The organism is Psychrobacter sp. UBA5136, from assembly GCF_002414005.1.
GTDB lineage: Bacteria > Pseudomonadota > Gammaproteobacteria > Pseudomonadales > Moraxellaceae > Psychrobacter.
In genome coordinates this window covers 82,050-127,767 of sequence record NZ_DHYG01000032.1, presented here as the reverse complement: position 1 = coordinate 127,767, position 45,718 = coordinate 82,050, and the positions used below count along the sequence as shown (strand labels likewise).

The following is a 45,718-nucleotide window of genomic DNA, read 5'->3' as shown; positions in this document are numbered from 1 at the left end:
TTACTTTTCACTCACTATATGCATATAAATCATTGAATATATGGCACCTAGCGTGCAAAAATAACGCTATGAACTATCCGCTCGGTGCATTATGCTAAAAGGGAGCATTTTAAGGATTTAGTCACTAAGCAGCTTTCAATAAATAAGCAACAAATAAGCCAAAAACAAGGAGGTAATTATGCCGATGATAAAGGTAAATAACGTTGATATCTATTATGAAGACAGCGCGCCCGATGATAAGCAAAAACCTGTGATGGTATTTGCCCATGGGCTACTGTGGAATACACGGATGTATGACAAGCAGGTGGAATATTTTAAGGCTGGCTGCCGCTGTATTACGTTTGATTTTCGCGGGCAAGGGCAGTCCGAGATTACCAAATCTGGCTATGATATGGAGACGCTGACTGAGGATACGCTGGCATTGTTGGATGCGCTAGACATTGATAAATGCCATTTTTTAGGGTTATCGATGGGTGGTTTTGTCGCTCAACGTATCGCGCTAAAACGTCCAGAGCTTCTGCTATCGCTGACATTACTTGAAACGTCGGCCGACCCTGAAGATCCAAAAAACGTGCCGCAGTATCGCAAATTGATGAAAGCCATCCGCTGGCTTGGGATGAAGCGCGTCAGCCAAAAAGTCATGCCCATTATGTTTGGTAGCAGCTTTTTGGCTGATAAGTCACGTAAGGCTGATCGCAGAGAGTGGCTCACGATGCTACAAAGTAATCGTAAGGGCGGGGTGGTTAAGGCGACCACAGGCGTGATTGAGCGCTCGGGTACTTATGAGCAGCTAAGCGAGATTACCACGCCGACGCTGATTATTGTTGGTGATGAAGATGTGGCCACACCGTATGCAAAGGCGGAGCGTATGCATTTTGCGATTAAAGGCTCGAAGCTTGCGGTTATCAAAGGCGCTGGTCATACGGCGACGGTAGAAGAGCCTGAGCAAGTAAATAAAGTGATTAATACCTTTTTAGCAAACTGTGTTTAGGTTGTAGCTAAAGTAGAAGTCGTCTTGAATAAAGCATTTATAAACAAAGCCGTTATCTTAAATAGGATAACGGCTTTTCTATTGAGAATTTTGTAGTCATTAATTTTAAAACATTCATTTTAGAACATTCATTTTAAAATAATAAGGTTAACGTCGCTATTTATAACCGTGCCGTATAGTCGGTATTCATATCATCAAGGGTGCCAAACACCTCGGCACGGTTGACGATTTCTGTGGCCCATGCTCGGTGGGTGGCAGGCTCGAGCATGGTATCATTATATTTAAACACCGCTTTTGCCTCGCTATGCAAGATTGCTTGCGCTTCATCTAAAGTGCTTAACGGCACGCAGTACGCTTGCTGTACCAGTGCAATCTGACTTGGGTGAATGACCGTTTTGCCGACCAGTCCTAAGTTGACATCGCGCATCAGCTCTTTCATAAACAGCGTTGGCTGCTCTAAGTATTCAAACACCGGCGCAGTAAGATAAAAACCGTGCGGCACAAAGCAGCCAAGCAGCTGATAGGCGAGCGTACCAATCGGGGTGTCGTAAACGATGCTATTTTTAGGACGGCGTAAACGTAGCGCGGCAAATAAGTCATTACCACCGATACGCAGGGCAAAAACGGGCTGGCTAAAGGCTTCTTTAAAGCCAATTGCCAATTCTTGATTGTGATGCGGATTAAACAGCGCCGCCGTTTCAAGCGTCGGCATCAATAACTGCTCAGTACTTAAATTCTGAGACGCCATGCGCCAATTGGACAAGCTATACATATCGACTTTTGGCAAAACAAAACCATCGACCAAATCGATATGGGCAAAATCTGCCAGCTGCTCAAGCATCGCTGGATGACGGGGACGTATAAATACCAAAGGTCTGGTTGGCTGAGCGCTTTGCGCTTTTGATTGAATGCCATCTTTTTTTGCAGGGTCATTGATACTATCGACGTGCGCCGCCCACGTATGCAGTAGGTTTTGTAGTCGTGTCAGCGCCAGCTCAACATCGCTATGGCTGACCGCATCTTCTAGACAGATAATAATGCTGTTAATCGTCGGTAACTTGTCGCGTGTAATGACTTGCCAAATATCTTGCCGCGTCGCTGGCATGTACAGGCTGGCACCTAACTGATACGGATGATGAGTATGCGGCTTGAGCATCGCGTGACGCTCGGTGATCAGGTGGGCATAAGACTGATGGTTGTTATAAAGGATGGACTCGTTGTGCTGCGTATCGGACATAGTTGGCATCGTAAATAGTAATAAATGAAGTGTGATAGAGAAAAGGCCACACTGTAAGGTCGTATGATAAAAAAAGCGGCGCTAATGACGTGAATTATGAGCGATCGGTTGCCCGCTGCTTGATCAGCGTAATCGCTTGATAGGGGAGTATTTTAGCACCTAATACCGTGATATTGATATCACGCTCGCTACATAAATGGCGCAATAACACCGTATCAGGATGATCGGCGCTTGCCAGCAAGATGCGTTCAGGGTCGCGGCGTAATATCGCCCGTGTTGCCTCTGCAATGGTCGGCTTAATACGGTTGCGGTTGCTAATATTATAATCCATCGCCAACGTATCGATTAAAGTCGCCGTCTGATAGCGTGGTTGCTTAAACGTTTGTAAATCTTGAGGAGGGGTAGACAATGCACGCCGCGCACCATCAATATGATCAACAAAAGCTAAGCTATGATCTACCGCAACCAAGTTATCATAAAAGACGCTGCGATGGAGGCCTGATTGTGGCTCAGTATATAAACTGCGGGATATCAGACCTGATACCGTGCTGTTTAATAAACCCGATGGTATGAGCCAATCTTCCTCGCTAGCAGCAAGCCAAGCAACGCCCGCTGGATCCGCAAGGGTCAATAGCGGAATAACATTCTTACCTTGATGAAAAATATTGGCAAAATTTGGATGACTAGGGTTATTAAAGACGTCTAAACTACGAGCAAGCTCTTGATAAATCGCCCCTTTACCCGTCCAACCATCGACGAAGACAATAGGACTGTCTGGATAAGCGTCCAATATCATCTGCAGCGCGACGGCATCAAGACCGCGATCGCGAATGATACTGACACCATAATGCATACTTGGCAACGCATAGTGGCTATTGCTGCTATTGTTATCGCTCTCTGCCAAAGCCCGCTGCAATAAAACCCCAATCGGCAAGCCCGCTCTTACTAAACTCACTAACACCAATGGACGCTCAGGACGTACAGTCTGCTGAAAGATATGATGTAATGTATAAGCCAAGTTAGCGATATCCGTCGCGGTTCTTGTTGTACCTTGCGTTAATGCCTGCTGATATAGCTGCTCATGCATGGCAGTCGGTGCATTTTCCAACGTCAACATATCAGAATAATGGCGCTGTCCACTTTGAATAAGCGCTTCTTTTTGGCTGACCGGCACATCGGCAACCGCGTCTTTATCGACAATGTCGAGCAGGACGGTCACATCACTAGCAAGATAGCTGCCTGAGCCGTATTTTTCTAATTTTTGCTTACTAGGGTTTGTCATAGGATGGGTCATAAGGTTCATTTTATTTTTATAAACGGCAGTTATTATTATCGTTGTTTACGCCTAGCTAAGCGTTAAGAATGTTTTTTGTTAAAGGTTGTTAGAGCATGACTACACACTAAGATGGTCATGCAACTGACCACGATTTGGCATACCGTACCAGTCAAGCAATTGCAAAAATGGCAGATCAGCCAAACTGTCGCCAAAACCAAAGCTTGGGCGCTGGCTGTCTAAATGATGCGCCAATAAAAACTGTACCGCATGACGCTTGTGAACGGTGTGCGGCAATATCGCCAGATTATTGGCATTCACATGGATATAAAAATCTTGTGCAAAATCACGGATTAACGTTGGCAGTTTTTCAGCTAAGGTTATTAGTGCTTGATGGTCTTTTTGCGCATGCTTAATTGCCAAATAAATGGTTAGCTCTTCATTTGCAGTATCCTGATTAAAATAATCGACATGCGGCGTAAATACGAGCTGACTGTTTTTATTTTTACTATGTTCGACAAATAGCTGGCTCAGTTGCTGCAATTTGTCTTGTAGTGGTGCAAGCTGACTATACACACGCTGTTGCCAATGCGCTTGTAGCTTGCCATCTTTACCGAGAATAATGGCGCCGTGGGTTAATACTTGCCAGCTGTCAAAAGGCAGCTTAACGCGCTTGATTTCATTGCGGTCGCGTGCGGTTACGACTATCAGTTCTGTACTGCTAAGTAGCCAGTTAAAAAGCGCTTCTTGGCGTTGACTCATAAAGCTTAACGGCTCGCCTTGTTTGTTTACGGTGGCGCAAACCAAGTTTTCAGGTTCAGCGTGAGGTAAGCTCCATGCATCAATTTTACGCTGGGTTTGAAAAAGGGTGTCGTCCAAATCCATGAATGCATAAGGTTTGATAATATTTGGATTGGTTTGAAAAAATTCGGGCGTCATAGTATTTGTCATATAGTACTTGTCATAAAAGCGTTCGTAAGTGTTAAATGTGAAATCAAAGCAGAATTTAAAGAATGAGTTGTATGCGGGAGCTTTTAGAGGTTGGTCTAAAACTCCGGACTCACCACCAGCACATTATCTAGCTTTTTCCACATAGCATCGACGCTGTCCGCTGCGGTCTCCACACATAAGACAATCAAATCCCATTCGCTAGGCTCAACGTTATAAGCAAAGTTGGTCATACCAAGCCCGTAATTGTCGTTAAAACTTAGCATCGTGGTAATCGCCCCACCAAGCGCAATCGGTGAGCGCGTTAAGGCACTAAAATTAACTGTAGAGTTTTGATTTTGCGTCTCAAGCCATTCTGCTAATAAAAACGGCAACCAAACAAACTCATTACTACCTAATACTAAAATGCGCTCTGGCAACTGTTCTTTATCAAACTGTCCTTTCTCAAACTGCTTTTTCTCAAACTGAGCTTGCTTATTAAAAACTTTAAATGCGGTTTGAAACTGTAAAAGATAACGAGCAAAGCCATCGGTGCTATTCAGGGTTGGAAAACGCCCCCAATCACCAGTATGCCCTAGCTTATGGCTGCCGGCCTCAGTGGTATCAACCGCTGGCATAGTAATAGGCTCAGGATTAGGGGTATCCGTCCAAGTCCATGCGCCAGACAACAGATGATGGCGTTGAAACTTAACATTAGGCAGGCGTTGAGCGATTTGATCAGGCGCAGCGTCATCTGAATTTTGACACTGATGACGTTCCTGATTTAGCGACCAATCAACCAAAGTGGTCAGATGTACTTGCTCCAATTGGTCAAGGCCTGCGTTACGTAAGGCCGTGACGACATTGACGCAGGTATTGCCTGTTGACGCTTCATCATCAACCATAATCAGCGTTTTACTAGCAAGCAATTGCGCTTGGATGGTTTTATCGGAACTTTGATAAATGAGATGCTGGCTTGCGTGACTATGGTCTTCGCTAAAGGTGGTCAATAAAGAAACATGACTACTGTCATCGTGCTGCGCATGACGGGTAGAGTTCAATAGCATGGCATTAGGATAACGCGTCTGTAGCGCTTGATGCACACCCGCCGATAACCCCACGGCAGTCTCAGCCATGCCAATGACCAAAATGGGCTCAGGCAAATTGCTAGGCACTAGGTTTGCCAAATCAGTAAAAGCACGGCGCATGGTACTAGGGGCTACTGGAATATGCCGTCCTAAGACCTTTGAGACAAACAAAAACGCCCGTTTAGGATTGATACGCTGCGCAAACCCAAGCAAGTTTTCCAATTCGTAGTTTTTACTGTCACCGCCAAAATGAGTTTGATAGGTTAAATCAAGGGTGCCGCGTGGTAGCGAAATGGTTGTGCTGTATTGCTTATTTGGCATTCATTTTCCTTTGGTCTTGCAAATTTTTATATCGTTGTTTTAACTTACGCGCTAGCATCTTCTTCAATTTTTACACCAACCATGATTGAGCGTACTTGGCAGGGAGTGATTTGCTGAGCGATATCAGCCAGTTTTGGTTTATCGGTCAAGCCGAGCCAATAAGCAATGCCAACTTGGGTTAAATCCACACCGCTATGCGTGGTATAACCAATGCCGCCGGAGGGGCGACTGTTAATTTCGAGCACTCGGTGCTGACCGTGGTCATCGGCTTTGGTTTGGACGCTGACGATGCCGTCGCAGCCAAAGGCTTTAATCAGTGGGGTCACCACCTCCATGACCGATTGCTCGTAGCCGATATGCTGAATTTTCCCTGTTTTATAACGGGTAACAGCCGCCAATACTTCACCATATTCGCAAACGACATCGATAGAGTATTCTTGCCCTGCTAAATAAGGCATGAGCAGCATCGGAATAGGGCGCTCGTGCACCATCAGACTGTTTGCATAGGCATGAATAAACTGCGCTGTATTGATTTTTTTCTCTTCGGTAAAGTATAAATGCTCAAAGCTGTCATACTTCGTACCTGTCTCTTTACCCCAATCTAAGCGCCAAAATCCTTGTGCGAAAATACCCGTAACGGGTTTGACACATAAGGGCTGATGACCGTGTGTCGCAAGTAACGCCTCAAGCTCTGCGAGAGTATCAAAGCGCCAAGCCGCCGTCACTGGAATATCGTGCTGATGACACTGCTGCATAAAGGCAAATTTGTCATCTATTGCTCCTAAGGCTGCCACACTCGTTGCACCAGTCAACAAACGAATACCAGCCGCGTCAAATGCCTGACGGTGAGCTTCATAATCGATGCTATTGCGCCCAGTAAGGAGCACTTTTACGTTGTTTTTCTGCGCTTGCTCTAAGACAAATTGCCATCGCGGCAGCAATGGCTCAACAGGTTCGAGTCTGGCTTGCTCATCGCTAACTGCGGTATTTTTATAGGGCTCACGGTAAACGCTGTCGGCAAATTCAAAAATCTCAGGTCTATTGTGGCGGTGCGAAGCGATAATGTTAAACGGCGTCTTAGCTTGTGCTTTTAATGCTTGTAGGCTGGCTAACATATCGCGCTGGCTTGACTGACCTTCAGCTAACCAAACGGCAGATGGCGCGGCATTTGATAGAGTATGAGAGCTATTGTTAGCAGAGGTTTTCATAATTCTCTCAGCGTTATTGTAAATATATAAAGTGGAATAACCAGAATGGAGTTTTGACTATGGCAAATGATTATGCACGTTATAGTATTATTTGCCTGGTTTGCATTGCTTAAAACAGGGGCTATTATATACAAATACTAAGCGTTATAAATGCTGCTGACAAAATAGCATGGTGGATTTGTAAAATATTTTATGAAAGTCACTAACATTTTATCGAACGGTCGTGCGCTTTAAAAATTAGGCATCAACCATGCTACTATATAGCCATAGCTAACATCACTCATACAAGCAAATAATAGATAACGCCAAGGATAAATGATGAGCCAAGTCCAACCGCAAAAACTGATTGCCGGTGCTAATGCACCACTACCGATGGATAATATCAGCATCCGTATTTTAAGCCAAAGCGCCATCGATTGCGCCGCTTATCGCCTGACAACTGACGGTAAAGTTCGCGGCGATGGTGACATGATATTTTATGGGCAGACGCGTAGCGATGATGGCAGCGTGAGCTTCCGTGGTCATGATAGCGATGGGTTTTTTGATATTAATTTGCCCGCACAGCCGGCGAGTATTGAAAAAATAGCGCTTGCGTTTTCTAGCGCACATACGCTTGCGCAAGTTGGCGATGTGGATATTCAAGTCTTGCAAGGTAGCCAAGTGCTGATGACTTGCCAATTAAGCGCTGCTGGCCGTACTGAAAAAGCCATTATTTTAGCGGAATGCTATCGCAGGCAGGGCGGCTGGAAGTTTCGCTTTATTGCGCAAGGTTTTGATGGGGGCTTAAAGCCGTTGTCTGAACATTTCGGCGTTGAGATTGCCGATGATGCACCAGCTCAAGCTCAACCAGTAAATACCCAAAAGGCGGGCAGTGCGCCAGCAGCAAACACGCCGCCGCCGATTCCTACGGCTTCTCCGAATCCGTCCATTAACTTAAGCAAAATCACCTTAACCAAAAACCAATCTAGCATCAATCTAAAAAAACGCGATGACTTTGGCAAAATCTCTGTCAACCTTAACTGGAATCAGCGCCCAGATAGCAGTACGCAAGCCCCAAAAAAAGGCTTGCTCGGCGACTTGTTTAAGCAGCATAAGGCCGCTGGTATTGACCTTGATGTGGGAGCGATGATTCATCTGAAAAGTGGCGAAAAAACGCTGATTCAAGCTTTGGGCAATCGCTTTGGTAACTTACAGTCTGCGCCTTATGTGTTGCTACGAGCTGATGATAGAACCGGACAGGTCAGCGGCGGTGAGTGGCTTGATATCAATGGTCAGCAGTGGTCGCAGATTGAGGAAGTCTTTATCTTTGCTTTCATTTATGAGGGCGTACCAAACTGGGCGCAAACCGATGGCGTTGTGACCATTCACGTGCCAGACCAACCACCGATTGAAACCCGTTTGACAGAAGGCACCGATAATTTGCCAATGTGCGCCATTGCCCGTTTGGTCAATCAGCAAGGCAGTATCAATGTTGAGCGCATCAACCAATATTTCCAAGGTCACCAAGAAATGGACAAAGCCTTTAATTGGGGCTTTAGTTGGAAGCGTGGTCGTAAGTAACGGCTTTAATAGTGTTGTTTAATAAGTAATCAGCCTGTCTATTATAAATAGACGGGCTGATAGCTTATAGTTTGCCAGCAGTTTTCAGTCAGACTGCTTAACCTAGCTACGCATGTGGGGTGATAGCAGGCATCAAATCATGAAAGGTACGACCAGAAGCAATTTCGCCAATCGCGTGCATTTTCCACTCATTATTATGACGATAAACCTTTGCCATAATCATCGCTGTGTGACCGCCTTGCGCTGATAAGTTGTAGCGCGCAACTTCCTGATTGTTATTGGCATTAACAATACGGCAAAAAGCATTTTCAACGGTCTCAAACGTCTGACCAGTAAAGCTATTTACTGTAAATACCAATGACACCACATTCGCTGGTACTTTTGAGAGATCGACATTAATGACTTCGTCATCGCCGTCGCCATCACCGGTGCGGTTGTCGCCAGTATGCACGATACTGCCATCTTTTGATTTAAGCTGATTGAACCAAATCGCATCGACGGCTTGTTTGTTGCTATCAAACATAATGCAAGAGGCGTCTAAATCGATAGAATCGCCGCCCGTGCCGCCGCCAAACAATTTGCCTAGAAAGCCGCCTTTTTTCTCTTGCGGTCCTTGGGCAACGTCCCAGCCTAAACCCAATTTTACTTGCGTAAGCTCGCCACCAGCTTCTTTGCTGAGGGAGATTTTTTGACCCTTTTGTAAGCTAACTGCCATATTCTTATCCTTATTATCGTCATGACTAAAGTTTGAGTTATAAAATATTGTCTAAAAACCCGCCGCTACCGCCGCGACCACCTGAGCTCGTGCCTAAGATGCTTTGTAGCCAGCCTTGGTAGCTGTCGCGATTGCGCGAGCAAATGATGACTTTGCCTGTTCCGGAGAAGTTTAAAACCATGCCTTCGCCGCTGGTGACTGAATTAATAATGTTACTCATGATGCCTTTTTTCTTACTGGTCGATACCGAAAGCTTATAATCAAGGTTTGAGTCCCAGCAGACCACGTGGCCATTATCGATGATGACATCTTTATCGGGTGTCACTTCAATCTCAAATAGCGAGCCAAAACCAGAAACGACAACTTGCCCTTGACCTTGGGTTTGCATCACCATAAAGCCGCCCGTATCACCAAACACCGCGCCGCCAAGATTGCGCTGGATATTGGCTCTGATATCGACGCCACTTTGTGCGGCAACGAACGCCCCATCGCTCAAGGTATACTGCTGCGCGCCGCAATCGATGATTTGCATATCGCCATCAAGCGTTGGCGCTAGTAAGCAATCGCCTTCGCCATTAACGGCTTCAATCTGCTGCTGAAAAAGTGACTCGTCGTTGGCAAAGCGGCGCATCAGTGACTGCATCAGCCCGCCCTGCAGCTTACCTTTTAGCTCAAGGTTCGATTCCATCATCACCATGGCATTGGCTTCACAATAAATCGAATCGCCTTTTTTTAAATTACAGTGTAAAAAAGGTTCAATGGTGCCGATTAAGCTAAATGTTGCCGCCATGAGGTACAAATCCTTATTCTAATATCTCAAATTTTTTTTATAAAAATGAGCGCTTTTAATTTAAGCGCGCCAATTACATTTAAAGCCATCAAATGCGTTAAACCGGCACACTTGATAGCTTATGTCTATCGCAATCAGCGCTCTGGTTGCGATATTTAATTTTTCAGACGAAGACGTGGCTTTTAACGTTAAATTAAAAGTCAAACGTTAAACGTTTACACCGTAAGAGGCGGCTAATGGCCCAAGACCACCATTAAAGCCTTGACCGACGGCGCGGAATTTCCAGTCACCGTTGTGGCGATACAGTTCACCAAAAATCATCGCCGTTTCAGTGCTACTATCTTCTGATAGGTCATAACGGGCGATTTCAGCTTGACCATTATCATTGACCACACGGATATAAGCGTCGCCAACTTGACCGAAGTTTTGGTTACGGGCTTGACCTTCATAGATGATGGCGCAGATAGCGACTTTGCTGACGTCAGCTGGGATGCTGGCAAGGTTGATTTTGATTTTTTCATCGTCACCGTCGCCTTCACCAGTACGGTTATCGCCTGTGTGCTCAACCGCGCCGTTGTCTGACTTTAAGTTGTTAAAGAAAATAAAATCTTGATCGTTGCGAACTTTGCCTGCTTCATTGACCAAAAAGGCAATGGCGTCTAAGTCAAACTCTTGGCCGTCGGTGGCACGTGGGTCCCAGCCAAGACCGACAGTAATATTGGTTAAACCTGGGGCTTCTTTTGATAAGTTTACGTTGCCGCCTTTTGTTAAGCTAATAGCCATAAAATTGTCCTTTACAGTAGTGGATAAAAAATAAGTATATTTTTAAATTTAATTCTTAAGGTCAACCTGAACCACGCAATTGATTGATAAAGCGTGCTTGTCGCCGATGCTGACCCAATAGGTTTTACTATACTAAGTGGACAGCAATGACGCAAGACGTATTTTGTGTGTCTATATCACGCGGATATTTTTGTTTAAAAGCGTATTGTTTACATTCTATCTTAGAAGCATTTTGGCTATTTATTCAGCTTTGCTTTATAATGATGCGCTCTCAGGTTCCCTCCACCCTGACTCAAAAAAAGGCCACCTTTATGAATACCTATACTATCTCATCCAATCCAGCTTCATCCATTCGTTATAGCCGTGCGCTATTTTGGCTTGTCAGCCTGCACATCTTTATCATCGCCATTAGTAATTATTTAGTACAAATTCCCGTCGAGCTATTTGGTTTTATTATCACGTGGGGCGCGATTACTTTTCCGTTTATCTTTTTGATTACTGATTTGACGGTGCGCATATTTGGTCAAAATCTCGCCAGACGCATTATTTTCTTTGCGATGCTGCCAGCCCTAGCCATTTCTTACTACTTTTCAGTCGTGTTTGCTGATGGACAGTTTGTCGGCCATGAGCATCTGCTAGATTTTAATCTATTTGTTTTTCGCATTGTCCTTGCCAGCTTTAGTGCTTATGTCGTTGGGCAGCTGTTAGACATTCAAGTGTTTAATAAGTTACGCCAGCTTAAAACGTGGTGGATTGCGCCCCTTGCATCGACGTTTATTGGTAATCTGGTCGATAGCTTTTGCTTTTTTGCCATCGCTTTTTATCAAAGTACAGACCCTTTTATGGCGTCGCACTGGGTTGAAATTGGTGCGATGGATTATTTGTTTAAAATAGTAATGGGAGTGCTCATCTTTTTACCTTTATACGGCGTGATATTGGCAAAATTGCAGAAGCTGCTGGCAGGAAAGTAAAAAGAATAAGGTGGGTATAAGGCTAGTAGGGCGCGTTCTTTGCTCAAAGTATCGTCGATTCTAAATAAAACGATTGCATTATATTTTGTCGCGGAACTGGTATAAATTTTTCTGGCGTGCTGTGCCTACGCCGACAGAGGCTGCGAAAAACTCATTCCAGTTCCGCTGTATCGCTTTTATACCAAACCCACTACGCAAACAAACTTAAATTTATATCTGAGTCTTTATTCAAATGTATAAAAACATACAAAAAACAGGCCATAACCAACGGCTATGACCTGTCATTTAATAATTTAAATCATCCTAAGAGTTGAGCTTAGGACTATTAACTACTCAAGCGCTTCGCGTTTACGATAGTTGAGTGACGCGACAAACGCCCAGCCAATAAAGGCGATACCAATTAGACCAGTGATAATTTCTGGTACGTGGAATTTCACTGACAGCAGCATAATAATTGCTAAAGCACCGATGGCATAATGCGCGCCGTGCTCAAGATAAACAAACTCATCAAGTGTGCCTTTATCGACTAAGAAAATAGTCATTGAACGCACAAACATCGCACCGATTGCAAGACCAAGCATAATCACGATAACGTCATTGGTGATTGCAAAGGCGCCAATGACGCCGTCAAAACTAAATGAGGCATCAAGGACCTCTAGGTATAAGAAGCCGATAATACCGCCCTTCATAATCGCGCTGGTAGCTGCCGCGCCCGAGCCATTTTCTTCATTTTCTAAGTCTTCTTCCAGGTCACCCTCAAGCATACCCGAGACGACTTGGACGCCAAGATAAACTAAGATACCCCAAACGCCAGCGATTAATACCGCGCCTGACTGGGCGTCATTCGCCCACGAAACGGCAACCATCAAGACGATAAGCGCGACAAAAACGCTCATGGCATCGACTTTGCCCAATTTGACCAAACGGCTCTCTAGCCATTCAAACCAATGCACGTCTTTATCATCAAAGATAAAGTTTAAGAAGACAAGCAATAAGAAAATACCACCAAAGGCGGAGATTTCAGCATGGTGCGCCAATAATCTGGCTGAGTATTCTTTAGGATCATTTAAAGCCAAGTCAACCACTTGCATAACGCCAAGGTCGGCCGTTACAGCAACGATAACAATCGGGAATACCAAGCGCATTCCAAATACAGCAATTAAAATACCAACGGTTAAGAAGATTTTTTTCCAAAATTCGTCCCAGCCTTTCAGGACTGAGGCGTTGACCACCGCATTATCAAAAGATAATGAAATCTCCATGACGGCCAAAATAGCGGTAATAGATAGGGTGGTTATCATACCGCCCATACCGCCGTGTGAATATCCCCACCATGCCGCGACCGCTAGGGCAACAATGGTAAAGATAAAGTCTAAATAAAAATGTCTCATGACATATCCTGTCTGGTTGCATAAAGCTAAAGTCGGTCTATTATAGACACAAACCACAAAAAAAGTGGCTATTGCTAACCACTTTTTTTTGCTTAATTTTAAACGAAACCTAGCGCTTTACCAGTCTTTTAGCTAACAATAATTGTGACTATTTTGCAACCATATTTTTCTGATAACATGACAGATGCTAGCACTGCTATGTAGCGTTAGGTTTCGGGCGTGTTTATCGTCAATCATCTTAGCTTAGGCTTAAATATAGATTTAGATATCAACGCCATACTGATGACACATGGCTTGTAAGCCGCCCGAATAGCCTTGACCAACGGCACGGAATTTCCACTCGCCGTTATGACGATAGACTTCGCCAAATACCATCGCTGTTTCAACTGAATAGTCTTCCGCCAAGTCAAAACGCACCACTTCCGTGCCTGTTTCTTCATTAACAACGCGAATAAAAGCGTTGGCCACTTGACCAAAGTTTTGACCACGCGCGGCCGCCTCATGAATGGTCACGGTGACGACGATTTTGTCGATATCAGCAGGAACTTGGGTCAGGTTTACTTTGATGACTTCATCATCGCCGTCGCCTTCGCCAGTACGGTTATCGCCGGTGTGCTCAATCGCGCCATTGTCTGATCTAAGCTGATTGTAAAAAATAAAATCGTGATCGCCGCGCACTTTACCAGCGGAATTTAGCAAAAACACACTGGCGTCAAGATCAAACTCAGCGCCGGACGTGGCGCGCTCATCCCAACCAAGACCGATAAGGAGTTTGATTAAGTTTGGGTCGGTTTTGGTGAGTGATAAGTTACCGCCTTTATTCAATGATAAAGCCATGAGATTATCCTTGTTATTAGAGTGATTAGGGGTTTGATAGTTTAGTTAGATAAAAAAACTGGAGCAATCTTGGGATTTTAAGCGGCCGTAATCCAACGCTTAACCATTGCTAGTAATGATCTATCATAGCAACAAAAAATGACCCAATCAAAGCTGATTAGGTCATTGTTATGTTTCATCGCTCGTTGGTGCAAATATCTAAAATTTACTGTGTGTTTCTAACGATGTTAACGATGGCGAATCTCAAAGCTTTGGTGGATCGGCTTTTTGATATTAAAATCAAAACCAATCGTTTGTGGCGTGATGTCGATAATATCGTAGCGCTCTCTTAACTGCTCATCAAGCTCAAAACGGGTGAAGTTGTTTGAGAAATATAACACACCATCCGATGTTAAGCGGTTCATCGCACGGTTGATCAGGGCAGCATGGTCACGCTGGACATCAAAGGTACCTTGGAACTTTTTCGAGTTTGAAAAAGTCGGCGGATCGATAAAGATAATATCAAATTGCTCGGTATTGCCTTTAATCCACTCAAAAATATCAGCGGCGATAAACTGATATTTATTGCTACTGACGTTTAAACCATTTAAGGCAAAGTTTTGCTTGCCCCAATCAAGATAGTTTTGTGACAAATCAACGCTGGTGACTTTTTTCGCGCCCGCCAATGCCGCGTGCACGCTTGCCGTACAGGTATAAGCAAATAAGTTTAGCACCGATTTGCCGCGGCTATTATTTTTGATACGAGCGCGCATATTGCGGTGGTCAATAAACAAACCCGTATCGAGATAATCGGTAAAGTTAACGTACAGATACGCACCGTTTTCACGCGCCACATAAAACTTACCGCGTTTTTCGCTATTGCCTTGCTTGCTATATTGGTCGTTACCCGACTGACGCGCACGGGTTTTGATAAAGACTTGTTCGCGGTTGATGTCGAGCACTTCACGAATGCCCATTAAGGCCAAATTAAAACGTTTTTTCGCCGTCTCTACCGGAATGGTTTTTGGCGGCGCATATTCTTGCACGTGTACGTAATCGCCATACAAGTCAATCGCTACCTTAAAATCAGGTAGGTCAGCGTCGTAAATGCGAATATTGCTGACATTGTCTTTTTTAGCCAGCTTTTTAAGTTTGGTCAGGTTTTTTTGCAGGCGATTGATAAAGTCTTGACCGTCTTCTACTTCAATCTCACGCTTCTCAAAGCGACTAACCAGGCTGCCCGTTTGCCCAGCAATTAGCGTTCCATAGCGGAAGTAAACCGTGATAGCACCATTATGACAACGCAAGGTTTTTGGCTCTTTAATCGGCAAAATATCGACTTGTTCGACATTGGCCGCCAATATGCCGAGCATTGGATTGACACCGCTAGCGACAAAGCTGTCTTGTAAAATCAGCCCTAGCGCTTGGTATAGCGGCTTAATCATCTCCTCGTCGCCCAAACGCTCACCATAAGGTGGGTTGGTAATGACCAAAGGATTGCTTAAGCGGCCGTCGTCGGCCAAGGGTTTTAGTACGCTGCTGAGTTGGTCAAGGGCGCGCGTCTCGAGGTCAAGTAGCGGTAATAAATCCTGCAAACCTGCGGCAATGAGGTTCTTTTCTGTTGCCAAAATGGCGCCGCTATCGGCATCAAAACCTAACACAAGCGGCAGCGTATCTGGTTGCTCTTTGATAATGGCCAAGGCTTCACGAAAACGCGTCTGCGCATCGTCAATCATTTGTTGCCATAGCGCCGCATCATGATGTTGCCATTGATAAAAGCCAAATTGATTGGCCGCTTTATCGATACCGACGGCATAATCGCAATGCATGAGTAGCGCTTCAATGATAAAGGTGCCAGAGCCACACATCGGGTCGATTAGGGCATTATAAAAAGGCGCATTACCAGCAGCATTTTTCTTATGCCAACCTGCGCTATAAAGCAGTGCCGCCGCCAAGTTTTCTTTTAACGGCGCTTCGGTCATGGCGACACGGTAGCCACGGCGGTGCAGACTGGTGCCTGATAAATCTAAATACAGCTCAGCCTGCTTATCATTGACGGTGGCAAATACCGAAAAATCGGGATTTTTACTGTCGACGTTAGGACGGCTGTCATAGACTTCATTAAAAGTATCGGCAATCGCATCTTTGATACGCAGCATGGCAAACTGCTGGCTGACAGCGACGCGCTTATCAACCGACAGGCGAATCGCAAACGTCTGCTCTAAGCTAAATTGCTCGGTCCAATTGACCGATTTTGCCAAACCATAGAGCTGTTCTGCTACATCGTATTCGGCATTGATATTTTTACGTTTAATCAGCATTAATACCCGCGAGGCCACCCGCGACCAAAGGCAAATCGTATAAAGATCGCGCAAGGTGCCGGTAACGGCCAAACGCCCCGTACTTTTGATCTCGCTTGCAATGCCAAAACTGCTCAGCTCAGTCTGTAGCGGTGCTTCAAGCCCATCGGCACACGTAATAATAAGGTCAAGCGACAACTCTGCTGCAGCGGCTGGTAAAGAGTTGGGCGTGGTTGTTTCGGTCATACGGTTACCTGTGGGCTAAATTGATAAATAATACACCTCAAAACCATGTTGTTTAAAATCATGATGTTTAAAATTATAAGGTTTAACTGGCAATTTTACCATAATTACGATGTAGATAGTTTAAAGTGGCATTGTTTATGGTGCCGTGTTTAAAAGAATGCTTTAACATTGTTAAACCGTTATTCAGCATCTTTTTTTAGCGAGCCTTCTTCGGTGACCAGCTTGGTAGTAGTGGCAAAGGGTTTGGTGTCGATAGGATAATCGACGTTTTTTGGCATCAATAGCCGCATGTGCGGGTAGGGGGTTGAGATATTTGCCTCATCAAAGGCACGTTTGATATTTTCCGTCAAAGCTTCTTTAATCTTTGGCATACGTGCAACCGCGGCAGGCTTGACCCAAAAACGGATGACAAAAAATACTCCGTACTCGCCAATCTCATCGACGGTCGCTGAGGTTTCAGGGCGTTTTAGCACCACGTCACTATCAGACAACACTTGCAAAATGACCTCGCGCGCTTTATCGACATCGTCTTCAAAAGCAATACGCATGCGGATATCAAAACGGATAAAGTTTTTGGAGGTTAAATTGGTGACCACTGATGAAGCAACGTTGGAGTTAGGGATAATAACGGTGATATTGTCGCGGGTTAAAATATGGGTCGTCCGTAAGGCGATGACCACAACTCGTCCTTCGTTGTCATTGATATTTACCCAGTCTCCAACTTGAAAGGACTGCTCAAGTAAAATGGTAATGCCCGCGATAAAATTGGCAAGCGTTGATTGCGCGGCAAAACCCACGGCAATACCAGCAATCCCCAAACCTGCCACCAAAGATACGATATCAAAGCCAAACTGCGCCATGACGCTGGCAAGCCCGAATACCAATAGCAATACTGATAAAATATTTTTCAGCAGCTGCTCAATAGAAGCATTTAGACCATAATGCTGTAAAACCTTGTGAATAATTTGTCCAGATGACGCCCATAAAACGTAATAGATGCCCGCCCACGTACTGGCTTTGGCGGTGGCTTTGACCGTGTCTGGTTCAAAATTCAGCTGACTCATAATGGCAATCAAACTGGTGACTATCCAGATGTAGCGCAGCGCAGAGCGGGCGATTTTAGATCGGCGCTCATTTAGACCGATTCTGCTTTCGCTTTTTTTGATGATATAGATGGCAAGCCAATAAATAAATCCTAATACCGCCAGCAGTATTAGGATTTTGATGGCCGTACTCACCAATTCTACTGACTTAGAGGTCCAGTCCAATGAGTCTTCGTCAATGGTGCCGCCGATAGCAAGATATAGACTAGTATGTAGGTCGCGAACAATCTCTCGAAAGAAGTCAGTAATACCAGCGATTGCCATTGTTTTGTCCATGCAAAATTTAGGTCTAAATAAGATGCGGCGTAAAAAGATCTAATTATAAAATAACTCAACCGATTAAAAAGTGCCTTCTTGGGTATCATGCGACTGATAAGGTATCTTCATCATACGCTGCACATCACGTAACGCCGTACGCAGACCTTCCAGTATGGTGGGATGGTAAAAAGGCGTATCGAGCATGTGTTTGATACTCAGATCGTTTGTAATCGCCACCGCCAATACATGACCGATATACTCAGCATCGGGCGCAACCATACTTGCCCCCAAGATTCTATCTGTTTTTTTGCAGCCATAAATGTGCAGTAAGCCGCAGTTGACGCCCATCACGCGGCTACGTCCCTGATTATCAAAGCTGACTTTTCCAATCACATATTCAAGCTCCGGATCCGCTTGTATTTCCGGTAGCGACATGCCGACGTTGACGATTTGCGGCGAGCAAAACACGATAGAAAAGGGCGTAGCAGTTGGGCGGATATAAGCATCTGTTTTATTTTCACAGACCATACTGCCCGCACTAAAGCCTTCATCACTGGCGACGTGTAATAAAGGCAGATTGGCATTGGCATCACCGACGATATAGACTTCTAAATCGCCAATTTTACCGGTTTTTTTATCAAGCTGCTTGGGACGATTTTTGTCATCAAGCTTAACGCCCAAGTTTTCAACGCCTAGAGTATCGATGTTATTGCGCCGGCCCGTAGCGACCAGTACATACTCGCCTTGCCACTGCCGTGCCTCACCAGCGCTGTCTTCATAATTGATAAATGCACTTAGACCTTCTAAGCCTTCGTCGTCTGCTGCTGTTTGCGTCCCAATATCGTTAATCTTGCTGCCCAAATGCATGGTTAGCTCACGGTTTAAGCAAGCGATGGCTTTATTACTAATGTCATCGTCTTTTAAACCAGCTACCCGTTTGTCGCGATTAAAGAGCGTCACATCGACGCCCAAACGTGTAAAGGCTTGCGCAAGCTCTAAGCCGATGGCCCCCGCGCCGACCACGGCCAGTGACTTTGGTAAATCAGGCAGCTCAAAGACGGTATCGGAGGTCAGCATTGTCATGCCAAGCTTATCAGCCCAGCTATCTGGGATAAAAGGCGCGCTACCCGTTGCTACAATAATCTTGTCCGCTTCGATCAATTCATCATTGACCTCAATCAGACCTTGTTTATTGATATAAGCACGGCCCGCTATTTTTGTCTCGGCAGGCCAGCTTTCTACTTGCTCTTTAACATGGTTTGCAAAATGACTGCGTTCGGCGCGAACCCGCTCCATCACTTGTTTGCCATCTATTTGGGCGCTGGCATGGATACCAAATTCGCCAGAATGGTTGGCGTCATGAGCGCGGTCGGCGGCAGCAATCAGCAGTTTGCTTGGCATACAACCGACGGCAATACAGGTCGTTGACCAATATCCGTCATTAATAATCAAGACGTCGTCTTTTAATTTTCTGGCTTGACGAAAGGCGTTTTGACCGGCAGTACCGGCGCCAATGACCGCTACAGATACCTTGCGCGTCACTTTTTTTTGAGTGTTATTAGCGGCGGCGCTCTCAGGCTGTTTATTCATATTATTCTCAAGTAAGGAGGGTTGCATCTTAGATGATAAAGTGAAACAAAGAAAAGTCAAAAACCGTTGAAGATATTAGCCCGCAAGCGTGGTCAGTAAGCGTTCTGTATAACCTTTTGCTTGTAAGTTGCGCTGCGCATGAGTTAGCACGCCATTTTTATCAAAGACAAAGGCTGAACGTACAAGTCCTAAGGTGATTTTGCCGTACATGTTCTTTTCTTTAATCACATCAAAGTATTGGCACAGTTTCTCATCACTATCACTGATAAGCGGGATATGAAGATTGTATTTAGCGATAAATTTTTCGTGAGACTCAATGCTATCACGCGAGACACCAACGATATCGTAGCCCAATTCATCAAATTCATTGATATGAGCGGTAAACTCTGTCGCTTGGGTGGTGCAGCCTGGGGTACTGTCTTTTGGATAAAAGTATAAAATAAGTCCTTTATCGGTGTGCGCAACCAGATCCTTTAGACTGATGTCGTCGTGAATAAAGTTGCCATTTAGCTCGCGTACCATAGTGACTGGAAAATCGGGCAGGGTGATGTTCTCTGTGGTCGGCTTTGCCATGATAAATTCCTTATTAGTTTCGGTTATGCGTATATTGTGATAAGTGGTCTTATTATAGGCAGATTAGCAGAAATAAATACTCAGTTTTACACTTCACTTATTCTTTCGCAACAAAAAAGACTGGCAATGACCAGTCTTTTGTATTTTGTAGAGTATAGGAATTAAGCAGGTTTTTGTGGCTGCTTTAGGTCTAAGCCAACCGTGCATTGCTGCAAATCTTTTTGCATCTTTTTCACATAAGGCAGGCCCGACGGGTCTTTTTTGTCTTGCGCGTAGCTTTCAATTTCCCACATCTGACCGATGGTCATATTACTACGGACACCGATGGTGCATTTGCAAAGCTTGGTGGCATCGCTTTTATTAGCGACTTTATATTTGACCGCGCCGTTGACACAGGTGTTGATATTGTTTTGTTTGATATCGGTCGCGTTTGCTTGTGGCACGGCAAACAGCGCCGCTAAAGCTAGGGGTAATACAGGCAACAACTTCATAAATGTCCTCTACAGGTCGCGTCAATTTTTCAAAGTGTATAATTAAAGAAAAATCTTGGGTAGTGTTATTTTGTCACTGGTTTTGGCACAGATAGGGGTAAATATATGAGTATTTCTCTATCTATATAACTCACTATATTTACCAAATAATCAGTACTTATAGGTTGTGACTGCCATAATCGCCCATACCATAACAAGTAAATTGCTTAAAATACAACGCTAGTGTGCTGTGTTAATGCAAGCAAATGTTGCGCGAATGTTTAATTGCTTTGTCAAGTAAGACCATTAAGCTAGGATTTTTGGGCAGTTATCATTAAATTTTCAAAGCTTTTAATACTACTGCTAAGGCTGATAACGCGTCGGATCAGCAGCGCCAGCTTGGGCAAATCCTTGGCGCCGTAATGCACAGCTGTCGCAGACACCGCAGGCAAGACCCTCTGCATCGGCGCGGTAGCAAGAAATCGTCTGTCCATAATCAACCCCTAACGACAAACCAAGCTCAATGGTTTTTGCTTTAGATAACTGCTGCAGCGGGGTTTGAATCGATAAACGATGCCCGGTAACGCCAGCTTTGGTCGCAAGGTTTGCCATGTGTTCAAAGGCGGCGATATACTCTGGGCGGCAATCAGGGTAGCCTGAGTAATCAACCGAGCTGACGCCAATGACAATATGATTGGCATCGGTCACTTCTGCAACGGCTAAGGCATAAGACAAAAATATTGTATTACGGGCGGGTACATAAGTGTTTGGTATAGCATCGTTATCGATCTCAGCGCAATTTTCACTGGGGAATTTAGCGGTGTCACCATCAGGGACTGTCATGCTGTGATCGGTCAGCGACGAGCCGCCAAGTTGAGCAATATCGATATCAATAATGCGGTGGTTGACCTTTGCCACCTCCGCAATGGCTTTGGCCGCGATAAGCTCGCTATTGTGACGTTGACCGTAGTTAAAACTGACCGCCGTCACAGACGCATAGCGTGCCTTTGCCCAGTACAAACAAGTCACGGAATCAAGCCCGCCTGACAGTAGCACCACCGCATTTTGGCTTTTATGCAGCGCGTTTAAGTCCGTGTCGTTTTGTTGCTTAGAATTTTCTTGCTTAGGATTTTCTTGTTTAGAAGAGGAAGTCTGCGCAGTCACTTGAGTCATAGTAGTATCTATTCTTAGTTGAAGAAGCTATTGATTTACACAAAAATGGGTTTGCGAAAAAGGTCCATTTTAGCAAAGATAGTGTCATTACAGAAACTTGCAGACGTTATTAAAGTGGAATTAAAAGGGAGGCTAAAAAAGCATTAAAGTCGCACTAATTTTATGCGACTTTTCAATCTGTTAGCAAAATTTGTTATAATCGCTGCTTAAAAGCTTGCGAGCTATTAAAGCCTGCGAGCACATAAAGCCTGCGTGCTAAAAAATATTGCCAACTGCCTTACCGCAAAACCAACCTTGTAAAGATATTGAGTACCTTATGACCGTAGCGACCTTGTTTACGCCTAAAATCACCCCTCAATTTGATGCTGCTACCGATACTATCTCTTCAGAGATTGATTCTGCTGCTACCGGCTGGGATAGCGAGGCATTAGATGCTGATGTCGCCGTCGAAGCGACAAGTGACGACAATATTAATGTCAATGCAGCTGAGCAAGCGTCATCTCATCAAATTCTACCAACCGAAACGGCAGAATTTCGCAAACTACAAAAAAAGCTGCGTCGTCAAGTATCATGGGCGATTCGCGATTTTAATATGATTGAAGATGGCGACGTTGTCATGGTTTGCGTCTCAGGCGGCAAAGACAGCTATACGCTATTGGACATTTTATTGCTACTCAAGCGCATTGCCCCGATTAGCTTTGACATTGTCGCGGTGAACCTTGACCAAAAGCAGCCGGGTTATCCAGAAGAGGTGTTGCCGGCTTATCTGAACGAGCAGGGGATCGCCCATTACATTTTAGAAAAAGACACTTATAGCATTGTCAAAAGCGTGGTGCCAGAAGGTAAAACTTATTGTTCGGCATGCTCACGTCTGCGCCGCGGTTCGCTGTATGGTTTTGCCAAACAAATCGGCGCCACCAAAATTGCGCTTGGTCATCACCGCGATGATATGCTCGCCACTTTCTTTTTAAACTTGTTCCACGGCGGCGCGCTAAAATCGATGCCGCCAAAACTGCTGAGCGATGATAAGCAAAACCTGCTTATTCGTCCGCTTGCCTACGTGGAAGAAAAAGATATTATCGAATACGCGCGCTTAAAAGAATTTCCGATTATTCCTTGTAATCTATGCGGCAGCCAAACCAATCTACAACGGGCTGTTATCAATGACATGCTGCGCGAATGGGACGGTGCTCATCCGCAGCGTCTAGCCTCTATCTTTAAAGCGCTGCAAAACGTGGCGCCGTCACAATTAGCAGATCGTGAGTTATTTGATTTTGAGACATTAAGCCTCGAGCGTGATGACAATGAGCGCTTATTTGAAGGCGATAATATCCAAGCAGGGCAGGCTGCTAGTCTGGCTGAGATTGGCTTACCAGTAGCGCCAAAAACCCAAGACTTTAATCCAAAATTTGCCAGCAGTCAGCAGCAAGCAAAAGCTGCGGATGACACAGTAAAAAATAGCCGCCCAATGCAAAAAATTCCCACGATTAATCCTGTGATTTAAGCCTACCTATTATTCAATTGGTTTTATAAAGTTTTTGTTTTATAAAGCGTACGCCATAAAAAACCAGCACATTATTAACTAATGGCTGGTTTTTGTGTTTATTCAGCGTTAAAGATTAACTTTTAGCAAATACGGTTAGCGGATTAAAACTCACTTCTGCACGCGGCAATTTTGCCACATCTTTTATACGCCAATCATTTTTACCATCATTGCTGACTTGTAAGTAATACTTGGCTTTGACCGGGTCGATATCTACTTGGGCGCTATATTTATTGCCTTCTTGATGTTTTAGCACCACATCGCGATCTTTTTTAATGTCGGTGGCGTGCGAGATAGACAAATCTAACGTATCAGGATAAGTAACTGGCTCTCCGTTTAGTAACTTACCAGACTGCAAGCTTTGCTCAGGATAGTTCAGATAAAACACGATAGTGCCATTATCCGTAAACTGCATCTTGCCGTGTAAATCTAAATCATAAGCAAGCTTGTCGCGTGAGACGTCCTGATAGAGGGTCTTGCCATCCATGTACCAGTCATCGCGTACCACACTGTCGCGGATTTGATATGAGTAATAAACAAACCAAAGACAAGCAATAACAACTAACGCTGGCATGCCAATGACAAAGATAACCACCATATAATTCTTATACCACGGCAGGCTATCTTGATGCTTAAAGCTGTCTTGATGCTTAACGTTTGGGGCTGAACTAGACATAATATACCTATTAATCAGATATTCGTTTATAAAGCGCTGTTTATCAGCTCGCTATAAACGCTATCAAAGAATAAACTGACAAAGGATAAACTGACGGCTTAATGAGGCCAGTTTAATGACAAAAGATTCATCCGCCAGTCTTTGATTATGAATCGTTGACCAACGGATGAGCAGCTAAAACTTGCTAACGTTCAATAACTTATTGCCCTTGCGTGGTAAAAATATTTTGCTTACTGACATTATATTTACCATCTTCGCTGGTCACCGTTAAAGTCACCGGCGTTTGACCAAACTCAATCACATCAGGGTCGCCATAAATACTAACGGGCATATCAAAGCTTTCGCCTGCTTCTAGTGGCACATCGTTAAAACGTACCCCTAAGCTTAAACCATCTTGCGGCTCAAGGCTCACTTTATAAGTATGAGCATCTTGGGTTTTATTGGTTAATTTGACGATATAGCTGTTTTCAATCATACCTTGCTGATTTAATGACGACAACTGATTGCGGTCACGGCGAATATCAATCTCTAGCGGTACGCGGCCAGTCAATGCATACACCACACCGCCACAAAGTATGGTCAATAAAGCTAGATAGGCAAAAAAGCGTGGGCGGAAGACTCGGCTCTGCTCTTTTTCTACCAATTGACGCTCGGTCGTATAACGAATCAGTCCGCGTGGGTAGCCAACTTTATCCATCACCTCATTACAGGCATCGACACAGGCAGCACACTGAATACAAGCAACTTGCAAACCATCACGAATATCGATACCTGTTGGGCACACTTGCACGCACATCGTACATTCAATACAATCGCCCAAGTGTTCTGGATGAGTACCTTTTTTACGGGCGCCGCGCGGCTCACCGCGTTCATAATCGTAGGAGACAATCAACGTATCTTTATCAAACATCACACTTTGGAAACGGCCGTACGGACAGATTTGGATACACATCTGCTCACGCATGTAGCCTGCATTCACATAAGTTGAAAAAGCAAAGATAAATACCGATACCCATATCCAAGTTGGCCAATCAGGGAAGGGAATAAATCCTATCATCTGCCAACTGTGATATAACGCGTCTGTACCTGACACATAACTGACGAAAGTTGTCGCCGTAATCATCGAAAATACGAACCAAATAAAGTACACCACAGAACGCTTAAAGGCTTTTTTAGCACTCATGGGTTCTTTGTCAAATTTGATACGCTTATTACGATCGCCAATCACTAATTTTTCCACATACTGAAACATATGCGTCCAAATGGTTTGTGGACAAGCATAACCGCACCAGACCCGCCCGGCATACACCGTCACCATAAATAGGGTAAAGGCGGCAATCAGAGCAAAGGCGGCAATAAAGTAAAAGTCTTGCGTCAAAAAGGTCATGCCAAAAATATAATAATGCTGCGACGGCACATCAAACCAGATAGCTTGCCTACCGTTATAGCGTAACCACGGTAAAATCAGAAATAACGCCAACAATGCATACATGCTAATCACTCGGATGTTTTGATAAAATCCAGTGATAAATCTAGGATGAACGCGTTTTTTATTGGCATTAAGATCGACCTCAACGACAGGGATTTTATTGGGTGGTTGTGCTGACATAAACGTGCCTCTTTAAAAAAAGAATCAGTCTGCTGGCATGGGTAACAAAGAGCGGTAAAGCAAAAATTTTTGGCGTTGCGATGTTATCAATGTCAGTAAGTAGCGAGATATAACAGCAGTCGAAGAATGCTGACTCGGCTACCAAATGAGCGATTGTAAATAAATGATTAAAACGTGCTTAAATGGATGATTCAATAGTGTTTCTGGTGGATTGCTATTCTAGCATTCTCCCTACTATAAATGGGGTAGAAGTTCAAAAAAACAATCATTAATTGATAATAAAAAAGGACAATAACACCTTGTATTAGCTCACTTTTTGGCGTCTATCTTTTTGATTAGCCTATTAATTAAACTAACAAAGCTTTTAGTTATAATAATCAACTTATAAAAAAAGGAGAGCTGATATCTCAGGCCTCCTTTTTTTAACTCATCATACTATTTAATTCACCATACTACTTAACTTACCACACGATCAACTTTCTTTAACGGCGGCAGGCTTAGCAGCTTTTGGCGCAGTGGTACTTGCCGGAACTTTACCTTTGGCTTGGTCCGTTTCAGCGCCGCGATCTGACAGTGAGTAAACATAAGCGGCAAGTAGCATAATGCGCTCATTACCCAGTTTGGTCTGCCACTCAGGCATCACACCTGCACGGCCATAACGGATGGTTTCGCGAATAGTTTCACGGTCACCGCCATATAACCAAATGTTATCTGTCAGGTTTGGCGCGCCCGTAGAGATCATGCCTTTAGCGTCTTCGCCATGACAAAGTACACAGTTGGTAGGCTCATGGAAGATGGCTTTACCTTGCGCTACTTTGGCTTGATCAAGCTCATAACCTGGCTGGTTACCAGAGATTGACAAGACATATTCCGCAGCTGCACGCACACCATCTTCTCCAAGTTGGTCACGCCATGCGGCCATACCACCAACACGGCCATTATGAATGGTCGTCAAGATGTGTGACGCCTCTCCACCATATAACCAATCATTATCGGTCAGATTTGGGAAGCCTTGTGCACCTTTAGCGTTAGAGCCGTGACAGACCGAACAGTTCTGTAAAAACAGGCGACTACCGACTTTTAGCGCATTGGGGTTTTCAGCAAGCTTTTCTACATAAGGCGCAAGCTCAGCAACTTTCTCATCAATTTGAGATTGCAAGTCTGCTGGCGGTGTCTCGCTGCGACGCATGGTTGCTTGCATCTCAGAGAGCTCGGCGAGAGTTTTTGTGGCACCGCTCGCACCAGCTTTAGCCAAAATGTTTTTCTCGAAGTTATCGGTAAATACTTTATTGTTACTTTCGAGATCACTTGCTAACTCGTTATGTGAAGTCCATGGCACCGTTTCGCCATCCACTTCTACGGTTGTGATACCTTCCCATTTTGATGGAAAGATAGCAGGGAAAAATATCCAGTAAGCAATAGCCCAAATAATTGAGCCAAAAAATATCACTAACCACCATTTAGGCAGTGGCTTATCGTATTCTTGAATACCGTCATAAGTATGGCCAGTAGTACCGTCTTCTTCTACTTCTGGCTTGTATTTCAATACCATTAGTAAGACACCGAGGATACCCGCCCAGCACATGATACTTAATACAGTTATCCAAGAACTCCAAAAAAATGTCATCGTTCATCCTTATTGCGCTGCTCTTCAGACAAAGATTCTTTATCTTTGTCATCAAGCGCAAGTTGTGCATCTTCTTCGAAGCGTTTTTTGTTTTTTGGCGAATACGCCCACCATGCAACGCCTACGAAGGCAATAAAGGCAGAAACGGTCGCAATAGTTTGTAATTCACCAATACCCATTAGCGCTGTCCTTCCATCGCGGTACCCAATTGCTGTAAATAGGCAACCAAAGCATCAAGCTCGGTGGCGCCAAGTACCACGTCTGGCGCTCCCTCGATATCTTCATCAGTGTAAGGTACACCAAATTGATCACGGAATAGACGCATTTTGGTTTGCACATTGGTACCATTGACTTCATTGGTTGCAAGCCATGGGAAACCAGGCATTACAGACTCAGGTACTAATGAACGTGGATCGATAAGATGTTGTTTTTGCCAATCTACAGAATAGCGTCCACCAACACGTGCCAAATCAGGTCCAGTACGTTTTGATCCCCATAAGAAGGGATGATCCCACGTAGATTCAGCGGCACGCGAGTAGGGTCCATAGCGCTCAACTTCTGCACGTAATGGACGCACCATTTGGGTATGGCAAACGTGACAACCTTCACGAATATAGATATCACGACCTTCAAATTCGAGAGCGGTCCACGGCTCCATAGAGGGAAGGGGAGCGTTTACCCCGCCTTCTTCAGGTCCATTATAATCATATATCAGCGGTACGATTTCAACGAGCGTTGCAAAGCTAATAGCAATGACGATACCGATGACCAATAAGCCTGTATTTTTTTCAATAATTTCATGCGGTGTACCAGCCATGATCGCTCCTTATACGTTAGCTGCCGAAGGTTTATCAACACTAGGTTCATGATCCGTCGGGTCAGCAATATCGACAGGTTTACCTTCTGGCATTTTAAGCGTTTTATAAACGTTATATGCCATAACAACCATCCCCGATACATACAATAGACCACCAAAAGCACGACCCATATATGGGAAATGTGAGAACTCAACGGTATCAACGAAGCTATATACCAACGTACCGTCTGGATTGGTTGCGAGCCACATCATACCTTGACCAATTCCCGAAATCCACATAGAGACGATATAGAAAACAGTACCCGCTGTTGCCAACCAAAAATGCGTAGTGATAAGGCTGATAGAGTACATTTTAGGTTTGTTATAAATACGAGGTAACAGGACATATAGCGAGCCGATAGTAATCATACCAACCCAACCAAGTGCGCCTGAGTGGACGTGACCGACTGTCCAATCCGTGTTATGCGATAGCGCATTGACGGTTTTGATAGACATCATCGGGCCTTCGAACGTTGACATTGCATAGAACGATAACGCCACAATCATAAAGCGAATGATTGGATCGGTTCGTAATTTGTCCCAACTTCCTGATAGCGTTAACACACCGTTAATCATACCACCCCAAGATGGGGCAAATAAGATGATAGAGAACACCATGGCTAACGACTGTGTCCAATCTGGAATCGCTGAGTAATGTAAATGGTGACCACCTGCCCACATATAAGAAGCAATCAATGCCCAAAAGTGAACGATAGACAAACGGTAAGAATAAATAGGACGACCAATCTGTACCGGAACGAAGTAATACATCATCCCAAGGAAAGCCGCTGTTAGATAAAAACCTACCGCGTTATGACCATACCACCACTGCACCATTGCATCGGTTGCACCGCCAAATAATGAGTAAGATTTAAACGCACTAACAGGGATGGCCATACTATTGATGATATGTAGTAATGCAATCGTAATAATAAACGCGCCAAAGAACCAGTTAGCCACATAAATATGCGAGGTTCTACGTTTAATCAAGGTACCAAAGAAGACGATGGCATAAGATATCCAAACCAACGCAATCAAGATATCGATTGGCCACTCAAGCTCAGCGTATTCCTTAGTCGAGGTCAGACCTAAAGGAAGAGTAATAATCGCTGAAACGATAACCGCTTGCCAACCCCAAAAGGTAAACCAAGCTAAATAAGGGGCGAATAGTCTCGTCTTACAGGTACGCTGCACCACATAATAAGAGGTTGCGAACAGGGCAGAGCCACCGAATGCAAAAATAACCGCGTTGGTGTGAAGCGGTCTTAAACGACTAAACGTCAACCATGGAATGTCAAAGTTTAGTGCTGGCCATACTAACTGAGAAGCAATGAATACACCAATACTCATGCCGACGATGCCCCATATCACGGCCATTATCGTAAAGAATCTTACGACAGTGATTTCGTACTCACGGTCAACTGGGGCGACTGCTGTGTTTTGTAAACTCATTGGATGATTCCTTTACAGCCTGAATTATCAACAGAATTAACTAATTCTGCGCAGCTTCTATATTATAAAGTTATAAAAAATTATAAGCAGAAAATGGCTGCGCTACATGCTGTTTTTTGACTGCGCTTATCATTGATAACTTATCAATTATCAAGATTACTTTATTAACTATCAAGCTAGGGCTATGCTAATTAACAGCTGTCGCTGATAAGTAGAGGACGGCGATACAAACGCACTGCGCTCACAGCTAGTCGATAGTAGGATTGTTAATAAAGGGTCAGATTTGATAAGACAAAGTGCCTTCTTTGAGCATCAAACATCTATTGAGGCTGAGTATGTATCTTAATTATTACTAAAAGCAGTATGAACGAAGATAGATACTGATATTCAACTGGCGACAAAAAGCTTATGCACCATAAATGTATGCTAGCGGCGGCTGACAAAAAACATCTTTACGTAATGTTTAGTTAAAACTCCCGACTCTGTTTAAGGGTATTGTAACGCAAACCTAATCAAATATCATCAGAACTATGCGCCAAAATACAAACTCTTTGGTAAAAATAGTTGCAAACAATGTAATATTGTCGCTTTATACATCTATTTTATACCCAATTTCCCTACTATTCTAGGGGTGAAAAAAGATACTGCGCTTCTGCTCGAAATACAATCATACGCAGGTTTTGTAACAATAACGCCTTTCGCGCCATAAATAGGTTTTACTTATTAACGACTGGCGCCTTATAATGGCGCTCTGTAGTATTGCTAACAAGGTGCTTGGATACTGATGTTAACAAATATTTTAACCACTTAAATAGCGGTCAGCTCAGGCGTTAATAGCCCGAGCTGACCATCATAAATAATAGGTATAAAGGATAATAATATGGCAGTTTTTTTGACAGAGGCGTGGTTTGAGCAAGTTGAGCAAATGGGTCAAGAAGCTGGTGAATTAAATTTACCACCTGCTTTGGCCAATATGGTCGTGAACCTAAAAGTAACCGACACTGAGCAAAACATCGAAGCCAATTTCGCTGATGGTTTATTGCATCGCGGCTTAAATGATACGGCGACGACGACCTTGCTATTGGATCGCGGTATTTTGCAATCCATCATTACCAATTTTGATACCAATGAAATCATGGGCGCTTTTATGGCGGGCAAAATCCGTGTCGAAGGCGACATGTCACAATTGATGGCGGTACAAACGGCGCGTCCAAGTGCGGAGCAAAAAGAGCTTTATAACCGTATTAAATCCATGACGACGATGGCTTAATTGTCTGCTTTCTAGCTTTTATAATGTGTATCGTTTCGTCCAAAAAGCCCTTAATACTTATTAAGGGCTTTTTATTTGCTAGGGGCTTTTTATTTGAAAAACAAATAGGGCGTTAAATAAACGTCTTTAAGCAGTTTTTTATTACAAACAATGCTTAGCTGGCTTTTGACTGCTGAGTGCTCGCCGGTGTTTGATTTTCTTTATAAATGGCTGCTTGTAGCCAGATGTTCGCCTGCACGTAATCATGCACTTGTATGGCCGCAGTGGCATCGGTTTTAAGCGCGCCAATACGAATGACAAACGGATCGGCATCTTGCTCACGCAAGACCACCACATCAAATAAAATAATGGTTTTACCGTTAAATAGTGTTTCTTGTTTACCAAGCACTTGACCTTGGCACCACGCTTCGTCTTCTTGTCCTATGGTATCACCGAACAGATAAGCACACATATGACCGAGATTGATCTCGACGGGCGCCATTTGCTCTTTAGTTTCTGGTTGCCACGCTTTGATTTGCTCTTGTAAGTCATCGGGCATTTTTCCATCGTTGGCGGCGACGATGTCGTTAAAGGCGCGATGGTAGCGAATGGCTTCTTGGTCTTCGACCATAATCACTTCGTCTTGTTTGCTAAGCTTAATTTCATGCGCCCAAGCACTAAAGTTCACATAATAAGCCATATTTTGCTGATATAAATGACGGTTGGCAGTATAAAGCTGGTCAAAAGCATAAATGATGCTGCCATCTGCGGTGCGTAAGCGTAATACCGCATCATGGGTACTGTCATTGACAATCATACGCTCGATTTTGCAGGTCAGCCCATACGGACTATCAACGCAAGGGTAGGCGTTAATAAAGCGCTCAGGCTTCCCGTCTTTCATTGCTAGCACCTGATTGATATGACAAGGCTGGTCTTCAGAGAGCAATAAGCAGCTGTCTTTGGCACTGACATTGCTATTTAGGCCTTTAGGCATGGCAGCCTGCTCGATCATCTTTTGCAGCCATTCTGGCACGTCATGACTCATATCATCGGTCAGAATGCGCCAATGATCGGCGTGACCAGCAGACTGCTCGTCAGTTAAGGTGATTTTGGTAGGCGATTGGATGTTTTTATATTGATAATTTATGGTCATGAAGATACTCAAACTTAAGTCAGCCATGCGGTTTGGGTCTAAAACTGTGATTGCTGAACCATTATCCTATCGTTGATTGGATTGGTTTATGATAACCAGCAATGTCGTCAGTAAAGAGGCAACAAACAACAATGAGGGGTTAATGACAATTGTCCTTAGCATACAATATATAGGTATAGACGCAACCAATAGCAAGTCCTGCCCGAAAAATAATCATAAAACTTAGGTTTTTGTGAGAAAATACCCGCAGTTTTTGCGAATGACTGGCACAAATAAGTCAAATTGTGTCAAACTAGCTCCCTTTTGACAGCGATATTTGGCTGCTCATAACCTGTTTTTGTGTTCGATTGATATGTTTCTGCGGCAAAGCCTCTCATAAAGGCGATACTATGCAGCATTTGCCGTGGCTGATTTTTTAACATAAATAAAGTCGCACGTAGATAAGATAAAGAGTTTGAATATGTTTCGTCCTTTAGCGTTATTTATCGGCTTACGGTACACCCGAGCAGAACGTAGTAATGGTTTTATCTCCTTTATATCCTTGATTTCTATGATTGGTCTCACGCTTGGCGTCGCGGTCTTGATTACGGTGCTATCGGTCATGAATGGCTTTGATCGTGAGCTAAAGACTCGTATTTTGGGGATGGTGCCGCAAGCGACGGTTATTTCAACCGAGATTATCGGCGACTGGAAGGAGGTGGCAGATAAGATTAAAGAAGATCCGGAAGTCGCCGCCGTCGCGCCCTTTATTCAGCTGCAAGGTATGCTGACCTCTAATGGTCAAGTGGCGGGAATCATGGTCACCGGCGTCGATCCAGAGTACGAAAAGAACGTCTCTATCATCAACGAGCACATGGTAGAGGGCAGTATTGATACGCTGCAAAATGGTGAATTCAGTATTGTGCTTGGCGAGGAGATGGTGCAATCATTAGGATTACGTTTAGGCGATAAAGTGACATTGGTGCTGCCAGAAGCGTCGCCATCACCAGCAGGCGTGATACCGCGCTTTAAGCGTTTTACCTTGACGGGTATTTTTACTATCAGTCCAGAAGTGGACAGTTTGATGGCTTTTATTCCGATGGGCGATGCGGCAAAACTCCTGCGTCTGCCAGAGGGTGCGCAAGGTATTCGTATGAAGCTTGGTAATATTTTTAACGCACCAATGGCTGCCCAAAAAGCCGCTGCCATTGCGCCTGAAAAACTCTATCCTAGCGATTGGACGCAAACGCACGGCAATCTGTTTGGCGCCATTCAAATGGAAAAAGCCATGGTCGGCTTGCTGCTATTTTTAATTATCCTTGTTGCGGCCTTTAACATCGTGTCAAGTTTGGTGATGTTGGTCACTGATAAAAAAGCGGACATCGCTATTTTAAAAACCTTTGGCGCCTCGCCGCGTCTGATTACCCATGTGTTTATGGTACAAGGCGTGGTTATTGGCTTTATCGGTACGATTGCTGGCACGATACTTGGGGTTATCTTTGCCCTGACCGTCAGTGATATTTTGGGCTTTATCAATCAAACCTTTGGTTTAAATTTATTTGATGCTTACTTTGTCAATTATCTGCCATCGCAGCTGCGCTTAACCGATGTGCTGCTGATTACCAGCGCGTCATTTATACTGAGCTTTTTGGCGACCATTTACCCAGCCCGCCGAGCGGCTAAAATTCAGCCCGCACAAACGCTGCGTTACGAGTAATCTACAGGCGCCAACGCCGTTATAAATAAAATAAAGGAAGCATCATGTCTGCGATTTTACAAGCGACCAATATTAATAAGATTTACGATGAAGGGGCGGTGAGCACGCAAGTATTGACCGGTTTAGATTTGACCGTCCATGCTGGCGAGCGTATCGCGATTGTCGGCACCAGTGGTTCAGGGAAAAGTACCTTGCTACATTTGCTGGGCGGCCTAGATACCCCAAGCAGCGGTGAGGTTTGGCTGCACGGTCAATTATTAAACAGCATGAATGAGACTGAGCGCGGGGCAATGCGTAATAAACACTTGGGATTTATTTATCAGTTTCATCATCTCTTAGCAGAATTTACCGCTATTGAAAACGTTGCCATGCCGCTACTGATGCGTCCAAAAGTATCGACTACCGAAGCAAGGCAACAAGCGATAGATATTTTAACCAGTGTTGGTTTAGAGCATCGATTGGCGCACAGACCGGGCGAGCTATCAGGCGGTGAGCGTCAACGAGTGGCCATTGCTCGCGCGCTTGTGACCAAACCCTCGCTTATCTTGGCCGATGAGCCAACTGGCAACTTGGATTATGACAATGCGCAAAGTGTGTTTGGGCTGTTGTCAGAGCTACAAAGCACCATGCAAACGGCGCTGTTGATGGTGACGCATGACCGTAGTTTGGCGGCGCTTGCGGATCGTCAGCTGCTACTACGCAATGGACACTGGGAAGATTACTAAAGACGTCATTTTTCATACCTTTTTTAATAAATAGCAGGGTTGCCGTTACTAACTAGTAGCATGATACGGTTAAACTTTTTATAAAAGTCATAAAAAATAGGCTGCGTATGGCGGCTTTATGTAATAAACAGGACAGTCTGAAAAATAAGGCAATCTAAAAAACAAAACAATAGATAAGGATTGATGACGTGAATAGAAATGATGACCCAATTGAAGCGTTTGGCAGTGCGGAAGAAGGCGACGAGCCATTAAAACCGTATATGGATCCAACGTTGTTTGACACCTTTGATGAACAGGCGCAAAAAGACTTACTCACGCCAGTTTTTGACGCGATCACCTTGGCAGGTGCAGATTATAATTTAAAGGCGCAAGACAGTGCGACGGGCAAACGCTACACGCTGTTAAAAGATGACAAAGTGCTCGATGTCTTTGTCTTGGATACCAATCTGGCGGATAATATTCAAAATGCTATCGCAGCCCACAAAGAGCGTGAAGGCGAATTATAGCACCTGACAAAAACCTAGCCGCTTCTTTGCCTTCATTGTACCCAATTTTGACGCGTGCCAATTAATGCTTAGGCGGCTTATCAGAAAAGTCCTGCTGACGTTTTTGCCAACTGGTGACAGTTTTGTAGCGCCAGATGGCTTTAAATGCTAAGCCGCAGACAATACTGCTAATAACCGCTAAAATCGTTAACCCCAAACAAAAAGCTGCGATAGATACGCTACCTTTATAAGTAATAAAGGGGTTGGCACCATCAGAGATGATCCATAAGCTAAAGTCAGAAATCATCCGCCCGATAACCCGCAAGCTAATCATAGGAACATCAAGGATTTTGGCACCAATATAGTAGCCAGCGTAGAATACTGGTAGCGTCGTAAGCGGATTGGTAATCCAAGTCAACCCAAGCGCCATAGGGACATTAGCACGAAAGATCAGCGCACCGATTAGCGCCAGTAACATCTGTCCCGGCAGCGGGAAAAATGCGCTGAGCACACCGATATAAACCGCTTTATTTAAACTATGGCGATTAAAATGCCATAAACGTGGGTCGGCAAGTTGCGGCGCAAATAGTTTTAATGAGCGACTTTCTAAGATTTTTTCAGGGGTAGGAAGTAGGTCTTTTAGACGTTTGTTTGGCACAGAATCGCCTTTGCTTATTATCTACAGCCCGCTCAATCATATTGATGGGCTGGTATGCAGTGATATTATGAATAAAAAATACAGGTAAGAATGTTATCAGAAAAACGGCTAGGTAATGTTGAATAATCACCAGCGTAATATTTCTGTTCAGTATAGGGTAATAGCCGCATAAATGCTATTGCTTGACGGCTCGGTCTAAAGTTAAGGCGAGCGTTAGTCGTCATTTATCATATAAACTATATTTAGCATACAGACTATCAAGCGAGGAGCGCTGGTGTACTGGTTAATTGGTAGTTTGATAATCATCGTCATGATGGGCGTTTTGGCCGTTGCCGATAGTATGCCAATGCCAGTCAGTACGTTATTTTTAGAAGCCAATACGGCTTTTACATTGCCGCTATTATTAACGGTTTTAACCATTATTCTTCTATTAGTCAATCAGCGTTATACTCCATTTGCCCATCCATTTAACGGCAAAAAACCTTTTTCTCAAAGTCCTTCTGTTCAAAAATTCGCTAAAATCCCCTCTTATACAGTTACGTTACTTTTTAAATTTACTCATTATTTATTGGTGCTACTGTTAGCACTAGCGCTGATTACGGGCAGTGGGCTGCTCGCTTTAATAAGTCAGCAGCAGGCAGAAAGTAGCAAAATAAAACAACCGCTGCGCGTGCAGGCATTGGTTAGCATTGAAGGTATCAGTGATAGTGTTTACGATGTCGCAAGCGAGAGTGGCTATCGGCAAGTAGCGACCATCAGTCAACTATCGCCGTTATTATCTGAGCTGAGTGCGCAAGATTTGGATAACCTCACGGTAGAGTATGCCGCAGACCATAGGAGAAACTTTAATAATAGCCTAAGCAATAACAAAAACAATCTAAATGAAGGCAATCTCGAAGACGCTAAAGATTTGGAAAACGCTAAAGATTTTGAAAACAAACAATACCGCGTACTGCTTAATGCCTATCCAAAAAAACCCTCTAAGCAATCGTTTGAAAAGCTGTCTAAAGGAAAATCTAAAAAGTCATCCAAGCAAGCACAAATTATCGACTTAAATCATTTGCAGCCCGGTGATCAATTATTTATGACCTTGACGCTGGCGCCGCTTGCTAGCTCTGAGCAAGCGCTGAATAATCCGACGGGGTTTGATAGTTATCGTTGGTTGCGAGGGCGACACATTGATGGGGTTGCCAATATCTTAGCGACTAGCACTTCAGCCGCTGCGCTTGATGACACAGGGATAGCATTTACGGCCGCTGACTCTTATCTGCAACGTTTGCGTACCGTGATAGACCAAGGACGTTGGCAGCTACGCCAGCACTTTTATCAAGGCTGGGCAGCACAAACCACCGCAGAGCAGCAGGCAAAAGCGGTCACCTTGAGCTTGCTAACAGGCGATCGCAGTTTGATCAACCGCGACAGCAAAGATTTATATCAGCTAGCCGGTATCTCTCATTTACTGGCTATCTCAGGGACGCACGTTTTATTTTTAGCGATTGTGCTGGCAGGGTTGGCGGTATTATTACTTAACCGTTTTTATCCCGCTTTATATCGTCATGTACCGCGCTGGCAAGTGCGCTGGTGGGTGATGATGAGCGCTGCTTTTATTTATGCGTTATTCACAGGCTTTGACGTGCCCGCTGCCCGTACCGCATGGATGTTATTAGCCATCGGTTTGATACGCTTGACATTACTGCCTATTGGTACTATGCGAATATTATTGGCGCTTGCGATATTGATGGCATGGCTTGACCCGTATGTATTGTGGCAAGCAGGTTACTGGCTATCTTTTATAGCCGTGGCATTATTATTAAAATATGAAGATAGCTCAGCGCAATCGAGTCAGACAAGATTAAGTCAAACACCGACTGCTAATCATAATACTGATATAAATAAACGTTTGCTTAAGCGGGCTTGGTTAGGGTTTAAACGCCTATTTAAACTACAGTTTTGGCTATTTATCGCTTTATTGCCCATTACGTTATTGCTGTTTGGCAAAGCGTCATTATTAGGACTAGTCGTCAATCTGTTTGCCATTGGCTTATTTGGCTGGGTGATTGTACCGCTGAATTTATTAGCAGGGCTCTGTTATCTTATCGTGCCTGCGCTGGCAGATGCGATTTGGACGCTAGTGATTGCTGTTGTTACTCATTTACACGAGCTGCTTACGTGGTTAACGGCTTTACCTGATTTATCTGACGTATGGCTCTATACACCAATCAATATGGCTATTTTACTGATGGTTTTAATAGCAATGTTGCCGTGGTTATTGCCGCGCGGGCTTATCAGTCGCTGGCTGGCATTACCGCCGCTCACGCTGCTGGTTATGACGGTATACGCCAATCAGCAGTCATTAACTACACTACCAGCTCTCTATATCTTACCGACTGGCGACCCATATGTGAGCGCGGCTTTGCTGCAAAACCCTGTGGTAAATAGTGAAAATGAGCATAAGAATAATGTTAAACACGCAGCCGTTAAAGGGGGAGATAAGAAAAATGTCAGCTGGCTGTTTTTAGCAGATCACAGACCTTATGGCATTCGAACCATGCCAAGCACGCTGACGGCAAACAAATTTTCTATGGCCCTAGAGCAGCAGCTGCGTAGCATGTCTATTCAGCGCTTAGAAGGCATCATAGTACAAAGTAGTAGCGCGGCATTGACGGCTTCATTAGCGCCGTTAAAGACTAACGACAATAAATCTTTGCAGTCCCATGTTTCTAAATCAAACACTGCTAAGCCAAACGATTCTGCATTGCTGCCAATGACAGTGGCGCAGCTAAGTCAACGTTTCCCAACCGCTCAATATTGGCAAGCAGGGCAAAGTGAGCGCTGGCCTGAGCTGCAGCGCGCTTATCAAACAACCAGTCAAGCTAAAAATCCTGCAACTATTAGCGCCCAACGCTGTGAGCAAGGTAAAATTTGGCAACTTGCAAATGGTGATTTAACCTTACAAGCCCTGACGGGTTGGAGTAAAATAAACGATGCCAGTGTCTGGGACTGTACAGTGGCTATTGATAGCCGTCTGCCCTTACAAGTCATGAATTATAATGCCACTGATCCACTCAAAGCATTGCCTGCCAAGGTACAAATGCTCGCATCAAGCCATCAAGCGTCAGTCCATAAAACACTAACCCATAAAGCACCAAACCATCAAGCCAAAAATGCTCAGTCACGCCTGATTTTAAATGCCGATACCCATCCGCGTGTTTGGCAAATGTGGTCACTGCTATGTCCAAGTGAACCAAATCATAAAAATGATGCGTTAAGCAGTTCATTAAACAATGCCTTAGGTAATGCCATTAATAGCGCCACATGGGTCGGACACAGCGCCTCGCAGATATCTAGTGACGTAATAAGTCAGCAACAAATCCATGGGATAATCACTTATGATAATAAGCTGCTAGAGGCCGCGTCGGAGATGAGCGAAGAGCCGTAAGTTTTATTTTGATGGCGCTACTCTTATAAAATAACATTACTCTTGAAGGGTAACGTCCTTATAATATAAGGCGATGTCACAGTTCTGCTATTGAACCATAAGTGAAATAGCACCATACTTAGTAGCTTATCTGATTTCTGTTAAAATTCTATTAAAGCTCTCTATAAAGCGTTTATATAGAAATTCTCATTTTTTCGATAAGTTTTTAGATATTCTCTTTTATCGTTTTACATTGTTTCTGACTTAGGAAGTTATATGCCCAACTGGCCACCAGACCCTAACAAACGTCCTGATAACTCGGCAAATCAGCCAGCGCCGATGCAGCAGCCAACTCAGCCGAGCGGACAAGAGTGGCGACTGCTTGAAAATACGTTATTAGCCAGTGTGGTTGAGCAGCGCCGCGCCCGTCGCTGGAGTATTTTCTTTAAGCTATTGACCTTTGGTTATATATTATTGATATTTTTGACCCTCGGCCGCGGTTGTAGTACCAAAACACCATCTGGACTTGAAGGCGTTGATACCAGTAAGCCGCATCTGGCGGTGGTTGAAATCCAAGGGACGATTAGTAGCGGCGATGTTGCCAATGCTTATGATGTCAATGAAGCCTTGACGCGCGCTTTTGAAAACAGCAATGCCAAAGCTGTGGCGCTCGATATTAATTCGCCCGGCGGCTCGCCTGTCCAGTCTGATGAAATCTGGCAGACGATGATGGATTTGCGTCAAGAGTATCCTGATAAAAAGCTCTACGCGGTGATTGGTGATATGGGCGCTTCTGGTGCTTACTATATTGCGTCGGCGGCGGATGAGATTTATGTCAATCCATCAAGCTTGGTCGGTTCGATTGGCGTGATTATGCCAAGCTATAATATCGAAGGCTTAATGGATAAATTTGGCGTCAAAGACCGCACCATAACGGCGGGCGAATATAAAGATATCTTAAGCCTGTCACGTCCGCTTACCGCTTATGAAGAGCAGCACGTCGAAAAAGTATTGGATAATACCCATAAGCACTTTATCAATGCGGTAAAACAAGGCCGCGGCGATCGTCTAAAAAATCCTGAGCAAAACAAACTGTTTTCAGGCCTGTTTTGGACCGGCGAGCAGTCTATTGAGCTAGGCTTGGCAGACAAAAAGGGCAGTATCTCAACTTTAGAGAAAAAGCTGAAGCTTGATAACGTGGTCAATTATACCCCAACTGACCCGTTTAGCTTATTTATGGATCGCTTCGCGGTGAAGCTAGGCGCGGGACTTGGTTCAAGCATCAAGCTTGATGTGTTGCCGCAAGAAGAGGGCAGTGCGCAGATGCGCTAAGCGCTTTATATTTTAGATTTAATGTGTATGATTGTTAAGGCTGAGCGTATGATTATGCTCAGCCTTAATTGTATAAAGATTTCGATTACTATAATCACTATTTCAAATAGCCCCTTAAATTATTATTTAAATTACTGCTTAAATCACTGAGAGCCTGTCATGAGTGCCATTAACTTGCAGACCTTTGCAGCATTGCCCAAATCTAAAATAACCCAAAAACCTGTCATACATTTTGCTCACGCCAATGGTATGCCAAGTGCCGTGTATGCGCCGTTCTTTGCACCGCTTGCCGAGTTTTTTACCATTGAATATATTCCGATGCTGGGTAATACGCCTGATTATCCAGTAGACGACCACTGGCAGAGTCTGACGCAGCAGGTTATCGATAGTGTTAAACATACTTGCGAGGAGCATGGGGTGAGTCAAGTGGTGGGCGTCGGTCATTCGCTTGGCGCCATGTGTACGTTGCAAGCGTTATACCGTACGCCAGAAATCTTTGCGCAAGCGGTGCTGATGGATCCGCCTTGGATTTATGGCAAAGTTAGCCTGCTGTGGCATTTGGCGAAAACGGCCGATAGATTACCACTTATGAATAATCGCTTGATGGATAAGCTCTCGCCAGCGGGCGTGTCCAAGCATCGCCGTGATGTTTGGGATAGCCGCGAAGATGCCTATGATAAGCTGCGCCATAAAGGTTTTTTTAAGGATTTTGATGAGCGTAGCTTTCAGGGTTATATCGAGCATGGACTGCACGAGCGCGCGGATGGCAAGGTAACATTGGCCATTCCTAAAGCCAGCGAAGTTGAGGTTTTTCGCACCAACCCATCATGGTATTGGCTGACCCCAAATCGTGGACCAAAGCCGCCCGTTACCCTTATCATCGGTAAAGACAGCATCTTTCTTAAGCGCCGCTTCCCGCAGCAAATCAAATCGCGCCTTAATATCAATTACGAAACCCACGCCGGCGGCCATATGTTCCCGCTTGAGCACCCAGAATCGGTAGCGCGTCAAGTGCTTGAGCTTATTAAGCAGCAGTTACCAAAATAAGCAGATTTTTGCTAATGCTTACGGTTGATTTTGGCGCACCTTTTAGAGCAATTGTGGGCAGTAGCTCCACCTTTTGAGTGACGTCTTTATGCTAAAAAATGCCACGACTTTGCCTCATCGGGCAAAACCGCCTAAGTCTACGCCATTATTTTCGCGCTTGGGTACGCTGCTTTTGCTCATAGCAATGGTGGTGGCGTTTTTTATCAGTCAATTGATCGGTGTCTATATCGCGGGCAAATTGGTATTGCCTGCGGCTAAAAACGCAACCATGGGCGATATTTTCTTTTTTGGCAGTAACAACGGCACCGTAGTCAGTATTTCCATCATGATAGGCTGCCTGTTGTTAGTAGCAATCAGCGTTTTATTGATACGTGTCAGGGGCGGGGATATACGGCAGTATTTGGCGCTCAAGCCGTTTTCATGGGCGCTAGGCATTGGTATGCTAGGGTTATTGCTGATATTTATGATTGGCAGTCAGGCATTGACTTATTTGCTTCATAAATCACCGTTGGTCTTTGTCGATCCCTTATATCAGTCTGTTAGCTCAATATGGCTGTTGATATTTGCAATGGTTATTGTCGCGCCAATTTATGAAGAGCTTATCTTTCGCGGACTGTTGTGGTCGGCTATTGCAGAACAGTTTTCAGACGCAGCCCATGCAGGGCATGGTGGGGCGATAGTAGCCAGTCTGGTGACCAGCGTGATATTTGCAGCAATTCACTTGCAGTACGGCCTTTATGAAATCAGCACTATTGTGGTACTGGCTTTGATATTTTGCTACGCGCGCATTAAATCAGGCTCGCTATTATTACCGATGCTACTACATGTCATTAATAACGGGGCGGCGATGGCACAGTATTTAGCGCAAGTGGCTTAAATGCTTATATATAGAATAACGGCTAATTGGTAAATGCTTTTATCAGTTAGCCATGCAGCAATTAACCGTTATTTCTTACTCATTACTTATATTGTTTAAGGTTTAGGCATCTAGATTTAAGGCTAAGACTTCTTCGGCAGCGCGTTTAACATCGTCAATCGTTAATTGCGGCTTACCGCTTAATGCCTGTCGCCACCTGCGAGCGCCCATCAAACCTTGAAATAATCCTAAATAATGCCGCGTCATCGTTGGTAGTGCTTCGCCTTTAGCAACTTGTTCCTCTAAATAAGGATATAGTTTTGCTAAAATATCTGAGCGCTTAGGAATGGGTTCACCCCACAAGCTGTTGGCTTCTGCTAATAAGTACGGATTATGATAAAACGCCCGCCCAATCATCACGCCATCGAGATGCTGCAAATGCGCTTTAATATCAGCAACCGTCTCGATACCGCCATTAATTTCGATATCAAGCGTTGGAAAGTCTTGTTTGAGACGGTAAACATCATCATAACGCAGTGGCGGTATTTCACGATTTTGCTTGGGGCTTAAACCCTGTAGCCACGCGGTACGAGCATGCACAATAAAGCGTGTGCAACCTGCTGCCGCCACCGTCTGCACAAAATCTGCCATAAACTCGTAACTGTCAAAATCATCAATCCCAATGCGGTGCTTCACCGTCACCGGAATATCGACCGCCGCCTGCATGTGCTTAACCAGCGCTGCAACCGTATGCGGCTCTGCCATGAGGCACGCGCCAATTTTATTGTGCTGGACGCGATCGGATGGACACCCCACATTAATATTGACTTCATCATAGCCGTGCTGCTGCGCAAACTTGGCACATTGGGACATCTCGGCGATATCTGCGCCGCCCAGTTGTAGCACCAGCGGATGCTCAAGCTTATCAAAGCGCAGATGCCGCACGCGATTGCCATGTATCAGCGCACCGGTGCTAATCATCTCGGTATAAAGATAAACGTGCGGATTAAACAGCCGCGCAAAGTAACGGTAGTCGGTCGTCGTCCAATCTATCATGGGCGCAACAGAAAGTCGTTTATCGGTCATATCAACCATTAGGGTTAAGCCTCTTTATTATGCATAAACTTTTAAGTGCATTTTTAAAAGTGTTTTAAGTGACAATAGATCAGCGCCACGCTATAAATGCATGACGCCTTTTTATTAATAAGTTTATATAGGCTAAATGATAGGAAAATCAATGGGAAAGCAGGATAGGGGCAAATTAAATAGTTGTCAAATTAAACCGTAATTTGCTAAACGATAATTTGTTAAACAGTAATTTATCAAACGATAATACGCTAAACAGCCGTTTCCTAAATGATCTCATTAATTTTTTTGAATTCAGGCAAATTATAAAAATAAAGCCCCATGATAATGCCGATAAAACCGATAAAGGCAATGTACAGCGCAGGCGAAAAACTGATATATAAAGTGGCGTAACCGAGCCCAAAAGGCACCAGCACCCCAACAATACCGTAGGCGACATTATAACAAAAAGCCATGCCCGTCAGCCGTACATTGGTTGGAAATAGTTGCACCAAGATGGCAGGTACCATGCCCACAATGCCAGCACAAAAGCCCAAAAGCGCATACATAATAAGGATGTAATCGCCACTTGCTTGCAGATGGTAAAAGAACGCAAACATCTGCGCAATCAGTAAAATAGAACCGATGGCCAGCACTTTACCAAAGTTTTGATGGTTAGATATGAGGCCATAAAACACACAGCCAAGAATCATAAATACAATGCCTAAGCTGTGCGAAAAGCCAAATAAATCATTATCTAAGGTAAAGCGCAGCTCAATTAAATCGGGTAGTAATAGGATGATAACGGTTGTAATACTGGCTATGATAAAGGTGAGAACCAAGCCAATAAAAATAGAGTGTTTACAGTGTTTAAAGAGCAAGGTGAAGGGCTTGGCAATATAATCACGCGGCTTTGCTTTTTTCATCGCAATAAAAAATGGCGATTCATCTATCCAGCGCCATGCCAATAGAGGAAGCACGCTTAGGATTGCCGCGACGAAAAATGGTAGCCGCCAACCATAGCCGGCCAGCTGTTCGGTGGTCAAGGTATTGGTTAGCCACAGAAAAAAGGCATTGGAAAATAACACGCCGACAAAAAAGCTTGCGGTCACATAACTACAGGCAACTGACAAATATTGGCGCGGCACGTGCTCTGATACAAAAACCCAAGCCAGTGGCGCAAACAGCCCAAATGCCATCCCTTGTATGAGGCGTAAGGTAATAAATAAGGCGGGCGCGACCATGCCCCACTGCGCATAGGTCGGCAAGCATGCCATCGCCAATAAGCTTGCAGCGGTCACCAAAATACTGATCAATAGGATGGGTCTTCGCCCTTTGATATCACCAAAGCGGCCAAAGATCACACCGCCAATAGGACGTGCTAAATACCCAATCGCAAAAAGCCCAAGCCCTTGTATTTTTGCCATCGCTGCGCTGCTATCGGCAGGAAAAAAGGTGGCGGCGATGATATCAGCAAGATATAAATAAATCAAAAAATCAAAAAACGCGACTGCGCTGCTAAAGCAGATAAACAGTACGGCATTTCTATCTTTAGAAGACATCAAGGCATATCGAGAACGAGAAGGCATAATAGATCACGCATCCACATAAAAGGAGGGTTTATTAAAATGGCTAAATAAAGCTTATTGCATAAAACTTGTCGTGTAAAAATGGTCAGATAAAAGTATTGACTACTTACAGTAACCAATCAATAGGTAGCCATGACATAATAGCTAGCCAAACGTGATCACTGATATCGACGCGCGGCTCTGAATCGTAAATGACTTTTTTACCATCTTCTTCGGTCAGCCACTGCAAATTGCCGTTTTCTAACAGCTGAACTTCGTAAGCTTGGCTTAATAAGTCATCGCTAAGCGCACTATGCAATTGTTTTGCCAACTCTTCATCATTGATAATTACACCCATCTCTGTATTGATGTTTGCAGAGCGCGGATCAACATTGTATGAGCCAATAAATACTTGGTAGTCATCAACAGCAAAGGTTTTAGCATGCAAGCTGGTGGACGATTGACTGCGCGCTTTCCAAAGCTTATTTTCGCGTTTTTCTTCAGAAGCGGTCGATTTTAGCTCATAGATTTTTACCCCAGCACGCAATAAACTAGGGCGCCACTGACTGTAGCCAGAATGTACGGCGGTCACATCGGTAGCATCGAATGAATTGGTCAAAATTTTGATATCAATCCCCGCTTTAGCCAACTCGACCAACGTATTAACCCCGTCTTTGGTCGGGACAAAATAAGATGAGATGATGGTCAAACGCTTGGTCGGGCTACCTAACAAGGTGCGCAGCTGATGCACCAAATTGGTATCCGCTGGGACAGTTTTGGTCAATTTGCCCACGTCATCACTTAAAAACTGCATGTCCGTCCAGCGAAAAGGCACGCGTTTATTGATTAAATCGCTATCAATAGAAGAGTCTTCGATGGCGGTTTTATAGACGTCCAAGCTGCTTTTACTGTTGTTTTT

At 44.3% G+C, this 45,718-nt stretch carries 39 protein-coding genes (1 of these 39 running past the window's edge); 12 read left to right on the top strand and 27 right to left on the bottom strand.

Going from position 1 to position 45,718, the window contains the following annotated elements; all coding sequences use genetic code 11:
* Positions 1–178: 178 nt before the first annotated feature.
* On the top strand, positions 179–991 hold the full coding sequence (locus B4240_RS04370) for an alpha/beta fold hydrolase (protein WP_296237018.1): 813 nt from the start codon (positions 179–181) through the stop codon (positions 989–991).
* A gap of 160 nt (positions 992–1,151) precedes the next feature.
* Here the strand turns inward: B4240_RS04370 and B4240_RS04365 are convergent, their stop codons facing one another.
* The 5 genes from B4240_RS04365 to B4240_RS04345 form a co-directional block, all read right to left on the bottom strand.
* Complete coding sequence (locus B4240_RS04365) at positions 1,152–2,228, bottom strand: HpcH/HpaI aldolase/citrate lyase family protein (protein WP_296237017.1); 1,077 nt, start codon at positions 2,226–2,228, stop codon at positions 1,152–1,154.
* A gap of 94 nt (positions 2,229–2,322) precedes the next feature.
* Positions 2,323–3,522 carry a cysteine protease StiP domain-containing protein gene (locus tag B4240_RS04360; RefSeq protein WP_414707095.1) on the bottom strand — a complete coding sequence of 400 codons (1,200 nt, stop codon included), beginning with the start codon at positions 3,520–3,522 and terminating at the stop codon, positions 2,323–2,325.
* Between the two features lie 99 nt (positions 3,523–3,621).
* The gene (locus tag B4240_RS04355; RefSeq protein WP_296237041.1) at positions 3,622–4,440 is read right to left on the bottom strand and encodes an HAD hydrolase family protein; all 819 of its coding nucleotides are present in this window, start codon (positions 4,438–4,440) and stop codon (positions 3,622–3,624) included.
* 107 nt (positions 4,441–4,547) lie between these two features.
* Entirely contained in the window at positions 4,548–5,837 is a 1,290-nt protein-coding gene (locus tag B4240_RS04350) for a phosphoribosyltransferase domain-containing protein (protein ID WP_296237016.1), read from the bottom strand.
* A gap of 44 nt (positions 5,838–5,881) precedes the next feature.
* Positions 5,882–7,045 carry an ATP-grasp domain-containing protein gene (locus B4240_RS04345; protein ID WP_296237015.1) on the bottom strand — a complete coding sequence of 388 codons (1,164 nt, stop codon included), beginning with the start codon at positions 7,043–7,045 and terminating at the stop codon, positions 5,882–5,884.
* A 318-nt stretch (positions 7,046–7,363) separates the two neighbouring features.
* Here B4240_RS04345 and B4240_RS04340 point away from each other — a divergent pair, with 318 nt between their 5' ends.
* Positions 7,364–8,605, top strand: a complete 1,242-nt coding sequence (locus B4240_RS04340; protein WP_296237014.1) for a TerD family protein — start codon at positions 7,364–7,366, stop codon at positions 8,603–8,605.
* Between the two features lie 106 nt (positions 8,606–8,711).
* Here B4240_RS04340 and B4240_RS04335 read toward each other — a convergent pair whose 3' ends face one another.
* The 3 genes from B4240_RS04335 to B4240_RS04325 form a co-directional block, all read right to left on the bottom strand.
* On the bottom strand, positions 8,712–9,320 hold the full coding sequence (locus tag B4240_RS04335) for a TerD family protein (RefSeq protein ID WP_296237013.1): 609 nt from the start codon (positions 9,318–9,320) through the stop codon (positions 8,712–8,714).
* A 37-nt stretch (positions 9,321–9,357) separates the two neighbouring features.
* Complete coding sequence (locus B4240_RS04330) at positions 9,358–10,110, bottom strand: TIGR00266 family protein (RefSeq protein WP_296237012.1); 753 nt, start codon at positions 10,108–10,110, stop codon at positions 9,358–9,360.
* A gap of 207 nt (positions 10,111–10,317) precedes the next feature.
* On the bottom strand, positions 10,318–10,893 hold the full coding sequence (locus tag B4240_RS04325) for a TerD family protein (RefSeq protein ID WP_296237011.1): 576 nt from the start codon (positions 10,891–10,893) through the stop codon (positions 10,318–10,320).
* Positions 10,894–11,204: 311 nt separating this feature from the next.
* On the opposite strand from B4240_RS04325, the gene B4240_RS04320 reads away from it, so the two are divergent.
* The gene (locus tag B4240_RS04320; protein WP_296237010.1) at positions 11,205–11,864 is read left to right on the top strand and encodes a 7-cyano-7-deazaguanine/7-aminomethyl-7-deazaguanine transporter; all 660 of its coding nucleotides are present in this window, start codon (positions 11,205–11,207) and stop codon (positions 11,862–11,864) included.
* 329 nt (positions 11,865–12,193) lie between these two features.
* Here the strand turns inward: B4240_RS04320 and B4240_RS04315 are convergent, their stop codons facing one another.
* The 8 genes from B4240_RS04315 to queC all read right to left on the bottom strand — a co-directional run bounded on the left by B4240_RS04315 (position 12,194) and on the right by queC (position 21,691).
* A complete protein-coding gene (locus B4240_RS04315; protein ID WP_296237009.1) occupies positions 12,194–13,255 on the bottom strand; it encodes a DUF475 domain-containing protein in 1,062 nt (353 codons plus the stop codon).
* A gap of 261 nt (positions 13,256–13,516) precedes the next feature.
* Complete coding sequence (locus B4240_RS04310; RefSeq protein WP_296237008.1) at positions 13,517–14,092, bottom strand: TerD family protein; 576 nt, start codon at positions 14,090–14,092, stop codon at positions 13,517–13,519.
* Positions 14,093–14,319: 227 nt separating this feature from the next.
* Complete coding sequence (gene rlmKL / locus B4240_RS04305; protein WP_296237007.1) at positions 14,320–16,617, bottom strand: bifunctional 23S rRNA (guanine(2069)-N(7))-methyltransferase RlmK/23S rRNA (guanine(2445)-N(2))-methyltransferase RlmL; 2,298 nt, start codon at positions 16,615–16,617, stop codon at positions 14,320–14,322.
* Between the two features lie 179 nt (positions 16,618–16,796).
* Complete coding sequence (locus tag B4240_RS04300) at positions 16,797–17,984, bottom strand: mechanosensitive ion channel family protein (RefSeq protein WP_296237006.1); 1,188 nt, start codon at positions 17,982–17,984, stop codon at positions 16,797–16,799.
* Positions 17,985–18,059: 75 nt separating this feature from the next.
* Positions 18,060–19,568: a dihydrolipoyl dehydrogenase gene (locus tag B4240_RS04295; RefSeq protein ID WP_296237005.1), complete on the bottom strand. Its 1,509-nt coding sequence runs from the start codon at positions 19,566–19,568 to the stop codon at positions 18,060–18,062.
* A 75-nt stretch (positions 19,569–19,643) separates the two neighbouring features.
* Positions 19,644–20,141 carry a peroxiredoxin gene (locus B4240_RS04290; RefSeq protein ID WP_296237004.1) on the bottom strand — a complete coding sequence of 166 codons (498 nt, stop codon included), beginning with the start codon at positions 20,139–20,141 and terminating at the stop codon, positions 19,644–19,646.
* Positions 20,142–20,302: 161 nt separating this feature from the next.
* Complete coding sequence (locus tag B4240_RS04285; RefSeq protein WP_296237003.1) at positions 20,303–20,632, bottom strand: hypothetical protein; 330 nt, start codon at positions 20,630–20,632, stop codon at positions 20,303–20,305.
* A gap of 342 nt (positions 20,633–20,974) precedes the next feature.
* Complete coding sequence (gene queC / locus B4240_RS04280; protein ID WP_296237040.1) at positions 20,975–21,691, bottom strand: 7-cyano-7-deazaguanine synthase QueC; 717 nt, start codon at positions 21,689–21,691, stop codon at positions 20,975–20,977.
* Positions 21,692–22,100: 409 nt separating this feature from the next.
* Here queC and ttcA point away from each other — a divergent pair, with 409 nt between their 5' ends.
* The gene (gene ttcA, locus B4240_RS04275; protein ID WP_296237002.1) at positions 22,101–23,288 is read left to right on the top strand and encodes a tRNA 2-thiocytidine(32) synthetase TtcA; all 1,188 of its coding nucleotides are present in this window, start codon (positions 22,101–22,103) and stop codon (positions 23,286–23,288) included.
* Positions 23,289–23,403: 115 nt separating this feature from the next.
* On the opposite strand, the gene B4240_RS04270 is transcribed toward ttcA, so the two are convergent.
* The 6 genes from B4240_RS04270 to ccoN all read right to left on the bottom strand — a co-directional run bounded on the left by B4240_RS04270 (position 23,404) and on the right by ccoN (position 29,547).
* Entirely contained in the window at positions 23,404–24,003 is a 600-nt protein-coding gene (locus tag B4240_RS04270) for a FixH family protein (protein ID WP_296237001.1), read from the bottom strand.
* Positions 24,004–24,202: 199 nt separating this feature from the next.
* A complete protein-coding gene (gene ccoG, locus B4240_RS04265; RefSeq protein WP_296237000.1) occupies positions 24,203–25,612 on the bottom strand; it encodes a cytochrome c oxidase accessory protein CcoG in 1,410 nt (469 codons plus the stop codon).
* Positions 25,613–26,084: 472 nt separating this feature from the next.
* Positions 26,085–27,239 carry a cytochrome-c oxidase, cbb3-type subunit III gene (ccoP, locus tag B4240_RS04260; protein WP_296236999.1) on the bottom strand — a complete coding sequence of 385 codons (1,155 nt, stop codon included), beginning with the start codon at positions 27,237–27,239 and terminating at the stop codon, positions 26,085–26,087.
* The gene (locus B4240_RS04255; protein ID WP_296236998.1) at positions 27,236–27,418 is read right to left on the bottom strand and encodes a cbb3-type cytochrome oxidase subunit 3; all 183 of its coding nucleotides are present in this window, start codon (positions 27,416–27,418) and stop codon (positions 27,236–27,238) included. The genes ccoP and B4240_RS04255 overlap by 4 nt, the downstream gene beginning before the upstream one ends.
* On the bottom strand, positions 27,418–28,056 hold the full coding sequence (gene ccoO, locus B4240_RS04250) for a cytochrome-c oxidase, cbb3-type subunit II (protein WP_296236997.1): 639 nt from the start codon (positions 28,054–28,056) through the stop codon (positions 27,418–27,420). Before ccoO ends, B4240_RS04255 begins: the two co-directional genes overlap by 1 nt.
* A gap of 9 nt (positions 28,057–28,065) precedes the next feature.
* Positions 28,066–29,547, bottom strand: a complete 1,482-nt coding sequence (gene ccoN / locus B4240_RS04245; protein WP_296236996.1) for a cytochrome-c oxidase, cbb3-type subunit I — start codon at positions 29,545–29,547, stop codon at positions 28,066–28,068.
* Positions 29,548–30,427: 880 nt separating this feature from the next.
* Between ccoN and B4240_RS04240 the strand changes: the two genes are divergently transcribed.
* Entirely contained in the window at positions 30,428–30,817 is a 390-nt protein-coding gene (locus tag B4240_RS04240; RefSeq protein ID WP_296236995.1) for an SCP2 sterol-binding domain-containing protein, read from the top strand.
* A 154-nt stretch (positions 30,818–30,971) separates the two neighbouring features.
* On the opposite strand, the gene B4240_RS04235 is transcribed toward B4240_RS04240, so the two are convergent.
* Positions 30,972–31,949 (bottom strand): hypothetical protein, encoded by a 978-nt coding sequence (locus B4240_RS04235; RefSeq protein WP_296236994.1) that lies wholly within the window; start codon positions 31,947–31,949, stop codon positions 30,972–30,974.
* A 460-nt stretch (positions 31,950–32,409) separates the two neighbouring features.
* Between B4240_RS04235 and B4240_RS04230 the strand changes: the two genes are divergently transcribed.
* The 3 genes from B4240_RS04230 (at position 32,410) to B4240_RS04220 (ending at position 34,876) form a co-directional block, all read left to right on the top strand.
* A complete protein-coding gene (locus B4240_RS04230) occupies positions 32,410–33,645 on the top strand; it encodes a lipoprotein-releasing ABC transporter permease subunit (protein WP_296236993.1) in 1,236 nt (411 codons plus the stop codon).
* Between the two features lie 44 nt (positions 33,646–33,689).
* Positions 33,690–34,370, top strand: coding sequence for a lipoprotein-releasing ABC transporter ATP-binding protein LolD (lolD, locus tag B4240_RS04225; protein WP_296236992.1), 681 nt, complete (start codon positions 33,690–33,692; stop codon positions 34,368–34,370).
* 188 nt (positions 34,371–34,558) lie between these two features.
* The gene (locus tag B4240_RS04220) at positions 34,559–34,876 is read left to right on the top strand and encodes a hypothetical protein (protein ID WP_296236991.1); all 318 of its coding nucleotides are present in this window, start codon (positions 34,559–34,561) and stop codon (positions 34,874–34,876) included.
* Positions 34,877–34,937: 61 nt separating this feature from the next.
* Here the strand turns inward: B4240_RS04220 and B4240_RS04215 are convergent, their stop codons facing one another.
* A complete protein-coding gene (locus tag B4240_RS04215) occupies positions 34,938–35,513 on the bottom strand; it encodes a DUF2062 domain-containing protein (RefSeq protein ID WP_296236990.1) in 576 nt (191 codons plus the stop codon).
* A 274-nt stretch (positions 35,514–35,787) separates the two neighbouring features.
* Between B4240_RS04215 and B4240_RS04210 the strand changes: the two genes are divergently transcribed.
* From B4240_RS04210 to B4240_RS04195, 4 genes are all read left to right on the top strand, one after another.
* Positions 35,788–38,952 (top strand): ComEC/Rec2 family competence protein, encoded by a 3,165-nt coding sequence (locus B4240_RS04210; RefSeq protein ID WP_296236989.1) that lies wholly within the window; start codon positions 35,788–35,790, stop codon positions 38,950–38,952.
* Positions 38,953–39,207: 255 nt separating this feature from the next.
* Positions 39,208–40,263, top strand: a complete 1,056-nt coding sequence (gene sppA / locus B4240_RS04205; protein ID WP_296236988.1) for a signal peptide peptidase SppA — start codon at positions 39,208–39,210, stop codon at positions 40,261–40,263.
* Positions 40,264–40,422: 159 nt separating this feature from the next.
* Positions 40,423–41,310, top strand: a complete 888-nt coding sequence (locus B4240_RS04200) for an alpha/beta fold hydrolase (RefSeq protein ID WP_296236987.1) — start codon at positions 40,423–40,425, stop codon at positions 41,308–41,310.
* Positions 41,311–41,398: 88 nt separating this feature from the next.
* Positions 41,399–42,187 (top strand): CPBP family intramembrane glutamic endopeptidase, encoded by a 789-nt coding sequence (locus B4240_RS04195; protein ID WP_296236986.1) that lies wholly within the window; start codon positions 41,399–41,401, stop codon positions 42,185–42,187.
* A 102-nt stretch (positions 42,188–42,289) separates the two neighbouring features.
* On the opposite strand, the gene dusA is transcribed toward B4240_RS04195, so the two are convergent.
* The 3 genes from dusA to B4240_RS04180 all read right to left on the bottom strand — a co-directional run.
* Positions 42,290–43,261 carry a tRNA dihydrouridine(20/20a) synthase DusA gene (gene dusA, locus B4240_RS04190; protein WP_296236985.1) on the bottom strand — a complete coding sequence of 324 codons (972 nt, stop codon included), beginning with the start codon at positions 43,259–43,261 and terminating at the stop codon, positions 42,290–42,292.
* Positions 43,262–43,518: 257 nt separating this feature from the next.
* Positions 43,519–44,820 carry an MFS transporter gene (locus B4240_RS04185; protein WP_296236984.1) on the bottom strand — a complete coding sequence of 434 codons (1,302 nt, stop codon included), beginning with the start codon at positions 44,818–44,820 and terminating at the stop codon, positions 43,519–43,521.
* A gap of 106 nt (positions 44,821–44,926) precedes the next feature.
* Positions 44,927–45,718 carry the 3' end of a phospholipase D family protein gene (locus B4240_RS04180; protein ID WP_296236983.1) on the bottom strand. The gene runs 882 nt beyond the window's last position, so the window shows 792 of its 1,674 coding nt (coding positions 883–1,674); its start codon lies beyond the right edge, outside the window; the stop codon is at positions 44,927–44,929.

What these genes read in the sequence shown, in the direction of transcription:
- sppA (WP_296236988.1), top strand. Translation starts at nt 39,208, where the DNA reads ATGCCCAACTGGCCACCAGACCCTAACAAACGTCCTGATAACTCGGCA.
- lolD (WP_296236992.1), top strand. Translation starts at nt 33,690, where the DNA reads ATGTCTGCGATTTTACAAGCGACCAATATTAATAAGATTTACGATGAA.
- B4240_RS04270 (WP_296237001.1), bottom strand. Translation starts at nt 24,003, where the DNA reads ATGTCTAGTTCAGCCCCAAACGTTAAGCATCAAGACAGCTTTAAGCAT.
- B4240_RS04365 (WP_296237017.1), bottom strand. Translation starts at nt 2,228, where the DNA reads ATGTCCGATACGCAGCACAACGAGTCCATCCTTTATAACAACCATCAG.
- B4240_RS04295 (WP_296237005.1), bottom strand. Translation starts at nt 19,568, where the DNA reads ATGAATAAACAGCCTGAGAGCGCCGCCGCTAATAACACTCAAAAAAAA.
- B4240_RS04360 (WP_414707095.1), bottom strand. Translation starts at nt 3,522, where the DNA reads ATGACCCATCCTATGACAAACCCTAGTAAGCAAAAATTAGAAAAATAC.
- B4240_RS04315 (WP_296237009.1), bottom strand. Translation starts at nt 13,255, where the DNA reads ATGAGACATTTTTATTTAGACTTTATCTTTACCATTGTTGCCCTAGCG.
- B4240_RS04240 (WP_296236995.1), top strand. Translation starts at nt 30,428, where the DNA reads ATGGCAGTTTTTTTGACAGAGGCGTGGTTTGAGCAAGTTGAGCAAATG.
- ccoN (WP_296236996.1), bottom strand. Translation starts at nt 29,547, where the DNA reads ATGAGTTTACAAAACACAGCAGTCGCCCCAGTTGACCGTGAGTACGAA.
- B4240_RS04335 (WP_296237013.1), bottom strand. Translation starts at nt 9,320, where the DNA reads ATGGCAGTTAGCTTACAAAAGGGTCAAAAAATCTCCCTCAGCAAAGAA.
- B4240_RS04185 (WP_296236984.1), bottom strand. Translation starts at nt 44,820, where the DNA reads ATGCCTTCTCGTTCTCGATATGCCTTGATGTCTTCTAAAGATAGAAAT.
- B4240_RS04300 (WP_296237006.1), bottom strand. Translation starts at nt 17,984, where the DNA reads ATGGCAATCGCTGGTATTACTGACTTCTTTCGAGAGATTGTTCGCGAC.
- B4240_RS04310 (WP_296237008.1), bottom strand. Translation starts at nt 14,092, where the DNA reads ATGGCTTTATCATTGAATAAAGGCGGTAACTTATCACTCACCAAAACC.
- B4240_RS04290 (WP_296237004.1), bottom strand. Translation starts at nt 20,141, where the DNA reads ATGGCAAAGCCGACCACAGAGAACATCACCCTGCCCGATTTTCCAGTC.
- B4240_RS04340 (WP_296237014.1), top strand. Translation starts at nt 7,364, where the DNA reads ATGAGCCAAGTCCAACCGCAAAAACTGATTGCCGGTGCTAATGCACCA.
- ccoP (WP_296236999.1), bottom strand. Translation starts at nt 27,239, where the DNA reads ATGACATTTTTTTGGAGTTCTTGGATAACTGTATTAAGTATCATGTGC.
- B4240_RS04230 (WP_296236993.1), top strand. Translation starts at nt 32,410, where the DNA reads ATGTTTCGTCCTTTAGCGTTATTTATCGGCTTACGGTACACCCGAGCA.
- rlmKL (WP_296237007.1), bottom strand. Translation starts at nt 16,617, where the DNA reads ATGACCGAAACAACCACGCCCAACTCTTTACCAGCCGCTGCAGCAGAG.
- ccoO (WP_296236997.1), bottom strand. Translation starts at nt 28,056, where the DNA reads ATGGCTGGTACACCGCATGAAATTATTGAAAAAAATACAGGCTTATTG.
- B4240_RS04370 (WP_296237018.1), top strand. Translation starts at nt 179, where the DNA reads ATGCCGATGATAAAGGTAAATAACGTTGATATCTATTATGAAGACAGC.
- B4240_RS04320 (WP_296237010.1), top strand. Translation starts at nt 11,205, where the DNA reads ATGAATACCTATACTATCTCATCCAATCCAGCTTCATCCATTCGTTAT.
- ttcA (WP_296237002.1), top strand. Translation starts at nt 22,101, where the DNA reads ATGACCGTAGCGACCTTGTTTACGCCTAAAATCACCCCTCAATTTGAT.
- B4240_RS04325 (WP_296237011.1), bottom strand. Translation starts at nt 10,893, where the DNA reads ATGGCTATTAGCTTAACAAAAGGCGGCAACGTAAACTTATCAAAAGAA.
- B4240_RS04285 (WP_296237003.1), bottom strand. Translation starts at nt 20,632, where the DNA reads ATGAAGTTGTTGCCTGTATTACCCCTAGCTTTAGCGGCGCTGTTTGCC.
- B4240_RS04200 (WP_296236987.1), top strand. Translation starts at nt 40,423, where the DNA reads ATGAGTGCCATTAACTTGCAGACCTTTGCAGCATTGCCCAAATCTAAA.
- B4240_RS04235 (WP_296236994.1), bottom strand. Translation starts at nt 31,949, where the DNA reads ATGACCATAAATTATCAATATAAAAACATCCAATCGCCTACCAAAATC.
- B4240_RS04195 (WP_296236986.1), top strand. Translation starts at nt 41,399, where the DNA reads ATGCTAAAAAATGCCACGACTTTGCCTCATCGGGCAAAACCGCCTAAG.
- ccoG (WP_296237000.1), bottom strand. Translation starts at nt 25,612, where the DNA reads ATGTCAGCACAACCACCCAATAAAATCCCTGTCGTTGAGGTCGATCTT.
- B4240_RS04345 (WP_296237015.1), bottom strand. Translation starts at nt 7,045, where the DNA reads ATGAAAACCTCTGCTAACAATAGCTCTCATACTCTATCAAATGCCGCG.
- dusA (WP_296236985.1), bottom strand. Translation starts at nt 43,261, where the DNA reads ATGGTTGATATGACCGATAAACGACTTTCTGTTGCGCCCATGATAGAT.
- B4240_RS04355 (WP_296237041.1), bottom strand. Translation starts at nt 4,440, where the DNA reads ATGACGCCCGAATTTTTTCAAACCAATCCAAATATTATCAAACCTTAT.
- B4240_RS04350 (WP_296237016.1), bottom strand. Translation starts at nt 5,837, where the DNA reads ATGCCAAATAAGCAATACAGCACAACCATTTCGCTACCACGCGGCACC.
- B4240_RS04255 (WP_296236998.1), bottom strand. Translation starts at nt 27,418, where the DNA reads ATGGGTATTGGTGAATTACAAACTATTGCGACCGTTTCTGCCTTTATT.
- B4240_RS04330 (WP_296237012.1), bottom strand. Translation starts at nt 10,110, where the DNA reads ATGGCGGCAACATTTAGCTTAATCGGCACCATTGAACCTTTTTTACAC.